The 56938-nt window shown below is 71.5% G+C and carries 52 protein-coding genes (1 of these 52 cut by a window edge); 18 read left to right on the forward strand and 34 right to left on the reverse strand.

Going from position 1 to position 56938, the window contains the following annotated elements; all coding sequences use genetic code 11:
• Nucleotides 1–2 precede the first annotated feature (2 nt).
• From VF139_06730 to VF139_06765, 8 genes are read right to left on the reverse strand one after another with little or no spacing between them, the layout of a single operon-like run.
• Nucleotides 3–311: a hypothetical protein gene (locus VF139_06730; GenBank protein HEX6851086.1), complete on the reverse strand. Its 309-nt coding sequence runs from the start codon at nucleotides 309–311 to the stop codon at nucleotides 3–5.
• Nucleotides 312–331: 20 nt separating this feature from the next.
• Entirely contained in the window at nucleotides 332–2032 is a 1701-nt protein-coding gene (locus VF139_06735) for a DUF6178 family protein (protein ID HEX6851087.1), read from the reverse strand.
• Nucleotides 2033–2059: 27 nt separating this feature from the next.
• Nucleotides 2060–2881 carry a hypothetical protein gene (locus tag VF139_06740; GenBank protein ID HEX6851088.1) on the reverse strand — a complete coding sequence of 274 codons (822 nt, stop codon included), beginning with the start codon at nucleotides 2879–2881 and terminating at the stop codon, nucleotides 2060–2062.
• Entirely contained in the window at nucleotides 2878–3831 is a 954-nt protein-coding gene (locus VF139_06745; protein ID HEX6851089.1) for an ABC transporter ATP-binding protein, read from the reverse strand. The genes VF139_06740 and VF139_06745 overlap by 4 nt, the downstream gene beginning before the upstream one ends.
• Nucleotides 3828–4691, reverse strand: a complete 864-nt coding sequence (locus VF139_06750; GenBank protein ID HEX6851090.1) for a hypothetical protein — start codon at nucleotides 4689–4691, stop codon at nucleotides 3828–3830. The genes VF139_06745 and VF139_06750 overlap by 4 nt, the downstream gene beginning before the upstream one ends.
• Nucleotides 4678–5613 carry an ABC transporter ATP-binding protein gene (locus VF139_06755; protein ID HEX6851091.1) on the reverse strand — a complete coding sequence of 312 codons (936 nt, stop codon included), beginning with the start codon at nucleotides 5611–5613 and terminating at the stop codon, nucleotides 4678–4680. The genes VF139_06750 and VF139_06755 overlap by 14 nt, the downstream gene beginning before the upstream one ends.
• Entirely contained in the window at nucleotides 5610–8132 is a 2523-nt protein-coding gene (locus VF139_06760) for a FecR domain-containing protein (GenBank protein ID HEX6851092.1), read from the reverse strand. Before VF139_06760 ends, VF139_06755 begins: the two co-directional genes overlap by 4 nt.
• The gene (locus tag VF139_06765) at nucleotides 8129–8671 is read right to left on the reverse strand and encodes a sigma-70 family RNA polymerase sigma factor (protein HEX6851093.1); all 543 of its coding nucleotides are present in this window, start codon (nucleotides 8669–8671) and stop codon (nucleotides 8129–8131) included. The genes VF139_06760 and VF139_06765 overlap by 4 nt, the downstream gene beginning before the upstream one ends.
• Before the next feature lie 63 nt (nucleotides 8672–8734).
• Between VF139_06765 and VF139_06770 the strand changes: the two genes are divergently transcribed.
• Genes VF139_06770 through VF139_06805 form a run of 8 tightly spaced genes read left to right on the forward strand, consistent with a single transcriptional unit; the run spans nucleotide 8735 to nucleotide 16188 of the window.
• Nucleotides 8735–9409, forward strand: coding sequence for a phenylalanine--tRNA ligase beta subunit-related protein (locus VF139_06770; GenBank protein HEX6851094.1), 675 nt, complete (start codon nucleotides 8735–8737; stop codon nucleotides 9407–9409).
• Nucleotides 9410–9419: 10 nt separating this feature from the next.
• Nucleotides 9420–10034, forward strand: coding sequence for a (2Fe-2S)-binding protein (locus VF139_06775; GenBank protein ID HEX6851095.1), 615 nt, complete (start codon nucleotides 9420–9422; stop codon nucleotides 10032–10034).
• 4 nt (nucleotides 10035–10038) lie between these two features.
• Nucleotides 10039–12162, forward strand: a complete 2124-nt coding sequence (locus VF139_06780) for a xanthine dehydrogenase family protein molybdopterin-binding subunit (GenBank protein HEX6851096.1) — start codon at nucleotides 10039–10041, stop codon at nucleotides 12160–12162.
• Entirely contained in the window at nucleotides 12159–13094 is a 936-nt protein-coding gene (locus tag VF139_06785) for an FAD binding domain-containing protein (protein ID HEX6851097.1), read from the forward strand. Before VF139_06780 ends, VF139_06785 begins: the two co-directional genes overlap by 4 nt.
• A gap of 1 nt (nucleotide 13095) precedes the next feature.
• Complete coding sequence (locus tag VF139_06790; protein HEX6851098.1) at nucleotides 13096–13287, forward strand: hypothetical protein; 192 nt, start codon at nucleotides 13096–13098, stop codon at nucleotides 13285–13287.
• The gene (locus VF139_06795) at nucleotides 13284–13739 is read left to right on the forward strand and encodes a hypothetical protein (GenBank protein HEX6851099.1); all 456 of its coding nucleotides are present in this window, start codon (nucleotides 13284–13286) and stop codon (nucleotides 13737–13739) included. The genes VF139_06790 and VF139_06795 overlap by 4 nt, the downstream gene beginning before the upstream one ends.
• Entirely contained in the window at nucleotides 13739–15001 is a 1263-nt protein-coding gene (locus tag VF139_06800) for an amidohydrolase family protein (GenBank protein HEX6851100.1), read from the forward strand. Before VF139_06795 ends, VF139_06800 begins: the two co-directional genes overlap by 1 nt.
• A complete protein-coding gene (locus VF139_06805; GenBank protein HEX6851101.1) occupies nucleotides 14998–16188 on the forward strand; it encodes an amidohydrolase family protein in 1191 nt (396 codons plus the stop codon). The genes VF139_06800 and VF139_06805 overlap by 4 nt, the downstream gene beginning before the upstream one ends.
• On the opposite strand, the gene ybaK is transcribed toward VF139_06805, so the two are convergent.
• The gene (ybaK, locus tag VF139_06810) at nucleotides 16185–16667 is read right to left on the reverse strand and encodes a Cys-tRNA(Pro) deacylase (protein HEX6851102.1); all 483 of its coding nucleotides are present in this window, start codon (nucleotides 16665–16667) and stop codon (nucleotides 16185–16187) included. The genes VF139_06805 and ybaK overlap by 4 nt on opposite strands.
• Entirely contained in the window at nucleotides 16664–17209 is a 546-nt protein-coding gene (locus VF139_06815; protein HEX6851103.1) for a DUF4160 domain-containing protein, read from the reverse strand. The genes ybaK and VF139_06815 overlap by 4 nt, the downstream gene beginning before the upstream one ends.
• A 78-nt stretch (nucleotides 17210–17287) precedes the next feature.
• Between VF139_06815 and VF139_06820 the strand changes: the two genes are divergently transcribed.
• Entirely contained in the window at nucleotides 17288–18658 is a 1371-nt protein-coding gene (locus VF139_06820; protein HEX6851104.1) for a pyridoxal-phosphate dependent enzyme, read from the forward strand.
• A gap of 1 nt (nucleotide 18659) precedes the next feature.
• Here VF139_06820 and VF139_06825 read toward each other — a convergent pair whose 3' ends face one another.
• Nucleotides 18660–21086 carry a thiamine pyrophosphate-dependent enzyme gene (locus tag VF139_06825; GenBank protein HEX6851105.1) on the reverse strand — a complete coding sequence of 809 codons (2427 nt, stop codon included), beginning with the start codon at nucleotides 21084–21086 and terminating at the stop codon, nucleotides 18660–18662.
• Nucleotides 21087–21211: 125 nt separating this feature from the next.
• Here VF139_06825 and VF139_06830 point away from each other — a divergent pair, with 125 nt between their 5' ends.
• Nucleotides 21212–23782 (forward strand): SNF2-related protein, encoded by a 2571-nt coding sequence (locus tag VF139_06830; GenBank protein ID HEX6851106.1) that lies wholly within the window; start codon nucleotides 21212–21214, stop codon nucleotides 23780–23782.
• 93 nt (nucleotides 23783–23875) lie between these two features.
• On the opposite strand, the gene VF139_06835 is transcribed toward VF139_06830, so the two are convergent.
• Nucleotides 23876–24565, reverse strand: a complete 690-nt coding sequence (locus VF139_06835; protein ID HEX6851107.1) for a 4Fe-4S dicluster domain-containing protein — start codon at nucleotides 24563–24565, stop codon at nucleotides 23876–23878.
• Between the two features lie 77 nt (nucleotides 24566–24642).
• On the opposite strand from VF139_06835, the gene VF139_06840 reads away from it, so the two are divergent.
• Both VF139_06840 and VF139_06845 read left to right on the forward strand, forming a co-directional pair.
• Complete coding sequence (locus VF139_06840) at nucleotides 24643–25740, forward strand: saccharopine dehydrogenase NADP-binding domain-containing protein (GenBank protein ID HEX6851108.1); 1098 nt, start codon at nucleotides 24643–24645, stop codon at nucleotides 25738–25740.
• Entirely contained in the window at nucleotides 25737–27335 is a 1599-nt protein-coding gene (locus VF139_06845; protein HEX6851109.1) for a glucose-6-phosphate isomerase, read from the forward strand. Before VF139_06840 ends, VF139_06845 begins: the two co-directional genes overlap by 4 nt.
• A 12-nt stretch (nucleotides 27336–27347) precedes the next feature.
• On the opposite strand, the gene VF139_06850 is transcribed toward VF139_06845, so the two are convergent.
• From VF139_06850 to VF139_06870, 5 genes are all read right to left on the reverse strand, one after another.
• Nucleotides 27348–28283 carry a tetratricopeptide repeat protein gene (locus VF139_06850; GenBank protein ID HEX6851110.1) on the reverse strand — a complete coding sequence of 312 codons (936 nt, stop codon included), beginning with the start codon at nucleotides 28281–28283 and terminating at the stop codon, nucleotides 27348–27350.
• 26 nt (nucleotides 28284–28309) lie between these two features.
• Entirely contained in the window at nucleotides 28310–29245 is a 936-nt protein-coding gene (locus VF139_06855; GenBank protein HEX6851111.1) for a TonB family protein, read from the reverse strand.
• 79 nt (nucleotides 29246–29324) lie between these two features.
• A complete protein-coding gene (locus VF139_06860) occupies nucleotides 29325–30869 on the reverse strand; it encodes a hypothetical protein (protein ID HEX6851112.1) in 1545 nt (514 codons plus the stop codon).
• The gene (locus tag VF139_06865) at nucleotides 30866–31297 is read right to left on the reverse strand and encodes a hypothetical protein (protein HEX6851113.1); all 432 of its coding nucleotides are present in this window, start codon (nucleotides 31295–31297) and stop codon (nucleotides 30866–30868) included. The genes VF139_06860 and VF139_06865 overlap by 4 nt, the downstream gene beginning before the upstream one ends.
• 113 nt (nucleotides 31298–31410) lie before the next feature.
• Nucleotides 31411–32814 carry a dipeptidase gene (locus VF139_06870; GenBank protein HEX6851114.1) on the reverse strand — a complete coding sequence of 468 codons (1404 nt, stop codon included), beginning with the start codon at nucleotides 32812–32814 and terminating at the stop codon, nucleotides 31411–31413.
• A 149-nt stretch (nucleotides 32815–32963) separates the two neighbouring features.
• Between VF139_06870 and VF139_06875 the strand changes: the two genes are divergently transcribed.
• Nucleotides 32964–36593 carry a S8 family serine peptidase gene (locus tag VF139_06875; protein HEX6851115.1) on the forward strand — a complete coding sequence of 1210 codons (3630 nt, stop codon included), beginning with the start codon at nucleotides 32964–32966 and terminating at the stop codon, nucleotides 36591–36593.
• Nucleotides 36594–36673: 80 nt separating this feature from the next.
• Entirely contained in the window at nucleotides 36674–38710 is a 2037-nt protein-coding gene (locus VF139_06880; GenBank protein ID HEX6851116.1) for an oligopeptide transporter, OPT family, read from the forward strand.
• Here VF139_06880 and VF139_06885 read toward each other — a convergent pair.
• The 11 genes from VF139_06885 to VF139_06935 all read right to left on the reverse strand — a co-directional run bounded on the left by VF139_06885 (nucleotide 38707) and on the right by VF139_06935 (nucleotide 49283).
• Nucleotides 38707–39150: a hypothetical protein gene (locus VF139_06885; GenBank protein HEX6851117.1), complete on the reverse strand. Its 444-nt coding sequence runs from the start codon at nucleotides 39148–39150 to the stop codon at nucleotides 38707–38709. The genes VF139_06880 and VF139_06885 overlap by 4 nt on opposite strands.
• Entirely contained in the window at nucleotides 39150–40475 is a 1326-nt protein-coding gene (gene argH, locus VF139_06890; protein ID HEX6851118.1) for an argininosuccinate lyase, read from the reverse strand. Before argH ends, VF139_06885 begins: the two co-directional genes overlap by 1 nt.
• Nucleotides 40472–41542, reverse strand: a complete 1071-nt coding sequence (locus tag VF139_06895; protein HEX6851119.1) for a M20/M25/M40 family metallo-hydrolase — start codon at nucleotides 41540–41542, stop codon at nucleotides 40472–40474. Before VF139_06895 ends, argH begins: the two co-directional genes overlap by 4 nt.
• The gene (argB, locus tag VF139_06900; GenBank protein HEX6851120.1) at nucleotides 41523–42443 is read right to left on the reverse strand and encodes an acetylglutamate kinase; all 921 of its coding nucleotides are present in this window, start codon (nucleotides 42441–42443) and stop codon (nucleotides 41523–41525) included. The genes VF139_06895 and argB overlap by 20 nt, the downstream gene beginning before the upstream one ends.
• Complete coding sequence (locus VF139_06905) at nucleotides 42440–43459, reverse strand: N-acetylornithine carbamoyltransferase (protein ID HEX6851121.1); 1020 nt, start codon at nucleotides 43457–43459, stop codon at nucleotides 42440–42442. The genes argB and VF139_06905 overlap by 4 nt, the downstream gene beginning before the upstream one ends.
• Entirely contained in the window at nucleotides 43453–44418 is a 966-nt protein-coding gene (gene argC, locus VF139_06910) for an N-acetyl-gamma-glutamyl-phosphate reductase (protein HEX6851122.1), read from the reverse strand. The genes VF139_06905 and argC overlap by 7 nt, the downstream gene beginning before the upstream one ends.
• Nucleotides 44405–45463: a hypothetical protein gene (locus VF139_06915; GenBank protein HEX6851123.1), complete on the reverse strand. Its 1059-nt coding sequence runs from the start codon at nucleotides 45461–45463 to the stop codon at nucleotides 44405–44407. The genes argC and VF139_06915 overlap by 14 nt, the downstream gene beginning before the upstream one ends.
• Entirely contained in the window at nucleotides 45457–46647 is a 1191-nt protein-coding gene (locus VF139_06920; protein ID HEX6851124.1) for an argininosuccinate synthase domain-containing protein, read from the reverse strand. The genes VF139_06915 and VF139_06920 overlap by 7 nt, the downstream gene beginning before the upstream one ends.
• Nucleotides 46648–46850: 203 nt before the next feature.
• Nucleotides 46851–47426: a hypothetical protein gene (locus VF139_06925; protein HEX6851125.1), complete on the reverse strand. Its 576-nt coding sequence runs from the start codon at nucleotides 47424–47426 to the stop codon at nucleotides 46851–46853.
• 4 nt (nucleotides 47427–47430) lie between these two features.
• A complete protein-coding gene (locus VF139_06930) occupies nucleotides 47431–48021 on the reverse strand; it encodes a nucleotidyltransferase family protein (GenBank protein ID HEX6851126.1) in 591 nt (196 codons plus the stop codon).
• Complete coding sequence (locus tag VF139_06935; protein ID HEX6851127.1) at nucleotides 48018–49283, reverse strand: glutamate-cysteine ligase family protein; 1266 nt, start codon at nucleotides 49281–49283, stop codon at nucleotides 48018–48020. The genes VF139_06930 and VF139_06935 overlap by 4 nt, the downstream gene beginning before the upstream one ends.
• Nucleotides 49284–49339: 56 nt before the next feature.
• On the opposite strand from VF139_06935, the gene VF139_06940 reads away from it, so the two are divergent.
• The gene (locus VF139_06940; protein HEX6851128.1) at nucleotides 49340–50230 is read left to right on the forward strand and encodes a hypothetical protein; all 891 of its coding nucleotides are present in this window, start codon (nucleotides 49340–49342) and stop codon (nucleotides 50228–50230) included.
• Nucleotides 50231–50258: 28 nt separating this feature from the next.
• Nucleotides 50259–51173 carry a PhzF family phenazine biosynthesis protein gene (locus tag VF139_06945; protein ID HEX6851129.1) on the forward strand — a complete coding sequence of 305 codons (915 nt, stop codon included), beginning with the start codon at nucleotides 50259–50261 and terminating at the stop codon, nucleotides 51171–51173.
• Nucleotides 51174–51177: 4 nt separating this feature from the next.
• Here the strand turns inward: VF139_06945 and VF139_06950 are convergent, their stop codons facing one another.
• Nucleotides 51178–51933, reverse strand: coding sequence for a class I SAM-dependent methyltransferase (locus VF139_06950; protein HEX6851130.1), 756 nt, complete (start codon nucleotides 51931–51933; stop codon nucleotides 51178–51180).
• Nucleotides 51934–51978: 45 nt separating this feature from the next.
• Between VF139_06950 and speY the strand changes: the two genes are divergently transcribed.
• Entirely contained in the window at nucleotides 51979–53070 is a 1092-nt protein-coding gene (gene speY, locus VF139_06955) for a deoxyhypusine synthase (protein HEX6851131.1), read from the forward strand.
• A 3-nt stretch (nucleotides 53071–53073) separates the two neighbouring features.
• Here speY and VF139_06960 read toward each other — a convergent pair whose 3' ends face one another.
• Genes VF139_06960 through VF139_06980 form a run of 5 tightly spaced genes read right to left on the reverse strand, consistent with a single transcriptional unit; the run spans nucleotide 53074 to nucleotide 56637 of the window.
• Nucleotides 53074–53535, reverse strand: a complete 462-nt coding sequence (locus VF139_06960; GenBank protein HEX6851132.1) for a nuclear transport factor 2 family protein — start codon at nucleotides 53533–53535, stop codon at nucleotides 53074–53076.
• A 34-nt stretch (nucleotides 53536–53569) separates the two neighbouring features.
• The gene (locus VF139_06965; protein ID HEX6851133.1) at nucleotides 53570–54436 is read right to left on the reverse strand and encodes a pirin family protein; all 867 of its coding nucleotides are present in this window, start codon (nucleotides 54434–54436) and stop codon (nucleotides 53570–53572) included.
• Between the two features lie 41 nt (nucleotides 54437–54477).
• Nucleotides 54478–55482, reverse strand: a complete 1005-nt coding sequence (locus tag VF139_06970) for an alpha/beta hydrolase (protein ID HEX6851134.1) — start codon at nucleotides 55480–55482, stop codon at nucleotides 54478–54480.
• 59 nt (nucleotides 55483–55541) lie between these two features.
• Entirely contained in the window at nucleotides 55542–55970 is a 429-nt protein-coding gene (locus VF139_06975; protein ID HEX6851135.1) for a cupin domain-containing protein, read from the reverse strand.
• A 52-nt stretch (nucleotides 55971–56022) separates the two neighbouring features.
• A complete protein-coding gene (locus VF139_06980) occupies nucleotides 56023–56637 on the reverse strand; it encodes a hypothetical protein (GenBank protein HEX6851136.1) in 615 nt (204 codons plus the stop codon).
• A 300-nt stretch (nucleotides 56638–56937) separates the two neighbouring features.
• Between VF139_06980 and VF139_06985 the strand changes: the two genes are divergently transcribed.
• Nucleotide 56938: a 1-nt sliver of a hypothetical protein gene (locus tag VF139_06985; GenBank protein ID HEX6851137.1), read on the forward strand. 422 nt of this gene lie beyond the right edge of the window; just 1 of its 423 coding nucleotides falls inside the window; the start codon is cut by the window's right edge — 1 of its three bases falls inside, at nucleotide 56938; its stop codon lies off the right edge, out of view.

Below are 56938 nucleotides of genomic sequence, written 5' to 3' on the forward strand. Positions count from 1 at the left end.
CCCTATTTCCCGCCGCGCACCTTCCGGATCGCGGTTTCGAGGCGATCCTCGACGCGCGACCGGTCGACGCGGTAGTTCTCCTCCGCCTTGGCGAGCTCGGCCGGGTCCCCCCCGGCTTTCGCCAGGTTCTGCCGGTGGAGAATCTCCATCTCGGCCAGCTTGGCCGTCGCGTCCCGGCGGAGGCGCGCGATCTCGTCCTTCTGCGCTTCGGTCAGGGGGCCGGAGGCTTCGACCCCCTCCTCGCGGTCCTTCGCCTCGAGGCGCTCCATCGCGAGCTCGAAGGCGGACTTGAGCGGCTTGTCGTCGGGCATGGGTCCTACTCCGGCGCGGATCAGCCCCGCGCGAGCCTGAGGCAGGTCACGTCGAGCGGCGTGACCGCGCGGCCGACCGCGAGTCCCGTCCGCTCCGTCAGGAGCCGGTCGAACGAGGCCTTCGCGAACAGCCGGAGCGCCGGCGATTCGCCCGCGAGGGCGGCGACGAAGGCCTCGAGGTCCGAGGGGCGCGCGTTGCGGAGGAACGTCTCCGCGACGTCCACCGGGAGCGCGTCGCCGCGGATCTCGCCGCGCACCGTGAACCACGCGGCGCCCGTGAGCAGGAGCGTCGAGAAGGTCGATCCTTCCTCCACCGCGGCGACCGGCGCCCCCAGCGCGTCGAGCAGGACGCGCCCGAGCAGCTCCGCGAGGTCCACGGCGGCCCGGGCCTCGTCGAGCTCGGCGAGCGAACGGAACTCGCGGTAGGGCTCGGCGCCCGCGGGGATGGACGGGTCCCAGGCGAGCGGGCGGTCGAGGGCGAGCCCCTTCAAGCGCGCGCGGAGCGGAGCCTCGAGGAGGTCGATCCCGCGGGGATGGCGGCTCGCCCATCCCTCCCGGAGCAGGTCGCGCACCCTCCGCTGCGCTTCGACGGCGCGCGCCCAGCCCTGCCGGAAGAGGTCGATCGCCGGCTCCTGCACGAGCGTCGCGGCGGCGGCCTCGGGGTCGACGGCGTGGCGGATCTCCAGGGCGACGGTCACGAACCCGATCGCGCGCTCGAACGCGCGCCGGTGGGCGGCCGGGTCGCCCGTGTCCCAGCGCTCGGCCGCGACGATGCGGTTCGCGACCGCCGAGATGCCGAACAGCGTCGCCTCGCGGCTCGGACCGTCGAGATGGTCGATCGCCCGGGTGAGCAGGCCCCGCGTATCCGAGCGGAGGAGCAGGCTGCGTACACCGGCCAGGCCGTCCTCGACCGACAGCGGCAGCGGCGCCGCGCCGCCCCGGGGCGGCGCGTAGATCTCGATGGCCTCGTCCCACGGCGGGAAGCCGTGTTCCTCGAGCCGGCTCTGCCGCCATGCGTGCTCGCGCTCCTCGAGCTCGGCGGGGAGCTCGACGCCCGACTCCCACAACACGCGCATGTAACGCTTCTGCTGCTCGTGGAAGAAGATCTCGGCGAACCGGCGCACCGCCGGGGCATGTTCGGGGATCGACGGCGAGAAGCGGAAGTTCCCGTCCGGCGAGAGGAAGCCGCGCTCGTCGCCCGCCTCGGTCTCGCCGTGCCCCCGGGTCGGCTCCTCGTGGTCGATCTCGATCGGGGTCGCCCGGATCCAGCGACGGAACAACAGGGCGAGAAGCTCGTCGTCCGCGACGTTGAGGAACCGGCGGATCGTCGGCTCGCCCGCCTCGAGCAGCAGGGCGACCCACGCCCCCGACCGCTCGGGGTCGAAACGGTCTCCGCGCCACGACTCGAGGTCGATCACGTGCGCGATCTGCGGCCCCGAGGCCAGCGCGAGCAGAGGCATCGCGTCCGACGGACCGATCTCCCGGATCGTCAGGTAGACCTCGAAGTCCGGGAGCGCGCGGACGAGCGCCATCGGCTTGGGCGCGTGGAGGAGCAGCTCGAGGCGCTCCTTGGCCGGGAGGCGCAGCGCGAGCTCGGCCTGATCGACGATCGAAAGGGAGCCGATACGGCCGGAAAGGGCGGGGGAGTCGCGGCCGGCGAGCGAGGCGAGCTCCCGCGCGATGGAGGCCAGTTCTTCGTGGCGGCGGACGGCTTCGTTCATGGGGCTGCCGCCATCGTAGCAGCCGGCCTACTCCGCCCCGTAGAGGACCTCCACCCGGTCGAGCTTCCACGCGGCGAGCCTCAGGAGGCCCCAGACCAGAAGGGCGATCCCGGGGACGGCGACCCAGGGGGACGACGGCGAGGCGAGGATCGCGAGCGGCCCCATGTCGACGGGGACCGGGAGGAACGACTCGACGTAGTGCACGACGCTGAGCTTCTTCAGGAAGGCCGGCAGGAGGAAGTTCGCGGACTCCCACGCGAGCACGACCAGCGCCGGGAGGATCGGCATGCGGAAGAACAGGCCGAACACGAAGAACAAGGCGCCGTAGCCTGCGCACGCGAGCCCCGTCGCGGCGAGGTACGCGAGCAACTGCAGCAATCCCTCGGGGGAGAGCAGCTTGCCCGCGAGCGCCCCGGGGCCGTGGGCGAGGTAGGTGAGCATCCACGTGCACGCCGTGACCCCGCCGAAGAGAAGCCAGGCGGCGAGCAGACCGGAGAGGAACTTCCCCGCGGCCCACGTGGAGCGGCGCAGCGGTGCGAGCAGCGGGTAATGGAGCGTCTTGTCGAGGACCTCGCCGCGATAGAGCGTGGAGAAGACCACGAGGCAGCCGAGGAAGATCGAGAACCGCAGGAGCAGGAGCCGGTAGATCATCGCGAAGATGCCGTCGTCCATGGCGATCGTCTCGGTGACCCCCGTCATGAGTCCCGCGACCGCGCGCGTGCCGAACACGGCGACCGGGAAGGCCGCGAGGAGGTACAAGGCGACCGCGCCGCGTCCGAACAGACGGCGGCGGGTTTCGAGCGTCGCGACCGCGACGATCTGGCGGAGCCTCCGCTTGCCGGGCGTCATCCCCGTCCTCCCTCGCCCTCGATCAGGTAGCGATACACCGACTCGACGTCGTCGTCGGCGGGGGCCACGCCCTCGAGGGCGACCCCCTCTTCCACGACCAGCCGATTGAGCAGCAGGTAGAACCCGTCCGCGTTGCGCGTCCGGACGAACAGGCCCCGGCCGTCCTCGTGCAGGCGCGCCTCGACGGCGGAGTCGAGCTCGAAGATCCGCGACGCCACCCGCGACGGCCTGTCGCAACGGATCAGCACCTGAACCGGCCGGTCGGAGACCTCCTCCCGAACGCCGTGGATCGCCCCCTCGGCGACGACGTAGCCGTGGTGGATCAGCACGACGCGGTCGCTGACGAGGTCGACCTCGTGGAGGACGTGGCTCGAGAGGAGCACGATCCGTCCCTCCTTCGAGAACGACTCGAACAGGGCGATCGCTTCGCTGCGGGCCATCGGGTCGAGGCCGTTGAGGGGCTCGTCGAGGACGAGAACCCTCGGATCGTGCGCGATCGCGGACGCGAGGCGGATCCGCTGGCGCATCCCCTTGCTGTACGCCGCGCACTTGCGCGTGGCGGCGTCCTGGAGCCCCACGCGCTCGATCGCGCGCCAGGCGAGGCGCTCGGCCTCGGCGCGGGAGTCCCCGTGGAGCAGCAACCCGCCGCGCACGAACTCCAGGCCGGTGACGCCGGGGGGAAAGGCGTCGTACTGCGTGCAATAACCGACGAGGCGTCCGAGGCGCTCGGGATCGTTCGGGGGGACCCCGCACACGCTCACGTGGCCGCGCGTGGGACGCAGAAGTCCGGTCATGAGGTTCATCAGGGTGGTCTTCCCCGAGCCGTTGGGTCCGACCAGGCTCGTGATCCCCGCCCCGACGACGAGGCTCACGCGGTTGACCCCGAGGACCTCGCCGTAGAACTTGGAGATCCCCTCGAAGACGACGGCGTCGCCGCGTTCCTGGCTCAACGCACGACCTCCTTCGCCTTCAGCCGGCGCGAGAGGACGAGCAGGCACAGGCCGCACAGCGCCGGGATCGCGATCCACGGGGCGGCGTGAGGGAGCGGGGCCTCGAGCGGGACGCCGTACAGCCCCTCCAGCAGGGCGCGCATCAGCTCGGGGACGTTCAGCAGGTGCCCCCAGGCGGTGTCGAAGACGGCGTTCACGAGGTTCCCGGCCCACGCGCCGCCGAGCACCGCCCCGACGAGCATCGCCTGGGCGGTCACCTTGCGTCCCGCGAGCGCGGACGCCGCGAGAGCCAGCAGCGAGAGGACGGCGATCCACAATCCGCACCCGGCGACGATCGCGAACGGAATGCGCGCGTGAGCGGCGAACCAGCCGTCCTCGCCGAGCGAGGCCTGCAGGGCGAACAGCAGCAGCCCCGGGATCCACGTGATCACCGAGAGCAGCCCGAACAGGACCGCGAGCTTGCCCACGACGTATTGGGTCTTCGTCACCGGGCGCGAGAGGATCAGGGGAAGCGCCCCGTTCGCGAGGTCGCGCGAGATCAGCTGCGGCCCGCAGAGCAGCGTGAGAAGCCCTCCGAACAGGAACGACTGCCACGACATCAGTCCGAGGAAGAAGGTCGTGTCGATCGCGCTGAGCTGGCCCCCGGACGCGCCGATCTGTGCCAGGAGCTTCGCGTTGGTGCGGACGTAGATGAAGGCCGCCCCCCCGAGGGGCATGGCGAACGCCGCGGTGAAGACGATCGTGGTCAGGCGTCCCTCGAACAGCTCGGAGAGGGCGTAGCGCGCGAGGACCCTGAAGCGCGAGGCGGGTGCCGTCCACGCGCCCGCGTAGGGAGCGTAGCTCCGGTCATACACCGCCACGATCCACCCCCTCCGCCTTCGTCTCCATCGCCCGCAGGAAGATGTCCTGCAGGGAATCGCGTTTGTAGTCGAGGCGGCGGATCTGCACGCCGTGCCGTGCCGCCACGGCGTACAGGTCGCGGATCTCGATCGACTCGGGGAGGACCATCTTGAGTCGGCCGCCTCCCAGGAGCGCGGCGGTGACCCCGAGACGCTCCGCGTCCCCGGCGAAGGCCCGCGTGTCCCCGCGCGTCTCGAGGTGGAGGAACTTCCTGTTGGTGCGGCGCTCGGCGTCGAGGTCGCAGTGCGCGGCGACGCGCCCATCCTTCAGGACGAGCACCTCCTCGCAGACCTCCTCGACGTCGCGCAGGAGGTGGGACGACACGACGACCTGCGTCCTGCCGGAGTCGCGGATCTCCTTGACGAGCCGGAGCATCCGCGCGCGCGCGGGGGGGTCGAGGCCGTTGGTCGGCTCGTCGAGGAACAGCACCGCGGGGGCGTGGACGATGGCCTGCGCGAGCTTGGCCATCTGCTTCATCCCGAGCGAGAAGGTCTCGAGCCTGCGGTAGCGGGCCTCGCCCAGCCCCACGTACTGGAGCGCCTCGTGCGCCCGCTCGAGGGCCGCTTCGGCGGGAAGACCCGAGAGCTCCCCCATCAGCCGCACGAAACGCACCGCCGTCATTCCCGCGATGAACGCGTCGGTCTCGGGCATGTAGCCGACGGGCTGCCGCGCCTGGGCCGATCGGTCGCCCACGTCGCGTCCGAGCAGGCGCGCGTTCCCTTCGCTGGGCGGGTGGAACCCCAGCAGCGTGTGGATCAGCGTGGTCTTCCCCGCGCCGTTCGGGCCGAGCAGGCCCACGGCGCGGCCCCGCAGCACCGCCCGCAGATCCCGCAGGATCGGGCGGTTCCCGAAGCGCACGCCGAGGCCGTCGAGCTCGATCATGGAGCGGGAGGCCCCGCGATCGCCGGCACCGCCCCCTCGGGGGACGCGGCGCCCAGCACGGTCAGCAACGTGCCGAGGTCGGCGCCGAGGCCCCCTTCGGCCTCGACGGTGGCGCGGATCCGGGACGACTCGGCGACGATCGTGATCAGGTGCGGCCGCTCGCCCAGAAGCGCCCTCGCCTCGGGGGACGATCCGGCCCCGACGTTCCGGACCGCCTCGCCGAGCACCTCGCCGAGCCGTTCGTAGACGATTCCCGAGTACTCCGTCCGCGCGTCGGCGGGGAGGAGCGACCGGAACGCCGCCGACGCCCCGATGTGGACCCCGCTCGCGCGACGGTCGATCGCCTGCTCGACGAGCACGCGGCTCGGCGCGGCGACGAGGTACCCGCCGTCGAAGGCGTACCACACGGCGTAGACCTCGGTCGTCGCCTCGACCGCGTGGAAGGAGCGGTCGCCGACCGCCTCGTGCCGGAGTCGGACGATCTCCTCGCGTCCCTGCTCGCGGGCCTTCGCGTTCGCCCGCTCCACGAGGGTCTCGAGGCTGCGCTGCACGCGGGCCGGGTCGTAGACCTCGAGGACCATTTTCCAGGCGGGGGAGGGGAGCACCGGGCCGTCGAGGGCGACGGCGATCTCGCCGCCGAGCGGCCTCGCGACGTCCTCGACGAGATCGAGTCCCGTCTCCCGGCGGAAGCGGGCGAGCCCTTCGGCGGCCTCTTGGCTGAACCCCGCGACGAGGTCGGCCACGGCCGTTCCGGGCGAGGTGACCGCGAACGCGGCGACCGCCGAGGCGTCGGGGGAGACGTAGCGGAGGCTCCCCAGCGGCGAAGGCGCCGCGAGCCACGACGCGATGCCGGACCGCTCCCCGGCGAAGGTCAGCTCCGCGGTCGTCGTCGTGCGGCCGTCGTGCTCGGTGCGCTCGACGAGGAGATCGCGGGCGTTGGCGAACCCGAGCGTCGCGAGCGTGTCGGGATCGCCCTTCCCGGCGTTCGCGATCACCCGCTCGAGGTCGACGGCGAACACGAAGGCGGCGCCGTCGGCGTAGGCGTCGGCGATCCGCCGGTGGAACGCCGAGGGCGCCGCGTCGCCCGCGGGAAGGTAGGCGGCGAGGGACCTCGCCGTCCCGGCGACGAGCCGGTCCTCCTCGAGGCGGACCTGGACATCCTTCACCTTCGCGACGTCGCGGGCGAGCATCGCCTTCAGCGACTCCGCGTCCCGGACCTCGGCGAGGACCACGGGCTCGGCGGGTTTCCCGTCGTTCCCCAGCGGCACCGCGATCACGATCTCGTCGCCGATCGCGCGGCCGTACTCGCGCAGCATCGCGACCGCCTCGTCCATCTCGCGGCGGGCGTCGGCGTTCCCGGTCCGGGAGTCCCACCACTCCCGCAGCTCCGGCGACTGGTCCAGGTGGCGGTCGAGGACGGCGGAGGCCTGCTCGAAGGCGCCGCTGAGGTTCGGGACCGCCACGAAGATCGCCGTGTCGGCGGGGATTCTGGAGAGCAGGCGCGACGCGGTGCGCGGTGCGGGAACCTCGATCTCGTCCCGGAGATCCTTGCGGATCGAGGCGAGCTCGCGGAGCAGCGCCTCGTACTTCGGCGAGTCGGCGCTCCACGCGAGGTCGTCGCGCAACGGAACCGGGCGGGCGTCCGGCCGCGACGACGCGCGGTCGCCGGGGCGCAGCATCCGCTCCTCGCCGCCGGTGTTCACGGCGACGGCCCCTTCGAGGACCGCCACGCGCGAGCCGCTGACGCCGTGGTTGACGGCGAAAATCGTCCCCTTGACGCTCACCAGCGCGTCGTCGGTGCGGACGTCGAGGTGCCCCGAGCCTTGTTTGGCGGCCTCGACGATGATCCCGCCCCCGGAAAGGGCGATCGTCGCGCCGTCGCGGCGCCGCTTCACGGTCAATTCGGTGCGGTCGCGCAACTCCACGCGCGAGCCGTCGGCCAGGCGCACGATGGCGCGCGAGCCGGGGGCGGTGCGGAGGACCTCGTTCTCGGGAAGGACCGACCCGGCGGCCAGGAGCGCGGTGGCGCCCCGGTCGACGCGCCAGAGGTCGCCCTGCACCGACTCGACGGCGATCGGTTGCGCGTCGGGGGGCGGGATGAGCCGCTCGCGCATCGCGAACCCCGCGAGCAGGGCCATCGCCGCGAACGTCGCGGCGGCCGCCCACTTCAGGCGCCAGGCGCCCGAGCCGGATTCGCGCCGCGTCTCCACCGCCGCGTCGCGTCCGGCGCGTGCGGCAACGAGGGCACGACGGCAAGGCACGCACGCGCGCGTGTGGTCGTCGACCAGCAACGCCTCGGCCGAGGAGAGCCGGCCGGCGAGAAACCCCGGGATGCGGGATTGGAACCCCTCGCAGCTGTCGATCGGGCCGGCGGCGGGGGAGGCGCCGGATTCGAGCCCCAGCCGGTGACGGACGCGCTCGGCGGCCGACGCGGCGTGGCTGGGGGAGGGGCCGTCCTCGCGGATCGCGGCGAGGACGTCGTCGAGCTCGGGGCGACGGGGAGGCTGTTGCCGGTTCATGCGAGATCTCCCAGGAGGCCGGCGCGCAGGCGCGCCTTGGCCCGATGCAGGGTCACCGCCACGGTGCTCCACGAGGTGCCGAGCATCGCCGCGATCTCGCGGTTGCCGTACCCCTCGAAGTATCGGAGCACCACCATCTCGGCGGCGCGCGGGTTGAGCCCCGTCAGCGCCGCGCGGACCCGGGCCTTCCGCTCGTCCATCTCGGTGGCGGCTTCGGGTCCGGGGTCGGGGTCGCGCAGGGTCGCTTCGCGCGGCTCGAGGGCCTCGGAGCGGGCGGCCTTGCGGCGACGGAGGAGGTCGACCGCGGCGTTCACCGCGGCCCGGTGGAGGTAACTTCCCGCCTGGGAGTCTTCGATCGCGCCGTCCTCCTGCCGCAACACGCGCAGGAACACGGACTGGAGCACGTCTTCCGCATCCGCGTCGTTTCCGGTCACGCGCCAGGCGGCCCGGTACACGCGGTCGGCGTGTTGCCGGTACAGGGCCGCGACGCGCCCGTGGGCGTCGGGAGCGGGTAGGGGTCGGGGCGAGAGAGCCGTCACGGGTCGTTCCTCCGATCGCTTCTCGCCACTCAAGACGCGCCTCCCGACGGCATTATTAACGGCATGAAGCCCGAGTTGGTTCCGGAAGTGGTCCCCCTGGTCCGGCTGGCGGTCGTCCGGGCCGGGCCGGTGGTCGTCGGTCCCGCCGCGAGGCCCCTCGAGGAGGAGATCGCCGGGATGTGCCGGACCCTCGCGGCGCGCCACCGGGGGAAGGCCCCCGCGCAGATCGAGGGGCTCGATCCCGCCCGGCGCCTCTACAAGGCGTTCGGGATCGACCCGACCCAGACGCGCCCCTCCTCGGAGGCGCTGCTCCGACGCATCCTGCAGGAGAAACCGTTCCCCCGGGTCCTGAACGCCGTCGACGTCGGGAACCTGTGTTCGGTCGCCTTTCTGCTTCCGCTCGGGCTCTACGACCTCGGGAAGGTCCGGGGCGAGGTCGTGCTCCGGCGCGGCGCCCCCGGGGAGACGTACGCGGGGATCCGGAAGGACGCGGTCCACGTCGGCGGGCGGCCGACGCTCGCCGACGCGGAGGGGCCCTTCGGGAACCCCACCTCCGACTCGCTGCGGACGTGCGTCACGTCGGGGACCACGGCGATCGCGATGGTGATCTTCGCCCCCGCTTCGTACCCGGCCGCGGAGCTGCGCGACCATGCGGTATTCGGGGCGGAGAGGATGCGACGGCACCTCGGAGGAGCCGGAGTCGAACCGACCGTCGCGTGGGAGCTGATCCCGGCCTAGACTTCCGGGCATGGCGAAAAACGACGATCTCGACCTCTCCCGACGCAACTTCCTCAAGACCGGCGCGGCGAGTGCGTTGACCGCGGGGATCGTCCCCGCGTCTCTGATCTCGACCGACGCCGAAGGGGCGCCCGAGCTCGCCGGGCCCGGCGCGGTCCCGATCCGCCTGGACGTCAACGGGGCCGCGCGCTCGCTTTCGGTCGAGCCGCGGACGACCCTGCTCGACGCGTTGCGCGACGTGCTCGACCTCACGGGAGCCAAGAAGGTCTGCGACCGAGGGACCTGCGGGGCGTGCACGGTGCTCCTCGACGGGAATCCCGCCTACGCGTGCAGCGTGCTCGCGATCGACGCGCAGTCCCGGAAGATCGCGACCGTCGAAGGACTCGGCGGGGCCGACGGCGCCCTGCACCCGCTGCAGGCCGCGTTCGTCGAACACGACGCCCAGCAGTGCGGCTTCTGCACGCCGGGGTTCGTGATGGCGGCGAAGGCCCTCGTCGATCGCGAGTCGAATCCGACCGACGCCGCGATCGACCGGGCGCTCGGCGGCAACGTCTGCCGGTGCGGGACCTACGCCGGAATGCGCCGCGCCGTGAAGGACGGCGCCGCGCGGATGCGGAGGGGTTGAAGCCATGGCCACGAACCCGACCTGGCCCGAACCCGCGAAGTCCTCCCTCCTCGGAAAGCGGATCTCCCGCCTCGACGGCCCCGCCAAGACGCGCGGGGAGGCGAAGTACACCTACGACCGCAAGCGTCCCGGGATGTTGTGGGGCGCCGTCGCGCGGAGCCCCCACGCCCGCGCGAGGATCACCGCCCTCGACTTCGGTACCGCCGCGAAGATGCCCGGGGTCCGGGCCGTCCACGCCGTCAAGAAGGTCGGCGACGAGGTGAAGTGGGCCCTCGACGAGATCGTCTACGTCGCCGCCGCGACCGAGGCCCAGGCCCACGACGCGGCTCGCGCCGTCAAGGTCTCCTACGAGATCCTCCCCGCCTCGGTCGTCGACGACGACCCGAAAGCCGCGGGGGCGAAGGAACAGAACCCCGCGGTCCAGGGGGATCCCGACGCTCGCCTCGCGGCGTCGAAGGTGACGATCGACGGGACCTACGGCCTCGCGGTCGTCGCGCACCTCTGCCTCGAGGCGCACGGCCAGCTCGTGGAATGGGACGGCGACTCGCTGACCGCGTGGTGCTCGACGCAGTCGGTCTCGGGACTCCCGGGCGAGTTCGCGGAGGGGCTCGACGTTCCGGCGTCGAAGGTCCGCGTGATCTGCGAGCACATGGGCGGCGGCTTCGGCTCGAAGTTCTCCGTCGACGCGTGGGGAATCGCCTGCGCCGAGCTCGCCCGCAAGGCCAAGGCTCCCGTGAAGCTGATGCTCGACCGCGCGGCGGAGGTCGCCGTCGCGGGGGACCGTCCTTCGACCTACGCGACCGTGAAGGCCGGCGCCGACGCGGACGGGCGCGTCACCGCGTGGATCTCGCGGTCGTGGGGGTCGGGGGGGCTCGGCGGATCCGGGAGCCCGCCGATTCCGTACGTCTTCAACTTCCCCGACCGCCGGCACCAGCACGTCTCGATCCCGACGAACACGGCCTCCTCCCGGGCGTGGCGCGCGCCGAACCACCCGCAGGCGTGCCTCGTGACGATGGCGGCCATGGAAGATCTCGCCGCGGCCGCGGGGATGGACCCGCTCGACTTCTTCCTGAAGAACCTCGATCGCACGGCGCGCGAGGCGACCTATCGCGAGCAGTTCCGGATCGGCGCCGAGCTCATGGAGTGGAAGAAGAAGTGGCGTCCGCGCGGCTCGGCGAAGAGCCCCGTGCGGCGGGGGCTCGGTCTCTCGCTGCACACCTGGGGCGGCCGGGGTCACAAGAGCAACTGCGACGTCGTCGTGAACCCCGACGGGTCGGTCGAGGCGCGGATCGCCTCGCAGGACCTCGGGACAGGCACGCGCACCGTGATCGGCGTCGTCCTCGCCGAGACCTTCGGCCTCCCGCTCTCGGCCGTGAAGGTCTCGATCGGCGACTCTTCGTTCCCCACCTCCGGGGCGTCGGGGGGATCGACGACCGTCGGCGGGGTCTCCGGCTCCACGCGCGCCGCCGCGGTGAAAGCACTCGATGCGATCTTCGAGAAGGTCGCCGCCGAGCTCGGCGCGTCGCCCGACGCGCTCGAGGCGGCGGACGGCACCATCCGCGTGAAGGGGAATCCGGCGAAGTCGATGCCGTGGAAGAAGGCGGCGGCCCGGATCGGAGCGGCGCCGCTCACCGTCCGCGCCGAGCGCCCCGACCACCTCACGGACAGCGGGGTCGGGGGGATCCAGATGGCCGAGGTCGAGGTGGACGTGGACACCGGGATCGTCCGGATGGTCAAGATGGTCGCGGTGCAGGACTGCGGCCGGATCGTCGATCTCAAGACCGCCGAGAGCCAGGTCTACGGCGGGATGATCATGGGGATCGGCTACGCCCTCACCGAGGAGAAGGTCTACGACCGCGCGACCGGCCGTCCGCTCAACGCGAACATGGAGTTCTATCGGGTCCCCACGATCGGGGACGTCGGCGAGCTCGTCGCGCACCTGCAGACCGGCCCGCCCCACGACGCCCGCGGGGTGATAGGCCTCGGCGAGCCCCCGGTGATCTCGCCGGGGGCCGCGATCTCGAACGCCGTCGCCAACGCGATCGGCGTGCGCGTCCCGGAGCTGCCGCTCACCCCCGACCGGGTGATCGCCGCACTCGAGGCCGCCGAAAGGAAGGTGCGCGCATGATGCCCCCCTTCGAATACGCGAGCCCCGCCACGCAGGCCGACGCCTTTCGGCTGCTCGCGGACGCCGGCGCGATGCCCTTGGCGGGAGGGACCGACCTGCTCTCCCTGATGAAGGACCGGATCGTCGAGCCGAGACGGCTCGTGAACGTGAAGGGGATTCCGGAGCTGCGCGCGATCCGGACCGGGTCCGACGGCGTCCGCATCGGCGCCGCCGTCACCCTCGACGAGATCGCGGCGCACCCCCAGGTGCGCCCGTATCGGGCGGTCGTCGACGCGATCCTCGGGATCGCGATTCCGCAGGTGACCTCGCAGGCGACGGTGGGCGGGAACCTCCTCCAGCGCCCGAGGTGCTGGTACTTCCGCAACGGGATGATTCCCGGAGCCGACGCCGACCTCCGGTACCACGCGATCTTCGGGAACACGGGCCCCGCGAAGTACGTCCACGCCTCGGGGCTCGCCCCGGCGCTCATCGCCTTCGGGGCCTCGGCCCTGATCGCCGGGCCCAAGGGGGAGCGCACGATCCGCGTCGACCAGCTGTGGCGCACTCCCGCCGCGACGGGCGAGGACGAGCGCACGCTCCAGCCGGGGGAGATCCTCCGCGAGATCCTGCTGCCCCCCCACGGCGAGCGCGGGAGCGCGACCGTCGAGATCCGCCCGCAGGGAAACGCCGCCTGGCCGCTCGCGGCGGCGGCGGTCGTCCTCGATCCGACGGGAGCGAGCGTGATCCTCGGCCACGTCGCCCCCGTCCCTTGGCGCAGCGCCGCCGCGGAAAGGGCGATCGCCGGGAAGACGATCGACGTCGCGGTGGCCGCCGCCGCCGGGGCCGCCGCGGTCGCCGACGCGAAACCGCTTTCCGGAAACGCCTACAAGGTGCGCCTCGCGGCGGCCGCCGTGCGTCGCGCCGTCCTCGCCGCGGCCGGAAAGGAGCTCTGAGATGGACGCCGAACTTTGCCGGCGCCTGAGGTGGAAGGGGCTCTACATCGACGTCGAGCCCGACCCCTCGATCCCGAACACCTCGGACGGGTTCTGCTGGTGCACGCACTCGATGACGGCGCTCGGCCCCGACGGCGAGGTCGCCGACCGCGAGGGGTGCCGGCCGGGCCGCCCCTGTTTCGAGCCGCGATGACCGCGCTCCTGCTGGCGATCGGGATGCACTGGGACGTCCGTCCGGACGTCCCCGTGAATCCGAAGGCGGGCGAGTCCCTCGAGGTGGCGTTTCCCCAGCTCTCCGCGGGGACGTTGATCGGCACTGTCGAGCTGGGCGAGGCGTGGATCGACGCGCGCGGATCGAGGGTCCCCGCGGCGAAGTACGCCGTCCGTTACGCGCTGCGCCCGAACGACGGGAATCACATGGGTGTCTCCGAGTATCGCGACTTCCTCGTTCTCGTTCCGCTCGCCGACGACCCGGGACCCGACGCGAAGCCGTCGTTCGATGCGATGATGGCGCTCGGGAAGAAGTCGACGGGGGGCGGGCACCCGGCGGTGATGGCTCTGGTGCCGGCCTCCGGTGCGGACGCCACGATCACGGTCGGGAACCTCCCCGTCGGCGTCGTTTTGACGTTCGAGGGGGATCCTTGATGTTCGAGTCCGTGTTGCTGGCCGCCACCGCCTTCGTCGGTGCGCGGGTTCTGCCCGTCGAAGGGGCGCCGATCGAACGGGGGGTCCTCGTGATCGACGGCGCGAAGATCGTCGCCGTCGGCCCCGAGGGTTCGACTTCGATCCCCGCAGGGGCCAGGCGCGTCGACCTCTCCGGGAAGACGCTGATCCCCGGGCTCGTGGACACCCACAGCCACGTCGGCGGGGTCGCGGGCGCCGACGGGAGCGCCCCGATCCAGCCCGACGTGAGCGTGGGCGACTCGGTGAACCCGTTCGACCCGGGGTTCCGGCGCGTCGTCGCGGGCGGGATCACGACCATGAACGTCATGCCCGGCTCCGGGCACCTGCTCAGCGGGAAGACGGTCTACCTCAAGCCGAAGCCGGCGAAGACCCTCGATGCGATGCAGATCCGCGACGGCGCGGGGAACGCGCTGGGCGGCCTGAAGATGGCGAACGGCACGAACTCGCAGCGCGAGAATCCGCCCTTCCCCGGCACGCGCGGGAAGTCGGCGGCGCTGGTCCGCGAGAAGTTCGTCGCCGCGCAGGAGTACCGGGACAAGCTCGCCCGCGCGAAGGGAGATCCCGAGAAGGCGCCCGCGCGGGACCTCGGACTCGAGACCCTCGTCGAGGTCCTCGACGGCAAACGGGTCGTCCACCACCACACCCACCGCGCCGACGACATCCTCACCGTGCTGCGCCTTCAGAAGGAGTTCGGCTTCAAGGTCGTCCTCCAGCACGTGAGCGAGGCCTGGAAGGTGACGGACGAGATCAAGGCTTCCGGGGCAGGGTGCTCGGCGATCCTCGTGGACAGCCCCGGGGGCAAGCTCGAGACGCGCGACCTGAACCTCGCGACGGGCCGGATCCTCGAGCAGGCCGGGATCCTCACCGCCTGGCACACCGACGACTGGATTACCGACTCGCGGCTGTTCCTTCGCATGGGGGCGATCGGCGTCCGCTACGGCATGACCCGCGAGGGCTCGCTCGCGGCGCTCACCCTCAACGGGGCGAAGCTGCTCGATCTGGACGCGCGCGTGGGCTCGCTGAAGGCGGGGAAGGACGCCGACTTCGTCGTGCTCAGCGGGGATCCGTTTTCCTCGAAGACGGAGGTGCTCGAGACCTGGATCGAGGGGGAGAAGGTCTTCGACCGTTCGGTTCCCGACGATCGCCTCCACGCGGAGGGAGGATACGGCGCGGGGAACCCGATGAAGCCCTATCTCTGCTGCGCGGACGAGGTGGCCCAGTGATCGGCACCACGCTGCTGTTCGTGCTCGCCGCGCAGGACGTCGCCGTCCGCGCGGCGACCCTCCACACCATGGCCGGCCCCGAGATCCGGGACGCGGTCGTGATCGTCCGCGACGGGAAGATCGCCGAAGTCGGCCCGGCGTCGAAGGTCCGGATTCCCGCGGGCGCGAAGGTCGTCGAAGCCGCGGTCGTGACCCCCGGGCTCATCGACGCGCGGTGCACGGTCGGCGTGTCGGGACTCCTCAACACGCCCCACGACCAGGACCAGATCGACCGGTCGGCGCCGGTGCAGGCGGATCTCCGCGCCATCGACGCCTTCAACCCGCTCGACCCGCTGGTCGCGTGGGTGCGGGGTTTCGGCGTGACGACCGTCCACACCGGCCATGCCCCCGGGGAGCTCGTGCCGGGTCAGACCGCGGTGATCAAGACGAACGGGCTCCCCGTCGACGCCGCCGTCGTGAAGCCGTTCGCGTCGGTCGCGGTCACGCTCGGCCCGGCGGGGCTGCGGTCCGGGGAAAAGTCCCCGGGGACGCGCGCCAAGGCGGTCGCGATGCTCCGGCAGGAGCTCATCAAGGCGAGAGAGTACGCGGCGAAGCGGAACGCCTCGGCCGAGGACAAGAAGCCCGGGCGCGACCTCGAGCTCGAGACGATGGCGGCGGTCCTGGACAGGAAGGTCCCTCTCTCGATCACCGCGAACCGGGCGCAGGACATCTCGGCGGCGCTGCGCCTGCGGCAGGAGTTCGGGTTCGACCTGATCCTCGACTCCGGGTCGGAGGCGCCGATGCTCCTCGACGACCTCAAGGCCGCGAAGGTCCCCGTGATCGTCCACCCGCCGATGTACCGGGCGTGGGGGGAGTACGAAAACGCCAGCTTCACGACGGCCGCCGTGCTCGCGAAGGCGGGAATTCCGGTGGCGCTCCAGGGCGGGTACGAGTCCTATGTCCCCAAGGCGCGCGTGGTGCTCTTCGAGGCGCAGGTCGCGGCGGCGCACGGCCTTGGCGACGAAGGGGCGTTGCGCGCGATCACGATCGACGCGGCGAGGATCCTCGGCGTGGCGGATCGCATCGGCTCGATCGAGGTCGGCAAGGACGCCGACCTCGCGATGTTCGACGGCGACCCGTTCGAATACACGACCCATTGCACGGGGACGCTGATCCAGGGGCGGGAGTTTGCGGGGGAGCGGCGCTAGCGGGCGATCCCCACCTCGACCGGCGTCGCTTCGAGCACGCGGACCAGCGCTTCAGGGTCGAGCCCGACGAGAAAGCCGCGGTGTCCGCCGTTGAGGTACACCCGCGGCAGGTCGAGGATGGTCCGCTCGACGTACACCTGGATCGCCTTCCGGGTTCCGAACGGAGACGTTCCGCCCACCTTGTACCCCGTGTGTTTCTCGGCCACCTCGGGACGGCAGGGGACGATCGACTTCCTGCCGAGCAGGCGCGCGAGGTTCTTCGTCGAGACCTCGAGATCGCCGTGCATCAGCACGATCAGCGGCGCCTTCGATTCGTCCTCGAGGACGAGGGTCTTGACGACCGCGTGTTCGTCCACGCCGAGCTCCCGGGCGGAGACGCGCGTCCCCCCGCGCTCCTCGTAGCGGTACAGGTGCTCGGTGTAGGCGACCCCCGCGGCCTTCAGCGCCCGGACGGCGGGGGTGACGGGAGCGGCGCTCACTGCAGCGGGGCGATGCGCTCGAGGCGCTCGAAGTTCACCGCTCGCTCCCCGTTCGCCTCCAATTCATGGCGATGCAGCTCGATCCACGCCTTGACCAGGCGGCGCTGGGGCTTGGCGAGGCTCCCGTTCAGGATCTTCCCGGTCGCCGCGTCGAAGACCGCGGACTCGCCGCCGTATTCGGCGTGGAAGTGGGCCCCTTGATGGGGAGCACCCTTCTCGAAGGACATCTTGATCACGATGCCGTAGAAGCGGCAGATTTCGGGCAACGGTCCGGCCTTCGAGGAGGCGCGGGACGGTGCGATCGGCAATCTGGGTCCGACGGCCCGGAAATCGGCGTCGTTCGGCCAGACGAGCGTGCGGAAAGCCGGATCGATGCGCACCCGCCGGGACATCTCGGGATCGCGCAGCGCTCCGAACACCCGGCCGCGGAGCACCGGCTGGAAATCGATCGTCTGCTCCGTCCCGTCGTCGAAGGCGACCCGCAGGACGTACGTTCCGACCTGCTCGAACCCGGTCACGAAGCGCAGGGGAAGGTGGTCCATCGCCGAAAGTGTAGGGCGGGCGGGCGCCGCGGCTCAAGCTGAGGCTACGATACGCGGGTTTCGACAGGAGCAGGCCCCATGAAGAAGATCTGCGACAACATCCTCGAGACGATCGGGAACACCCCGATGGTCCGGATCAACAAGCTCACGAAAGGCGTCACCGAGGCGGAGGTTCTCGCCAAGATCGAGACCTTCAACCCCGGCAACTCGATCAAGGACCGGATGGCGGTCCGGATGATCGAGGAAGCCGAGCGGCAGGGTCTACTCAAGCCCGGAGGAACGATCATCGAGGGGACCTCCGGGAACACGGGGATGGGGCTCGCGATCGCGGCGGTGGTCAAGGGTTATCACTGCATCTTCACGACGACCGACAAGCAGTCCAAGGAGAAGGCGGACGCCCTCAAGGCCCTCGGCGCCGAGGTCATCGTCTGCCCGACGAACGTCGACCCCGAGGACCCGCGCTCCTATTACTCCGTCTCCTCGCGCCTGGTGAACGAGGTGCCGAACTCGTGGAAGGCGAACCAGTACGACAACCTGTCGAACTCCGCCGCGCACTACGAGCAGACCGGCCCCGAGATCTGGGAGCAGACGGACGGCCGGATCACCCATCTCGTCTGCGGCGTCGGTACCGGCGGGACGATCAGCGGGACCGGCCGCTTCCTCAAGGAGCAGAACCCGAAGATCAAGGTCTGGGGGATCGACACGTACGGCTCGGTCTTCAAGAAGTACAAGGAGACCGGGATCTTCGACAAGAACGAGATCTACCCCTACGTGACCGAGGGGATCGGCGAGGACTTCCTGCCGAAGAACGTCGACTTCGACGTGATCGACCACTTCGAGAAGGTCACCGACAAGGACGCGGCGCTGATGACCCGGCGGATCGCGAGGGAAGAGGGGATCTTCGCAGGGAACTCCGCGGGATCCGCGATGGCGGGGCTCCTCCAGCTCAAGGACCACTTCAAGAAGGGCGACGTCGTGGTCGTGATCTACCACGACCACGGCACCCGCTACGTCGGCAAGATGTTCAACGACGAGTGGATGCGCAAGATGGGGTATTTCGAGAAAACCGGCATGACCGCGCGCGACCTCGTGTCGGCGGGGATGTCCGGCGAGCTGCTCTCCATCGAGTCCGACCGCACGGTGCAGGAGGCGGTCGAGCTGATGCGCAAGCACGACTTCTCGCAGATCTCGATCCGGAAGGAGAAGCGCCTGGTCGGCTCGCTCAACGAGTCGCACCTGTTCGAGGAGCTGGTGCGCGACCCCGACGTGCGCAAGAAGCCCGTCGAGTCGATCATGCTCCCGGCCTTCCCGTTCGTCGACATCTCGACGCCGGTCGAGTCGATGTCCACGATGATCACGATGCAGAACCCGGCGGTCCTCGTGCGCGACTTCAAGACCGACACGACCTACATCATCACGCGTTCGGACGTGATCCGGGCGATGTGCTGAATCAGTAGGCCGCGAGCAGCCTGGCCGCCCTCTCGACTCCCGCCTCTCCGGGGAGGAACGCATCCTCGAGGGGAGGGGAGTAGGGGACCGGCGCGTCGAGCGCGCCGACGACGCGCACGGGCGCGTCGAGGTCCTCGAAACACCATTCCTGGATCGTCGAGGCGAGCGACTCGCCGATGCCGCCCGTCTTCGAGTCCTCGTGGGCGATCAGCACCTTTCCGCAGTGGCGCGCGACGTCGAGGAGCGTCTCCCGGTCGAGCGGGGCGAGCGAGCGCAGGTCGAGAACCGCGCACTCGATCCCGTCCGCCGCGAGCTTCTCCGCCACCCGCAGCGCCACGTGGACGTACGCCCCGTAGCTGACGATCGCGAGGTCGCTGCCGGCGCGCCGGAGCGCGGCCTTCCCGATCGGGATCGGCTCGGGCGCGGCGTCCGCCATCCGTTGCTTGATCCGCGGCTCCCGGTACAGCGCGATGTGCTCGTAGTAGAGGACCGGGTCGGGGTCGGCGACCGCTGCCGCCATCAGCGCCCGCGCGTCGTGGGGGGTCGAGGGGCAGACGATCTTGAGGCCGGGGGTGCGGTAGAACCACGGCTCGGTGTTCTGCGAGTGGTACGGGCCCGCGCGCCGCAGGCCTCCCCACGGCATGCGCACCACCATCGGTACCGATCCCCCCCAGCGGTAGCGGATCTTCGCGGCGTTGTTGACGAGCTGGTTGAAACCGGTCGCGACGAAGTCGTTGAACTGGATCTCGGCGATCGGGCGGCGTCCCGCCAGCGCCGCGCCGACGGCGACGCCGAGGACCCCCGCCTCGGCGATCGGCGAGTTGAGGATGCGATCGGCGTACTCGTGGAGGAGCGGACGCAGAAGCAGGAAGGCGTTTCCGTATTTCCCGCCGACGTCCTCGCCGTAGACGAACGTGCGCGGGTCGGAGCGCAAGGCGTCGCCGACGCCGAGCATGACCGCTTCGAGGAACGTCCTCCCCTTCGGGTCGAACGGCGGGGCGGGCTCAACCTCGGGGAGGGGCGAACGCTTGCGATTCAGCCGTTCGCTCGCGTTCTCGAGAGGCTCGACGTGCACCCGCGGCGGCTCGTTCGCGAGGACGCCGACGCCGGCGTTCGCCGGTTCGGGCCAGGGCGCGTCGATGACCTTGCGCGCCTCCTCCTCGACGAGGGTCTCGATCTCGGCCTTCAGCGCGTCGAGGTCCCCCTTCGCGATCACCTTCTCGGCCTCGAGCTTCTTCGCGTAGGTCGCGATCGGGTCGCGTTTCGCCCAGAAGGCGTAGAGGTCCGGATCGGCGTACCCGGCCTCGGTCGGCTTCGGATAGTCCCACGAGGGCTGCGGGTCCTTCCCGAGGTAGAGCATGTCGTCGTGGTGCGCGTGACCGCACATGCGCATCGCGACGAGCTCGATCAGCGTGGGGCCCTTGCCTTGCCTCGCGCGTTCGGCGGCCCACGCGAAGGCTGCCGCGATCGCCTCGGGGTCGGTCCCGTCGAGGGTGATCCCGGGAATCCCGTACCCCGCGGCCTTGTCGGCGAAGGCGCGCACCGCCGACTGGTCCTTCAGCGGGGTCGAGAGGGCCGTCTGGTTGTTCTGGACGCAGAAGATCGCGGGGAGCTTCCGGGCCGCGGCGAGGTTGATCGCCTCGTGCCACTCGCCGAGCGACGTTCCCCCCTCGCCGATGAACGACACCGCGACGCGGTCGACCCCGTCGAGGGCGAAGGCCATCGCCATTCCCGCCGCGGTCATCGTGGAGATCGTCAGCGGCGCCGAGGCGGGCAGAACCCCCCACGCGAAGTCGCCGGTGTGGAGGTCCTTCCCGTCCATCGGGGGGCCGGCCTTCCCCATCTGCGCGCTCAGAACGCCCCGGACCGCGTCGCGGTCGCCGCGCATGCACAACGCCGCGCCGAGGTCGCGGATCAGGGGGGCGACGACGTCCCCCTTCCACGTGCCGTCGTCGTTGCGGTGCTCCGGACCGCGCCGGAGGCGCAGCGGCGCGGCGTAGATGGCCTCCTGGCCGAGGGATCGAAATCCTTTCCCCTGGAAGGAGGCGCTCCCGTAACGGACCTCGCCGCCGGCGAAGAACTGCTTGAGGCGGTTGTCGACGGCGCGGGTGAGGACCATCCCGCGAAGCATCTCGAGCTTCTCTTCCTTCGTGATCGAGCCCAGGAGCGCCTCGCGCCGGAGGAAGGCGTCGCAGGCGTCGAGGACCTCCTCGATCGCGGCGGCGTGCCGCTGCTTCCCCGCGACGCCGGGGGAGGTCTCGAACTTCTCCCTCGGGAGATCCCGCTCGAGCGCCTGCTTCAGGAGCTTCCGCAAAGGGGTGCGCGCGTTCGCCTTCGCGAACGCCTTGATCGCGGCCCCGGCTGCGAACGGGTAACGGTCGGTGACGAAGGCGGCGAAGCGCGAGGCCGGGAGCTTCGAGACGGCCATGAACGGTTCCCCCGAAGGCGAGCCCGCGATCCTACTCGCGTCCGAGGCCGTGGGGCAAGGTGGCGCGTACTTCCGGACTGGGTCAAACTCTCCGGCTATCTCGCGGCGAATCGCGACGAGGAGGTATGCCCCGGCGCCAGCGTCGAATCCCGAGCCCTCCGGCGGCCGTCCCCGCGGACGCCCGCCTGCTCGCCCTCGACCTCGAGGGCTGGGCGGGAAGGCACGTCGCCCACGCGGGGCACGACCTGGCCCTGCTGGGGAAGGTCGTGTCGTTGCGCCTGGCCGACGAAGGGGCGACCCTCCAGGCGAAGGTGAAGGACAGCGGGCCCCACCCTTACACGGTCGCGATCCACGCCATCGACGACGGGTATGCCGCCTCGTGCACCTGCCCCTGGGAGGAGGGCCCCGTCTGCAAGCACGCCGTCGCGGCCGTGGAGGCGCTGCGATTCCCTCGTCCCGACGTCGCGCACGCGGTCGGCGTCCGGGCCAAGCCGCGCCGTGCCGGTCGCCTGGCGCGCGGGCAGGGGAGGATCGTCACCCAGGCGCCCGTGCAGGCGGGAACGCTCCTCGCCGCCCCGGGGGAGTGGACCCTGACGCGGGACGAGCGCATCTCCCTCGCCCGCGACGAGGAGGTCAAGCAGCGCCGCCAGCGGGCGAAGAAGGAGCGCGCGAGGATCACGCGACTTCCCATGAAGGGCGGACCGCCGCGTTTCCGCGTCGCCTCCGCCGGGAAGTCCCCGTACACGGTGACCCTGCGCGGGAAGGAGCCGGCGCTGGCGTCGTGCACCTGCCCCGACTGGGCGAAGAGCGAGCTCGACAGCTGCAAACACATCGAGCGCGTCCGGACCTGGTTCCAGCGCCAGCCCAAGCGCGTGACGTGGAGCTTCGCGAGCCTCTGGTGGAAGCCGCGGAGCTGGGAGGCGGTCGCCCCCGATCCGCTCGCGGAGCTGCGCTTCGACGCGCCCGCCGCCGTCGATCGCGTGCCGTTGCACCGTTACTTCGACGGCGACGGGTGGTTGCGGGCCGTTCCCCGGGAGGTGGACCCGGCGTCGTGGCTCGCCGAGGTCGAGGCCGCCGCCCGCGCCGCGGCGACGGCCGCATCGGTCCCGTTCGACGTGGACGGCGCCGTCGCGGAGCGGCTCGCGGAAGCGGCCCTCGCGAAGGAAGCGGCCGACCGGCTCCGCGCCGGGGCGAGGGACGGCGAGCTCTGGAACGCCCTCATCCCGTCGATCGGGTTCCAGTTGCACCCCTACCAGGTCGACGGCGTCGAGTTCCTCGCGACCCGCGGGCGGGCGTTCCTCGCCGACGACATGGGACTCGGCAAGACCCTTCAGGCGATCGTCGGCGCGATCCTGCTGCGGCGGTCCGTCTCCGCGGAGAAGGCGCTGGTCGTCTGCCCGGCGTCGCTGAAGCACCAGTGGCAGCAGGAGATCGAGCGGGCGTGCGGCGAGAAGGCGCTCGTCCTCGAGGGGGGGCGCCAGATCCGCGCGCGCGCGCTGCGCCGGTGGAAGTCGGGGTTCCTCGTCCTCAACTACGAGCTGGTCCTGCGCGACCTCGACTTCGTGAAGGGCTCGAAACCCGACCTCGTGATCCTCGACGAGGCGCAGCGCATCAAGAACTGGGACACGAAAACCGCAAAGGCGATCAAGCAGCTGACGAGCCCGTGGGCGTTCATCCTGACCGGCACGCCCCTCGAGAACAGGCTGACCGAGCTGCACTCGATCGTCGAGTCGCTGCATCCGCGCGCTCTCGGCCCGCGCTGGCGGCTGCTCCCCGCCCACGCGGTTCCCGGGCCGAACGGGAGGATCGCCGCGTACGAGGACCTCGACACGCTGCGCGCGAAGCTGTCGGGTTTCTTCCTCCGCCGCGAGCGGCGCGAGGTCCTCGACCAGCTCCCGCCGCGCACCGACAACACCTTCTGGACCGAGATGACGGCGGCGCAGTGGCGGCCGTACCGGCGCCACGCGCGCACCGTGGCCGCGCTGCTCTCGCAGAACCGGCCGCTCACCGCCCCGGAGGTCCGCACGCTGCTGCAGGCGCTGACCTCGATGCGGATCCTCTGCAACGCGTGGGCGCAGTACGCGTGGGAGTTCGCCGAGCCGCACCTCAAGCGCGGCCCCGTCGAAGGGGACCTGCGCTGGTTGCACTCCCCGAAGCTCGAGGAGTTCGTGCACGTCCTCGAGGATCTGCTCGAGAGCACGCCGGGGAAGGTCGTCGTCTTCAGCCAGTGGGAGCGCCTGCTGCGCCTGGCCGTCTACGCCGCGAGCCCGCTGTTCGAGCGACGCGGCGAGCGTGCCGAGGTCTTTCACGGCGGGCTCGACGCGCGCGGCCGTCAGCGGATCCTCGAGGCGTTCCGCGAGGATCCGACGCTGCGGGTGATGTTCTCGACCGACTCGGGGGGGCTCGGCCTGAACCTCCAGGACTCGGCGTCGGTGGTCGTCAACCTCGAGGTCCCCTGGAACCCCGCCGTCCTCGAACAACGCATCGGGCGCGTGCACCGGCTCGGCCAGCGCGAGAGCGTGCAGGTCCTCCACTTCGTGACGCGCGGGGCGATCGAGGAGCGCGTGCGTCAGGTCGTCGAGAACAAGCGGGCGCTGTTCGACGGCCTGCTTGTGGACGATGCCGACCGCGTGGAGCTCGACGACGCGACGCAGTCCACGTTCGTCGAGCGCATGCGCACCCTGATGGGTAATTAGGGACAGCAACCTATTTCCGAAAGCGACTCACCCCGATCCGGTAGCCTGTAACCGGGTCCGCGGCGAGTCGCTTTCGGAAATAGGTTGCTGTCCCTAATTACGAACGGTGCCGTCGACGCCGATCACGACCTCGCGCACTTCGAGGTCCGTCCTCCCCGTCGCCACGGCGGCGGAGCGCGTGATCGCCGTGAGCCCGCCGCAGCAGGGAACTTCCATCCTCACGACGATCGCGCGCGGGATCGAGGGATCGGAGAGGATGGCCGCGAGCTTTGCGGCATACGGGCGGGTGTCGTCGAGCTTCGGGCATCCCACGACGACCGACCGGCCGTCGAGGATCGTCCCGTGCAGGTCGCGGGAGGCGACGGCGCCGCAGGTATTCAGGACGACGAGCTCCTTCCCGCGGAAGAAAGGCGCCTGCGGGGGGACGAGGTGGAGCTGGATCGGCCACTGGGTCACCCCCGGAGCCGTGGACATGCGCGACCCCGGGCACCCCGCGTGCGCGTGAGCCGCCGCGTCGAAGCGGCGGACCGCCTCGGCTCCCCCGATCGTCGCGACGTGCGCGCGGGTGGCGACCGGGTCGTAGGCGGGCGCGTCCTCGTCGACGATCGTCATCGCCCCTTGCGGGCATTCCCCGACGCAGTCGCCGAAGCCGTCGCAGAAGATCTCCCCGACCAGGCGTGCCTTTCCGTCCACGATCGCGAGCGCCCCCTCCGCGCAGGCCGTCACGCACATGCCGCAGCCGTCGCAGCGCTCCTCGTCGATCCGGACGATCTTCCTGGGCATCGGGGCCTCCTTGGAACCGAAGTCTGCCTGCTGCGGCCCGCGGGACGCCGTGACCCAGGTCACGTACGATGCGGGACATGCACGATCTCGATCTCGTCGTCTGGGGGGCGACCGGGTACACCGGGCGCCTCGTGGCGGCGGAGATCGCGCGGCGGGCCCCGGCGGGGTTTCGCTGGGCCGTCGGGGGGCGCGACCGGTCGAAACTCGAGGCGCTCGGGCTCGGCGCGGAGATCGTGGTCGCCGACGCCGTCGACCGCGCCTCCCTCGACCGCTGGGTCGGACGGGCCCGGGTGGTCGTCTCCACCGTGGGCCCCTTCGCGGTGTACGGGACGCCGCTCGTCGAGGCCTGCGTCGAGCGGGGGATCGCCTACGCGGACATCACCGGCGAGCCGAGCTTCATCCGCGCGAACCTCGCGAGGCTCCACGAGCGCGCGGAGGCGACCGGCGCGCGGATCGTCCACACCTGCGGCTTCGATTCGATCCCCTCCGATCTGGGGGTCTTCATGCTCCGGGAGCACCTGCGGGAGCGGCACGGGCGGCAGCTCGCCTCGGCGATCTTCGTCCTCGAACGCGCCTCGGGTGGGTTCAGCGGGGGGACCGCGGCGAGCGTCCTCCACGAGATCGAGACGGGCGGCGGCGGTCGGGACGCCCGGAAGAGCCTCGTGCGCCCCCGCGGCGACGGCGAGGGGGGCGCCTTCGCTCCGTTCCTGATGGCGCCGATCAACACCTCGGTCGTCCGCCGCAGCCACGGCACGGACTTCGGGTACGAGGAGGTCGTGCGTGCCCGCAGCCTCCTCGGGGCCTGGGCGATCACCGCAGGGATCGGCGCGTTCGTCGCCGCCGCGGCGACGTCCCCCGGCCGGGCCCTGCTCCGCACCTTCCTCCCGAGACCGGGAGCGGGACCGACCGCGGAGCAACGCGAGCGCGGCTTCTTCGACGCGAGCCTGCGCGGCCTTTCGGACGGCGCGCCGCCGATCGCGGTGCGCGGCCGCGTTGCGGCGGATGCGGACCCCGGGTACGGCGCGACGGCGCTCATGCTCGCCGAGTCGGGGCTGTGCCTGGCCCTCGACGAGCTCCCCGATCGGCACGGTATCCTGACCCCCGCTTCGGCGATGGGGCGCCCCCTTCTGGACCGGCTCCGCCGAGCCGGGATGACCTTCGAGGTGACGGGATGAACACGCGCGGGATGTGGGACCGGTACAAGGCGTGGTTGTACGACGCTCCCGAGCTCGGATTCCGGCTCGACGTGAGCCGGATGGACCTCCCCGACGACCTCGATCGCACGATGGCGGGCGACTTCGGCAGGGCGTTCGACGCGATGGCCGCGCTCGAGAAGGGAGCGATCGCCAACCCCGACGAGAAGCGCCAGGTCGGCCACTACTGGCTGCGCGCCCCGGAGCTTGCCCCCGAGCCCGCGCTCGGCGCCGCGATTCGCGAGACGTTGAGCCGCATCGAGGCCTTCGCCCGCGACGTCCACGCCGGCTCGATCCGCCCCCAGCGCGCCCCCCGTTTCGACCGCGTGTTGTGCATCGGGATCGGCGGCTCCGCCCTCGGCCCGCAGTTCGTCGCCGACGCCCTGGGCGGCCGCGACGATCGGATGACCCCGTATTTTCTCGACAACACCGACCCCGACGGAATCGACCGGGTGCTCGGCGTCCTCGGACGCAACCTCGAGTCGACGCTGACGATCGTGATCTCGAAGTCGGGCGGCACCCCCGAGCCTCGCAACGGCATGCTCGAGGCCGAGGCCGCGTACACCGCGCACGGCCTCCTCTTCGGCCCGCACGCCGTCGCGGTGACGGGGGAGGGGAGCCAGCTCGACCGGCACGCCGTCGAGCGCGGTTTCCTCGCGCGCTTCCCGATGTGGGACTGGGTCGGGGGCCGCACCTCGGAGACGGGGCCGGTGGGCCTCCTTCCCGCGGCGCTGCAGGGGATCGACGTGAGCGCGTTCCTCGCGGGGGCGGCCGCGATGGACGTCCTCACGCGCGTACCCGAGGTCCGAAGGAACCCCGCCGCCCTCCTCGCGATGGCGTGGCACCACGCCGGCGCGGGCAGGGGGACGAAGGACATGGTGATCCTCCCCTACAAGGACCGCTTGCAGCTGCTCAGCCGCTACCTGCAGCAGCTCGTGATGGAGTCGCTCGGGAAGGAGAAGGACCTCGACGGGAAGGTGGTCCACCAGGGGCTCGCGGTTTACGGGAACAAGGGCTCCACCGACCAGCACGCCTACGTCCAGCAGCTGCGCGACGGGATCGCGAACTTCTTCGCGACCTTCGTCGAGGTGAAGCGCGACCGCCGCGGGGTCTCGATCGACGTCGAGCCCGACGTGACCTCGGGGGACTACCTGCTGGGCTTCTACCTGGGGACCCGCCGCGCGCTCCACGAGAACGGACGCGGCTCGATCACGATCTCGATCGACGACGTCACGCCGAAGACGGTGGGGATGCTGATCGCCCTCTACGAGCGCGCGGTCGGCCTCTACGCGACCCTCGTGAACGTGAACGCCTACCACCAGCCCGGCGTCGAGGCGGGGAAGAAGGCGGCGGCGAAGGTCCTCGATCTCCAGCGCCGGCTCGTCGCCGAGCTCACCGGGCGCGGCGAGCGGGGCGCGACCGCCGAGCAGATCGCGGCGGCCGTCGGCAGCCCGGAGGAGGTCGAGACGGTCTTCCACCTCCTCGAGCACCTCGCGGCGAACGGCGACCGCAACCTCGAGCGCGTGCCGGGAAAGACGCCGTTCGACGCGGTGTATCGCCTGCGGGCGGGAGACTGACCGCAACCGCCTTCAACGCTTTTCCCACGACGTCCCCACCGTGAAGACGCTGGCGACGGGCCGGCCGTCCTTGCGCGCCGGCTCGTAGCGCCAGCCCACGAGAGCCCGGAAGGAGCTCGCTGCGAATGCGCGACTCGTGACGGCGTGCAGCCGAAGCGGCACGACGTGGCCCGTCCGGAGGATCGCGCACTCGAGGGTCGCCTTCTCGCCCGGACTGCCGAGAAGCTCCCGAGGGGGAATCGCAGGCTCGACCCTGTGAACGAGCACGGGGAGCGAGACGCCGTGGCCCGGGACCTCGAGGGTCCACCCCTCCACCGGAGGGTTGGCGGCTCCGCGTTCGGCGGCACGAAGCATCGCCCGCGCCACGACCCGAAGCGCGAACTCGACGTCGGGTTCGGGCGGGCTGGTCTCGAGGTAGTGCTCCAACCGCGACAACGCCTGGTCCCGGGCACCGCGTGCCGCCGCCTCGAGCGCTCGGTCGAGCCGCTGCGCGGGCTCGTCGCCGGGTGCTTCGGCCAACTCTGCGAGCAACTCCGCCGCGACCTCGCACCCCGGCCCGTCGCAGTACTGCCGCGCGACCTCGCGGAAGACGGGTGCCCGGGTCTCGACGGGCGCGTCTTTCACGCGGACCGCGACCCTTCGGAGCGTGGCCCAGTCCTCCTTCGCTCCCAGCGCTCGCGCGAGCAGCACGAGCGGGCGCGGATCGCCCGGGGCCCTTCCGGCCCACGCTTCCGCGCGTTCTGCCGCCTGACCGGGACGTTTCTGGCCGAGCAGGGCTTCGGACTCGATCGCGCGCGCGTCGGGGTCGTCCGGGCTCGCCTCGAGCATCCGTTCGGCGGCGTCGAGGGCCTTGCGGTAACGCTCGGCCTCGAGGTTCCGTTTCGCCTCGTCGAGGTCGGAGGCCAGGACGGCGACGGCGCCCAGCGTCGATCCGAGCCAGACGAGCAATGTCCGCCTCCGTCGCATCGATCCCCTCAACGCACCTTGAACCGGACGACGACGGTGAAGTAGATCGACACCGGCTTGCCGTCCTGCGTCACCGGCTTGTAGCGCCAGCGGAGCACGGCCCTGCGGGCGGCGTCGTCGAATATCGGGTCGGACGACTCCTTGACGTTCGCTTCGACCACCCTGCCGGATCGAAGCAGCGTCGCTTGCAGCGTCACCACGCCCTCGAGCGCGGCCGACTTGGCCTCGGGCGGATAGACGGGAGCGACCTTGCGGACGACGATCGGTTCCGAGAGGCCACGGGCCGTCTTCTCGCCGTCGGGCGAGGGCTCGTCGGCGGGCGGAGGGGAGAGGTCGAGGAGCATCTGGATCCACCACGCGACGTCGATGTCCTCACGGTCGAACGGCGCCGGGGTCGCTTCCACCATCTCCCAAAGCGTCTTCCGATCCCCTCGGCGCGCCGCGTCGAGGGCCGGGAGGAGTGGGCCGGCGGCTTCGTCAGCCCGAATCGGAGTCAGCAGTCCGAGCGTATCCGCCGCCTCCTTCCATTGGGATGCGGCGAGCTGCCCGAGGACCAGGGCGCGGCGCACGTCGCGTCGCGCTGGTTCGTCCAGGCCGGCGGCCCGATCTCGGACGGAAGCGAGTCCGGCCGCGTCCTTCATGGAGGCGTAGGCGGCGGTCAGCAGCGTCAGCGGTCTCGCGTCCGTGGGCGCGGAGGTGGCCCAATTCTCGAGGAAGGGAACCGCCTCTCCACTTCGATCGAGTCTCTCCAGCGCCCGGGCGTGGAGGATCTGGGCCTGCACGTTCAGCGGGTCCTCATTCAGGATCGTTCGCACCGCCTCCACGGCCGCGACCGGCCGCTGATACTCGTCGAGGAGCCGCCGCGCCTCCTCGAGTTCGGCGGCGGAAGCCGCAGCACAAGCCGCGAGGGCGACGACGGCCGCCGCGGCGCGGATGGAAATCATGGCGTGAGTTTATCCCCGGTCGAACCGCCCCCGCGAGCGTCGTCGCGGGGGCGGCGGGGGGGCAGGGGGAGCCGCCGGGTTACGGGGTCGTGAGGCTCAGGTCGTACGAGCCGTGGATCCCGTAGTCGGTCGCGTGTTTCGAGCGGATGTAGAAGCGGTCGGAGCGAGGCGCCGTCCACGTGACGAGCGACGTGTGGTCCGAGGCGGAACGGTCGTTGTTCGACGCGAGGACCGTCGAGCCGTTGGTGTCGAGGATCTCGAGGTTCGTGTTCGCGTCGGAGTAGGTGTTGAGCGTCTGCGCGGTGTAGACCGCGCCGCCGACCGCGTCGAAGGCGAAGAGGTCGGTGTCGGCCGCCCCCTTGCCGTCCCCGTCCGTGTCGGCGAAGTAGGTCAGGTGGACGAGGCCGCCGTTCGCGTAGAGCAGCGTGGCGGTCCCCGTCGTGTCGTTCGACTCGAACGCGTCCGGGAAGTACTCGATGCCGAGGGCCCCGAAGATGTCCTTCATCGCCTGGAGGTTGCCGTTGGCCACCGTCGAGTCGAACCACGAGTTCCAGAAGGTCTCGTGCGTCACGTTCGTCGCGCCCTTGAAGACCGAGGACGCGAAGGTCTGCCACGACTCGACGTCGGGAAGCGCGAGGGCGTCCAGGGTCTCGTCGGTTCCGGGGGTGTAGTCGTTCGTGGACGGGCCGTCGGTGATGTCCCAGAGGCTGCGGGCGACGGTCACCTCGCTCCCCGACCCGTCGCAGCTGTATTGCGTCTCGGATTCCAGGTCGAAGAAGTTGAGCGCGCCGCCGGGGCCGGAGGCGCCGCTCGTCCGCACGTAGACGTTCGCCGGACCGAGGTCGAACATCCGGACGACCGAGTTGCCGAGGTAGGTCGCGCGCCCCTCGTCGAAGGCCAGGCGCAGGTCCTGATGGCAGTCGGCGAGGGCGTGCGAGCCGGCGGGGTTCGACGACTTCGAGTAGTTCGTCATCGCGTAGTGGCCCCATTCGTGGAGGGCGACGGTGTCGTCGTATCCGCCGGTGTCGCGGATCGTGACGGTGTTCCCGGAGGTCTGCGAAACCGTCACGCCGCCGTTCGACTGCCACTTGATCGTCACGAGCTTCGTGGAGTTCGGGCGCGCGCCGGTCATCGCCTTGATGTAGTCGGCGCCGTAGACCCCCATGTCGAAGAGGTTGAACGCCTCGCCGCCCGCGAAGGCGAGCGCGGTGAGCGTGCCCCAGTCCACGTTGACGTTCGGGGCGTGGCTCGTCACGTCGGCGCTCTGGCCGACGTAGATGCTCCCCCCCTGGTTCGTGACGCGCACGAAGAGATCGGAGGTGTAGTTCGAGCGGGTGAGCACGCGCACGCGCACCTTCGTTCGCGTCGTCGAGTCCACCACCGGGATCGCGTAGTAGCCGTCGGCGTCGGTTTTGCCCTTGGCGAGGATCTGCTTCGACCCCGACTTCGTCGGATCGATGACCTCGACGTCCGCGAAGCGGATCGGCTTCGTGAGGATGGTCCCGGAGAACCCCGACTCGTTCCACTCGCGGTCCTCGTAGACGAAGCGGCCGGAAGCGGTCCAGTTGGCGAGCGCCGCGCTCGAGAGGAGCGAGGCGACGGCGAAGGCGGCCGCGCGCCTCATCGACGGGGCTCCATCGCGAAGACGGCGATCTCGCCGTCGTCCACGATCGGCTCGGGAACACCGAAGGGGACGCGCACCACGGTTTCGGTCCGGACGGCCCGGCCGTCGAGCGTCGCGGTCGCTTCGATCAGGATCTCGTGGACTCCGGGTTTCCCGATGGGAACCCGCAGCGTCGTCGCGTCGAGGCGCTCGACCCCCGGCCACTCGACCCGGGCGGCGTCCAGGACGCGTACCGCGACCTCCGCCGCGCCGGCGGGGGCGACGAGCCCGAAGGTGAGGTCGACGCTCCCCGAAGCGGGAGCGCCGCCGATCCGGGAGACCGTGCGAGGCGCCTTGGCCTCGGCGGCGAGTTGCATCTCGTCGGTCGGCTCGCATGCCGACGCCGCCATGAAGATCAGCGTGAAGATACCCCAGATGACGATTTTCATGGATCCCCCCCACGAGAACTACGGACGAGCTCTTTGCGCTAAGTACCCGCGTGAGGGGCGCGCGTCAAGCGCAAATCCGCTCCCGGACGGAGATCGGGGATCCTCGAGCCCCCTCAGCGCGCCGACTTGCCCTTCCCGTTCCCCATGGCGCCGTCGGTGCCGAGCTCCTCGAGGAGGTAGGCGGCGGCCAGATTTCCCTTGTGGAACTGGTCGAGGTCGATCTTCTCGTTCGGCGCGTGGAGGTTGTCGTCATGCAGGCCGATTCCCATCATCACGGCCGGGACCTTGAGGATCCGGTCGAACGACGCGATGACCGGGATGGAGCCCCCCTCGCGGGTGAACACCGGCGTCTTGCCGAAGGCCTTCTTGACCGCGCGCGACGCCGCCGCGAGCGCCGGGTGCGTCGGCTCGGCGAGCCAACCGTCCCCCGAATGCAGGTGGCGCACCTCCACCTCGACCGATTTCGGCGCGAGCTTCCTGAGGTAGGCGGAGACCAGCCGCGCGATCTCCTTGGGCTTCTGGTCGGGGACCAGGCGCATGGAGAGCTTCGCGTGCGCCTCGGCGGGGATCACCGTCTTCGCCCCCTCGCCGGTGAAGCCGCCCCAGATCCCGTTGACCTCCACCGTCGGGCGCGCCCACAGGCGCTCGAGGGTCGTGAAGCCCGCCTCGCCCCAGAGCTCCGGAGCGCCGATCGACTTCCGGAACTTCGCGTCGGAGTGGGGGAGGGTCGCGATCGCCCGGCGCTCGGCCGTCGTGAGCTTGCGGACCTTGTCGTAGAACCCGGGGACCTTGATCTTCCCCTTCGCGTCCTTCAGCGCGGCGATCATCGTCGCGAGGGCGAAGGCGGGGTTCATCACCGCACCGCCGTATTGGCCGGAGTGGAGGTCCCGGGCGCTCCCGCGGACGTCGATCTGGAGATAGGTGAGCCCGCGCAGGCCGTGCACGATCGACGGGACCTTGCGGTCGAACATCGCGGTATCGCTCACGACGACGGCGTCGCACGCGAGCATGTCGCTCTCGGCGAGGATGAACGGCTCGAGGTTCCCCGAGCCGATCTCCTCCTCCCCCTCGATCACGAACTTCACGTTGACCGGGCACGTCCCGTTCGCGCGCAGGTGGGCCTCGAAGGCGTTGACGTGGATGAGCACCTGTCCCTTGTCGTCGGCGGCGCCGCGGCAATAGAGCTTGCCGTCGCGGATCGACGGCTCGAACGGCGGCGTCGTCCAGAGGTGCACGGGGTCGACCGGCTGAACGTCGTAGTGGCCGTAGACGAGGATCGTCGGTTTTCCGGGGGCGCCGAGCCACTCGCCGTACACGATCGGATGCCGCTTGGTCTCGTAGATCTCCGCGCGGAAACATCCGGCGGTGCGCAGCCGGTCGCGCACCCACTCCGCGGCCCGGCGCACGTCGCCGGCGCGATCGGGGTCGGTCGAGATCGACGGGATGCGGAGCAGGTCCTGGAGCTCCGCCAGGTAGCGGTCGCCGTTCGCGCGGACGAAGGTCGCTGCTGCCGACATGGTGCCTCCTCGAAAAACAGCCCGGCATTCTAGCTCCCGATCGCGACTCCGAGGAGGCGACGGCGGGGATTTCTCATTGACGGACCCCGGGGGTCGCCGGACATTCCCGGGCGGCCGAAACCGCCGCTTCGTGGGGGGAGTTGCGCCCGATGTACGTTCGCCGCCTGTTCGTGTGCCTTGCCTTGGCCTGCACCGCCGTTGCGGCCGCCCCCGAGCGTCGCGTCGTGGAGGTTCCGGACGCCGGAATCCGCTACGCGGTTTGGAGCGAGTCCGGGGAGCGCTTCGTCGCGTTCTCCCGGGACGGCGGTGCGAGCTGGACCCGACCCCGCGCCATGGACCTCTCGATCCCGCTGCGCTTCGCGCGACTGCTCCCGGGGGAGGACGTCCCGGCGGCGCCGGCGGGGTTCTCCTCCCGGGCCGGGAACCGGCTGTACCTCGTCCAGTTCGAGACTCCGGGCCTCGAGGCCTATCGACGCATCCTCCGCGACCTCGGCGCCGAGGTGCTCCAGTTCGTGCCCCACCAGTCCCACGTGCTCCGCATGGACCCCGACGCCGTCGCGGCGGTCGCCGCGCAGCCGTTCGTCCGCTGGATCGGTCCTTACGAGCCCGCGTATCGCATCGAGCCCGAGGTCCTCCGGGAGATCCTCGGTTCCGACGCGTCGCGCGAGGCGCGCCGTTACCACGTGATGAGCTTCCTTCCCGGGCTCGCGGAGAAGTCGGCGCTGGCGGAGGAGATCCGCGCGATCGGCGGCCGGGTGGACCTCGTGCCCGCGAACGGCTACCGCCTCGAGGCGACGCTTTCGCTCGAGCAGGTGGCGCTCCTCGCGCATTCGAACCGGCTGCAGTGGATCGACCGCTGGACCCCGCGCGAGACGGACATGGACATCGTCCGGGAACAGGCGGGGGAGAACTACGTCGAGTCGGTCGGCGGGTACTCCGGCCAGGGGGTGCGCGGCGAGGTGATGGACGCCGGGGTCGAGCAGACCCACCCGGATTTCGACGGGATCCTGCTCCACGGCGGGGGCGTGAGCGTCGACAGCCACGGCACGTCGACCTACGGGATCGTCTTCGGCAACGGGAACCGCGACGGCGACGGAAACGCGCAGGGGCTCGGCAGCCTTCCCTCGAAGGCGGCGGGGTACTTCGCCGACTACGACGCGCTGACCGATCGCTACCAGCACACCGCCGAGATCGTCGCGTCCCCGATCTTCGGTTTGTTCCAGTCGAATTCGTGGGGGGATGCGCGGACCCGCGCGTACACGTCGATCTCCCAGGAGATGGACGACATCATCTGGATCCACGACCTCGCGATCTTCCAGTCACAGTCCAACGCCGGAAACCAGGACAGCCGCCCGCAGGCCTGGGCCAAGAACATCATCTCGATCGGGGCCGTCGAGCACTACAACACGCGCACGCTCGCCGACGACTGCTGGTGTTTCTCCGGATCGATCGGCCCGGCGGCGGACGGCCGCATCAAGCCGGACCTCGCCTACTGGTACGACTCCATCTACACGACGACGACCGGCGGCGGGTACACGACCGGCTTCGGCGGGACCTCCGCGGCGACGCCGATCAGCGCGGGGATCGGCGGGTTGATCTTCCAGATGTGGGGCGCGAACGTCCTCGGGAACAACCCGCAGGGGGCGACCCTGTTCGACAAGCGTCCCCACGCCGCCACCCTGAAGGCGATGATGATCAACACGGCCGAGCCCTACCCCTTCACGGGGAGCGGGGCCGATCTCGGGCGCTTCAAGCAGGGTTGGGGGCTTCCGTCGGCGAGTCGCTTTCTCGACCGCGCGCCGCGGATGAAGGTCGTCGACGAAGAGCGCTCCGTCGCCGAGCTCGAGGTCCACGCCTACACCGCGACGGTACCGGCGGGGATGGACGAGCTCAAGGTCACCCTCGCGTACACCGACCGTGCGGGAACGACCTCGTCGACGCTCCACCGCATCAACGACGTCTCGCTGAAGGTGACGAGCCCGTCCGGAGCGGTGGTCTACCACGGCAACTTCGGCCTCGACGCGGGGAACTGGTCGGCTTCCGGCGGCGCCCCGGACGGCATCAACAACGTCGAGAACGTCTTCGTGCAGGCTCCCGCCGCCGGCCTGTGGACGATCGAGATCTCGGGCGACGACATCAACCTGGACCAGAATCCCTCGACCCCCGTCGTCGACCAGGACTACGCCCTCGTCGTGTACGGGGTCACGACCCTCGACTTCGGCTGCCTCGTGCAGCCGGCGCCCGCATCCGGCCTCTCCGGCGCCCCCTCGGGGGACAACGCGGTGGCGTTGTCCTGGACCGGGACGCCGACCGCCGCGGGGTACCGCGTGTACCGGGCCGCGGGAGGCTGCGGCGGGAGCTTCGCGCAGGTCGGAGGGACCCTCGCCGCGGCGACGACGTTCACCGACACGAGCGCGTCGGGGGGACGCGTCTACGGCTACACGGTGCGCGCCGTCGAGGGGTGCGAGGCGGAGCCCTCCAACTGCGTCGAGGTGACGGCGACCGGGCCGTGCATCCTCCCGCCGGCGTTCGCGGGGGCCGTGTCCGCGACCGACGTGAACGCCGCGCAGTGCGGGGTCACGGTCGCCTGGGGCGCCGCAACCCCCGCGTGCGGCGGGTCGGTGGCGTACAACGTCTATCGCGGCACCTCCGCCGCGTTCGTGCCGTCGACGTCCAACCGCGTCGCCTCCTGCGTCACGGGCACGAGCTTCGTCGACGGACGCGCGCTGACCTCGAACCAGAGCTACTGGTACGTCGTGCGCGCGGTGGACCTCGGCGGCCGCGGGAGCGCCGAATGCGGCGGCGTCGGGGAGACGAACGCGGTCAAGGTCACGGCGCGTCCGCGCGGACCGATCGGCAACCTGATCTCGCAGGACTTCGAGGCGGGCCTGGGCGCGTGGACGGTGCAGGACGGCGCTCCCGCGGCGGGCGCGGGGGACTTCCTCGCGGACATCCCGGTCGGCTCGACGGACGGCGGGCTCCAGGCCAACCCCGCGAGCTGCCCGCAGGGCGCGCGGTGCCTGTTCACCGGCAAGAACAAGGGGGGGAACCCCAACAACGGCGACGTCGACGACGGCGAGACGCAGGCGCTCTCCCCGGTCTTCGACGCCTCGTCCTTCTCCACCGCGCAGCTCACCTTCCAGCGCTGGCACTACCACAGCGGGAACTTCAACGACTCGGCCGACCGATTCGGCTTCGAGGTCTCCCGCGACGGCGGAACGACGTGGCAGTCGCTCGACGCGTTGACCGGAAGCACGAGCGCGAACGCCTGGACGCCGCGTTCGTTCGACCTCGAGACCACCGGAGCGCTGACCTCGCAGATGCGCGTCCGCGCCCGCTCGGCGGACGGCCCCAACTTCGACAGCGTCGTCGAATCCGCGGTGGACGACGTCCGCGTGGTCGGCTTCCAGACGTGCACGAGCCCCGCTCCGGGCGCCCCCGGGGCGACGACGGGAACGCTCCTGGTCGACCGGGACACCGACTCGTCGAGGCTGAAGCTGTCGTGGGGGCCCGAGTGCGGCGGCGGGACGGGGTACTCCGTCTACCGCGGCGATCTCGCGGCGGGTTGGGGCTCGGCGGCGCCGCTCCCCGGGTTCTGCGGCGTCGCCGGCATGCGCGCCTTCGTGAGCCCCGACGCAGGGTCGTACTTCTTCATCGTGGCGCCCAACGACGGCGCGACGGAGGGAAGCCTGGGCCTGCGCTCGGACGGGACGCGTCGGCCGCGGCCGACGACGGCCTGCCTGCCGGAGGCACCGGCGGTGAACGCCTGCGCCCCGTGAGGCGGCTTCGGCGTTGACATCGACGCCCCCGCGATCCTAGGCTCACCGGCCCTACGAACCGGAAAAGGGGACCTCCGCGCATGTCGAGCGAGAACTTCAAGCCCTATATCCCCGCCTCGCGGACCGACGTCGCCGAGTTCACGGTCAAGGCGATCGTGCTCGGAGCGATCTTCGGGATCCTCTTCGGCGCGGCGACCGTCTACCTCGCGCTGAAGGCCGGGCTCACCGTCTCGGCCTCGATCCCGATCGCCGTGATCGCGATCTCGCTCGGCCAGCGGATCTTCCGCACGACGATCCTCGAGAACAACATCATCCAGACGGCCGGGTCCGCGGGGGAGTCGATCGCCGCCGGGGTCGCCTTCACCCTTCCCGGATTTCTGTTCCTGACGCAGGTGAACGGCCAGAGCGTCGGACTTCCCTACTTCAACTACGTCACGCTTTTCGTCCTGGCCCTGGTCGGCGGCATCCTCGGGACGCTCATGATGATCCCCCTCCGGCGGTCGCTGATCGTCAAGGAGCACGGCGTCCTGCAGTACCCGGAAGGAACCGCGTGCGCGTCGGTCCTGATTGCGGGCGATCGCGGGGGCAGCTTCGCGAAGACCGCCTTCCTCGGCGTGGGCGTGGCCCTCGGGTACGCGATCCTCCAGAAGATCTTCCACGTCATCGCCGAGACGCCCGCGTGGGTCACGCGGACGACCAACAAGTACCTCCCCAACGCGACCGTCAACGGCGAGATCACCCCGGAGTACCTCGGCGTCGGGTACATCATCGGCCCGCGGATCGCCGGGGTGCTCGTGGCCGGCGGCGTGCTCGCGTGGCTGGGGTTGATCCCGCTCCTGTCGGTGCTGGTCGAGCCGGCGAAGATCTTCGAGCAGCTCGTCAAGGTCGGCGGCGCCGGCAAGGGCGGCTGGGACCCCGCCACGCAGACCTTCGCCAATCCCGCGGTCGCCGTCTACTTCGCCTACATCCGGCAGATCGGCGCGGGGGCGGTCGCGGCGGGCGGGTTCATCACGCTGCTCAAGACGCTGCCGACGATCGTCTCGTCGCTGCGGGACAGCATCGCCTCGCTCAAGGACAAGTCCGTGGCGGCCTCCATCTCCCGCACCGACCGCGACCTGTCCTTCTGGACGGTGATCCTCGGGAGCGCGGGCCTCGTCGCGATCCTCGCGCTGCTCCCGCAGATCCCCGGGGAGTCGATCCTCAACAAGCTGCTGATCGCGATCCTGATCATCCTGTTCGGGTTCATCTTCGTGACCGTGTCGAGCCGCATCGTCGGGATCATCGGCTCCTCGTCGAATCCGATCTCCGGGATGACGATCGCGACCCTGATGGCCACGGCGATGATCTTCGTCGGGCTGGGGTGGACCGGGAGCGCCTACGAGCCGATGGCGCTCGTGGTCGGCGGCATGGTCTGCATCGCGGCGGCCAACGGCGGCGCGACGAGCCAGGACCTCAAGACCGGCTACATCGTCGGCGCCACTCCGAAGTACCAGCAGATCGCGCTGTTCGTCGGGGCGATCGCCTCGGCGATCGTGATCGGCCTCACGGTCCAGGTCCTCGACAAGCCGACCGCGGAGGCCGCGGCGCAGGGGGTCGTGCACGCGATCGGAAGCGAGAAGTTCCCGGCCCCCCAGGCGACGCTCATGGCGACGCTGATCAAGGGGCTGCTCTCCCTCAACCTCGACTGGCACTTCGTCCTCGTCGGCGTCTTCCTCGCGGTGACGATGGAGCTCTGCGGGGTGAAGTCGCTCTCGTTCGCGGTCGGCGCCTACCTCCCGCTCTCCACGACGCTGCCGATCTTCGTCGGCGGCGCGATGAAGGGGCTCGTCGACCACGCGGCCAAGCGCCGCGGCGAGGAGCCCGAGGAAGGGGAGCTCGGCGGCGGAAGCCTGTTCGCCACGGGTCTCGTCGCGGGGGGCGCCCTGACGGGGGTGATCGTGGCGCTGCTGCAGGTCAACGACAGGATCGGCGCCGCGATCGGTACGCTCAGCGCGCGGCACGCCCTCGAGTCCGCCCTCGGACCCGGCGGTTACCAGCTGCTCGGCGTCGTCTTCTTCCTCTCGATGGCGACCCTGGTCTACCGCATCGCGGGCAGGCCCCACCCGAAGCAGCCCTAGAGGCGGACCCCCGCCCGCTTGAGCCTGCGCCGGAACTCCGCCCCCGCCCTCGCGTCGCGAAGGGCGACGAAGATCGTGTCGTCCCCGGCGATCGTCCCGTGGACGCCGGGGATCCCGGCGCGGTCGATCGCGATGGCGACGGGGGAGGCCTCGCCCGCGGGGGTGATGACGACCAGCAGGTTCGGCCCGGCGTCGCGAAGCGCGAGGACGTTGGCGCGCACCCTCTGGGCGAACGGGTCCTCGGCGGGCCTGGAGCCCGGAAGGCGGGCGTAGCGGCCGTCGACCTTCACGAGCCCGAGCGCGGCGGTGTCGCGCGAGACGGAGGCCTGGCTGACGTCGAACCCGCGCCGGTGCAGGGCCAGGGCGAGCTCCTCCTGCGTCCCGACCGCCTCGGCGGCGACGATGTCGAGGATCGCCTCGCGGCGGCGGCGCGTCTCCATCAGCGGCCTCCCGTCAGGCGGGCGATCGCGCGGTCGAAGCGGCGCCGGCGCGCGTCGAGACGGCGTCGGGCCGAGGCGAGATCGGCGCGAAGCCCCTTCAGGTCCAGCGGCGCGGTGGAACCGCGGCGGGGGAGGTCCTCGCCGCGGGCGATCGCCTCGGCGACGGCGCGGTAGGCCATGCGGAACGGCTCGCCGTCGCGCACGCGGGCGTAGGCGGCGTGGGTCGCGTACGTCCCCGCGTCGAGGGCGGCGGCGCAGCGTTCCCGGTGCACGCCCAGGCGCGCAACGGCGAACGCGACGATCGCCGCCATCGCCTCCGCGTGATCGAGCCCCGTCATCAGGGGCGCCTTGAGCATCTGCAGGTCGCGGTGGTAACCGCTCGGGAGCTTCCCGGCGATCGCGATCGCCTGCGCGAGCGTCCCGGCGAGGAGGCCCTCGCGAGCCCGGGTGAGCTCGAAGAGATCGGGGTTCTTCTTCTGCGGCATGATGCTCGAGCCGGTGGCGAGGGTCGGGTCGAGGATCAGGTAGCCGAACTCCTCCGAGGTGAAGAGGATCACGTCCCAGGAGAGTTTCCCGAGGGTCGAGCCGAGCGCCCACAACGCCGCGAGGGCCAGGGCGTCGTGTTTGCCTCGCGAGGACTGCACCGAGGTGACGTGGCGCTGCACCCCCGCGAACCCGAGGGCGCGGGCGACCTTCTCGCGGGGGAGCTCGAGGGGGACGCCGTATCCCGCCGCGCTCCCGAGGGGGGATCGGTCGTAGAGGTCGAGGGCGGCGTCGAGGGCGCGCAGGTCGTCGAGGATCCCTTCGGCGTGCCCCGCCGCCCACAACCCCGTCGTCTGCGGCATGGCGCGCCGCTGGTGGGTATACCCGGGGAACACGACGCGGGCATGCCGCCGGGCGAAGGCGGCGAGGGCGTCGGCCGCGTCGAGGGCGGCCGTTTCGACCGCCATCAGGGCGTCCTTCGCGTACAGGCGCAGATCGACGAGGACCTGGTCGTTGCGCGACCGGCCGGTGTGGATCTTCGCGCCGAGGGGACCGAGCCGCTCGGTGAGGCGCCGCTCGACGGCGGTGTGCACGTCCTCGTCGCGGGCGGTGACCTTCAGGCGCCCCGCCTCGGCGTCCCTCAGCGCGGCGCGCAGCGCCGCCCGCAGGCGCGCGTGCTCTCCGGGACCTAGGATCCCGATCGCGCGCAGCCCGTCGGCGTGGGCGAGGGAGCCGACGATGTCCCATCGGAGCAGGCGCGCGTCCCAGGCGCGGTCGTCGGAGGCGGTGTAGGCGGCGACCTTCGGGTCGAGCCCCTTCCCCTGGACCCAGAGCGTCTTCATGCGAGGTACCTCGCGGCGATCGCGGCGTAGAGGTCGCGGGCGCGGACGACCTCGTCGAGGGAGATCTGCTCGTCCACGGTGTGCGAGAGGGTCGAGTCGCCGGGCCCGAGCTTCACCGCGTCGACGTCGCGAAGGAAGACCCAGTCGGAGGCGGTGGGGGAGACGAACGGCGCGGCGTCGGGAGCGGCGTCGAGGACGAGCGGAAGCAGGCGGGAGCCCTCGGGGGTCTCGCAGGGGAGAAACCGCCGGCTGACGACCTCGACCTCGCCGGAGACCTCGGCTCGCACCCGCTCGACGATCTCGTCCGGAGAGTAGGCGGGCGTCGTGCGGACGTCGAGGGTCGCCTCGCACAGGTCGGGGACGACGTTGGAGGCGGTGCCCGCCGAAAGACGCGTCACGTTGAGCGAGGTGAAGCCGAGGACGTCGTGCTCGCGCCCGAATCGCAGCGCCGCGACCCGCGCGATCTCGGCGGCGGCCTTGTGGATGGCGTTCTCGGCGGCGCCGGCGAGCATCGAGGACCAGCCGGCGTGCGCCGCGCGTCCGCGCCAGCGCAGCCGCAGGATCAGAAGCCCTCGTTGCGCGATGCACGGGCGCAGCGAGGTGGGCTCGCCCACGATCGCGGCATCGGGGCGGCCGAGACGCTCGACGGCGGCGGGCATCGTCGTTCGGGCCGTCTCCTCCCCGAAGGTGAAGACGGCGACGAGCCGGCCGCGCGCGGGCCTCCCGACGGTTGCAACCGCCGAGGCCATCGCGGCCACGCAGCCTTTCGCGTCGGAGGCCCCGCGGCCGCGCAGGACGCCGCCCTCGATCCGTCCCTCGAACGGGTCGATCCCCCATCCCTCGCCGGGCGGGACGGTGTCGAGGTGGGAGGCGAGCCACAACGTCGGGCCGGGGGCGCTCCCCTCGGCCTCGAGGCGCACCCCCGCGTCGTCGAGGGTCGTCCTCAGGCCGAGCCCGCGCCCCCACCCCGCGAGGCGCTCGGCGACCGCCCCCTCCTCCCCCGAGACGCTCGGCGTCCGGACGAGGTCGACCAGCAGCGGCGCGGGATCAGGAGAGCTCGTGCTCACGGTAGTCCGTCATCTCCCTGCGATCGACGATCATGGTCCCGGAACCCGCGCCGGTGAAGACCTCGACCAGCAGCGCGTCGGGGGCGCGTCCGTCGACGATGTGCGTCCGGCGGACGCCGTTCCGGACCGCGCGCAGGCAAGCCTCGACCTTCGGGCGCATCCCGCCGGTGATCGCCCCCGAGGCGAGCAGAGGCGCGAGGTCCTCGACGTCGGCGAACGGGATCAGGGAGTCGGGGTCGTTCACGTCGCGCAGGAGTCCCGGGGCGCCGGTCAGGAAGATCAGCTTCTTGGCCTTCAGGTGCGAGGCGAACGCCTCGGCGATCGTGTCGGCGTTGACGTTGAGCGGGGCGCCGTCGGGGCCCGCGGCGAGGGAGGCGACGACGGGAACGTAGCGCTGGTCGAGCAGGGTCTCGATCAGGCGCGCGTCGACCTTCTCGATGTCGCCGACGTGGCCGTAGTCGACCGTGCGCGTCTCGCCGGAGTCGAGGCGGACCTCGACGGGCGGGCGGCGCCTGGCGGTGAGAAGCCCCCCATCGACTCCCGACAGCCCGACGCCGCGCACGCCGTGCCGCTGCAGCGCCGAGAGGACGTCGAGGTTGAGCGATCCGCCGTAGACCATCTTGGCGATCTCGAGCTGCTCGGGGGTCGTCACGCGCCGGCCGGCGACCATCTCGGGCTCGTGTCCGAGACGGCGCGAGAGGGCCGAGGCCTGCGGGCCGCCGCCGTGGACGAGCACGATCCGGATCGACAGCGATTCGAGCAGGGCCGCCTGCACGGCGACCTGGTCGAGGGCCCGCGCGTTCGCGAGGATCTCCCCTCCGAGCTTCACGACGAAGACCTGGTCGCGGTACATCCGCGTGTAAGTCAGGGCGTTTTTCAGTCCTCGCACCGTCTCGGTCATGCGTTCTCTCCCAGGATGCGGCGCAGCAGGGCGCGCTGCGCGTGAAGCCGGTTCTCCGCCTCGTCCACGACGGCGGACCAGGGACCGTCGAGCACGCCGTGCGAGGCCTCGACCCCGCGACGGACCGGAAGGCAGTGCAGGAAGATCCCGTTCCCGCCGCGCGTCGCCCCCATGCGCCTCTCGTCGGCGATCCAGGAGCGTTTCCCGGAGCGCAGGGTCGCCTCGGCCTCGCGGTCGCCGAAGGCCGACAACGCCCCCCAGCTCTTCGCGTAGACGACGTCGGCGCCTTCGACCGCGGCGTCGAGATCGTGGGTCACCTCGACGCGGCCGCCGTTGCGCGACGCGACCTCCCCGACGGCGGCGAGGTCCTCCGGGTCGAGGTTGTACCCCGGAGGGTGTGCGATCGTGACGTTCATCCCGAGCACCGCCCCCGCGAGAGCCGCCGAGTTGGGAACCGCGACCGGAAGCGGTTTCGGGTGCCACGCCCACATCAGGACGAATTTCTTCTCCCTCGCGTCGCGACCGAGGCGCTCACGGATGGTCATCGCGTCGGCGAGCCCCTGGCAGGGATGGCGGCGCGCCGACTCGAGGTTGATCACCGGGACCCCCGCGTGCTCGGCGAAGCCGTGGAGGACGGCGTCCTGCCGCGCCTCCGCCCAGGTCGCCTCCTTCGGGAACGAACGGACCGCGAGGGCGTCGGCGTACCGGCCGAGAACCCGCGCGGCGTCGATCAGGTGCTCGACGTTCTCGCCGTCCATGACGACGCCGCGGCGCGTCTCGATCGGCCACGACCCCCTCCCGGGCTCGAGGACGACGCAGCGTCCTCCCTCGCGCGCCATCGCGACCTCCATCGAGGTCCGCGTCCGCAGCGACGGGTCGAAGAAGACGGCGGCGAGGATCTTCCCGTCGCAGACCGCCCTCGTCCTCGGTGCCGCCTTGAGGGCGATCGCCTCGTCGAGGAGCGAGACGACCTCCCGGTCGCTCCAGTCATCGCCGGCGAGGAAATGCCTCAGCACGGGTACGTCCCGGGGAAACCGAGCCCCTCGGTCTCCGGAAAGCCCAGCGCGAGGTTCATCGCCTGGATCGCCTGGCCGGCGGCCCCCTTCACGAGGTTGTCGATCACGCACGTCACGATCACCTCGCGCCCCCCGTCGCGCGCGACCGCGTGGACGTGGGCGAAGTTCGTCCCGACGACCGCGGACAGCTCCGGCGGCGCGTCGGTCACGCGCACGAACGGCCGTCCCGCGTAGGCCTCGCGGTAGCGGGCGAGGGGATCGGCGAGCGGCTCGGCGACGCGCGCCCGCACGGTCGCGTGGATCCCGCGCACGAACGGCCCCGAGTGGGGGAGGAGCACGCAGGAGGAGGGCCGGCCCGCCCAGCGGGACATCTGCGCGGCGATCTCGGCCTCGTGACGGTGACCCTCGAGGCCGTAGGCGAAGAGGTTGTGCGCGCGCACGGGATGGTGCGTCGTGCGCCTGGGCGACGCCCCCGATCCCGAGGACCCCGTGATCGCGTAGCAGGCCGGGATCTCGGCGAGGTTCCCGACGAGGGGATAGACGGCGAGCTGGGTCGCGGTGGCGAAACACCCGGGCGCGGCGATCCGGCGCGCCCCGGGAAGCGCGAGCCCCGGCGGATCGCACAAGGCGTAGACCCACGCGGGATCGAGTCGGAAATCCTGCGCGAGATCGACGACGACGGGATCGGATCCCGCGAGCAGCTCGGGGACCTCCTTCGTCGACTCGCCGTGACCGAGCGCGAAGAAGACGACGTCGGCCGCGTCGACGCGCTCGACGAAGACCCCCTCGGGGACGTGCGCGAGGGCGGGGTGCACCTCGGCCAGCCGTTTCCCCGGCTGCGAGCGCGAGACGGCGGCGATCGTCGCGACGCGCGGATGCTGGTGGAGCAGGCGCAGGGTCTCGCCGCCGACGTACCCCGCCGCGCCGACCACGGCGACCCGCAGGTCACGCCCGGGCATGGAGCGCCTCCAGGACCTTCGCGACGAGCCCCTCGGCGTCGCGACGCGCGTTGTGCGCGGCGACCCCGAGCTGCTCGCGGACGAAGCGGCACCCGACCTCGTTGTCGGTCACCGCCCCCGCAACGACCGTGGGGACGAGCCCGTAGCGGTCGGCGAGGAGGGTCCTCGCCCCCCACGCCGCGACCTGGTCGGGGGCGCAGACGACGAGCGCGCCCGTCGTCCCCATCAGCCGCGCGTCGGCGAGCAGGCGCTGGACCCCATATTCGCCGAGGATGCCGTCCCCCAGCTCCGCGACCACGACGTCGGCGGAGGTGCGATCGAGGTGGTTGAGAAGGCCGTAAGCCGCCTCGAGGACCTCCTCGTCCTTGGTGGAGACGATCCCGCAGTCGTTGAAGGAGACCCCCTCGACGGCTCCGGCGTCGGTCATCGAGAGCACGTCGCGGCGGAGCGACACGCCGGTGAGCTTCACGCCGGCGACGCGGAGCCCCGCGCGCGTGAGCCCGCGCACGATCGCGGTGCCGGCGACGGTCTTGCCGGCGTCCATGCACGTCCCGGCCACGAAGACCACCGGAGCGTCGAGCTTCAGATCCGCCGCCATGGGGATCGCCCGGGTGCGGATCGTCGCGGGGCGGCCGAGCCGGTCCCCGCCGGGAGGGAAGTCGAGAATCGCCCCGAGGACCTCGGCCTCGTACGGCGGGCCGATCTCGGGGTTGATCGAGGTGCACCGGCCGAGGACGCCGCCCAGGTTGAGCACGTGCACGGTGTCTCCGGGGCGCAGCGCCTCGGGGACGTCCCCCGCGTACCCGCGCAGCGCGCGCCGCGAGCCGAGCACGCCGGCGAGCACGTCTCCGTCGCGCAGCGGGACCATGCGCCCGTGCACGTCCTCGACCTGGTTGTAGACGGGCTTGTGGCCGCGGATCCGCACGGCGAGGACGTATCCCTCGCGGCAGACGATCTCCGGGCCCACGACCACCTCGCGCTCGAGGGCCGCGTTCCGGGTCGCCGAGGCGATCCGGTCGAGTCGGACGCGCCGCGCCGTCACCACGGCCGCTTCTCCTCCTGCGCGGTCGCGAGCATCGAGGGGATCGCGGCGATCTTCGCGAACGCCTTCGCGTCCTCGCCGGTCCAGAGGGAGGGGAGCTCGCCGTAACGCCCCGCGGCGTCGCGCAGGAGCGCGTGGGGGCTGCGCACCCCGGTGACCTGGAAACGACCGGCCTCCAGGCGCACGCGCGTCTCGCCGGCGACGTGGCGCTGGGACGAGAGCATCATCGCCTCGATGTCGCGCATGACGGGATCGAGGTGCTGCCCCTCGTGGAGGCGCTCGCCGTAGAAACGGCCGAGGTGATCCTTCCAGAACAGCTGCCACCGGGTCAGGACCAGCTTCTCGAGCTCGCGGTGGGCGGCGATGAGCACGAGGGGTGCTCCGGCCTCGAAGGCGACGCGCCCCTTGATGCCGAGCACCGTCTCCCCGAGGTGGATCCCGCGGCCGAGGGCGTAGGCGCGAGCGATCTCACCGACCGCCTCGATCGCCTCGAACCCGGAGATCGGCGTCCCGTCGATGGAGACCGGGAGCCCCCCGACCCAGCCGATCACGAGATCGCGGGCCTCGGGGGCGGGGGAGGTCGGTCCCCACGCGTCCTCGGGTGGTGCGGCCCAGGGATCGTGCGTCCAGGAGCCTCCGTAGGTCGTCCCCCAGAGGCCGCGATTCACCGAGTAACGGGCGGATCCCTCGGGGACCGGGAGGCGGCGCTCGCGCATCCACGCCGTCGCCTGCTCGCGGGTGATCGTGTGGTCGCGGATCGGCGCCAGGATCGTCGTTTCGGGGAGGAGGACGCGCAGGACCACGTCGAAGCGGATCTGGTCGTTCCCCGCCCCCGTCGAGCCGTGGGCGACCGCGTCGGCGCCGATCTCCCTCGCGACGCGGGCGACCTCGATCGCCTGGCGCGTGCGCTCGGCGCCGACGCACATCGGGTAGACCTCGCCGCGCAGGACGTTTCCGCGGATCAGCCACGCGACGTGGTGGTCGTAGACCGCCCGGCGTGCGTCGATCTCGACGTGGCGGGCGGCGCCGAGCGCCTTGGACTGGGCGGCGACCTGATCGAGGGCGGCGCGGTCGGCGCCGCCGGTGTTCACGAAGACGGTGACGACCTCCGCCCCGAGCGTCTCCTCGAGCCAGGGGACGCAGAACGAGGTGTCGAGCCCACCCGAGAACGCGAGAACGACCCGCACCGTCGGACCTCCCATGAATAGAAAAAGAAAGATGCATGATTATGCATCTCGGGGAACACGTCAAGCGCGGACGAGGAGAATTCCGACGGGTACGTGAGGATTCCATCGCTCCGGGCGGGCGACGGCGCCGGGGTCCGGTCTCCGTCGCGGAGCGCGGCTCGACAACCAGCGACCCGTCGAAATTCTCCCCGTCCGCGAGGCGGCTAGGAGCCCTCCACCGGCAGATCGAACCCCTCGCTCGGCGGCGCCTGCTCCCCGGGGGTGTCCAGGAACTCGACGGAGTCGAGCATCGACCGGACCTCCCCGAGGCGCTCGGGGCCGTGGTCGGGGCGCAGCGCCATCCGGAAGACGTAGAGGTAGTTCTGGTGGCGCACGAGCCAGAAGCGAAGGTCCCCCGGTCCGTGCTCGGGGCGCGTGCGGACGACGTAGCGCAGCTCGCGCGCGGGGAGCCCTCCCACGGTCGACAGGTGCTCGGTGCGCCGGTCGTCGACGAGGTAGTCGTGTTTCGCCCAGGCGTCGAGCTGAGGGTACAGGCTCTGCGGCAGACCGCGCACGAAGTCCTTCTGGGCATCGACGAGGCTGTGCACCCGGATCGTGATGAAGCTGTCGTCGAGGACGCAGCGGAGGTTCGCGTCGAGCGGGAGCCAGTTCGGGTCGGCGACGTATTTGAGCCGGCGGACCTCGTCCACGACGGTGCGCTGCTCGAGGGTGAGCCGGACGGGTTGCGGGCCGGAGCAGGCGACGATCGCGAGGGCGGCGGCGACGATCCAGCGCTTCATGCGCTCAGGGTAGCGGCTTTCCCACGATCCGCGCATACGCCTCGGGGGTGTCCACGTCGGCCAGCACGCCCGGGTCGTGCACTTCGACGGCGCGCAGGCCGTCCTCGTGCGCGACGACGACCGCGCGGGCGCCGACGGAGTCCGGGGCGCGAAGCAGCTCGTCCTTGAGGCGCGCGGCGAACAGGACCGGATGACCGCGACGGCCGGCGTGTACGGGAACGACGATCGGCGCCCCTCCCTCGCGGAATGCGGCGACGAGCTTGCGGACCGTGTCCGGCATGACGGTGGGATGGTCCACCGGCCAGAGCAGGAACGCGTCGACCTCCTCGGGCAGCGCCCGGACGCCGTGGCGCACCGACGACAACATGCCCGCCTCGGGAGTCGGGTTGATCACCACGACGTCGGTGCGCAGCGCGGCGTGCTGGCGGATCTCGTCCGCGTGCTGCCCGAGCACCACGCGTACCGTGGAGACGCCCGCCGCGCGCAGGGTCGCGAGCACGTGACCGAGGAACGTCGTCCCCTCGACCGGCAGGAGCGCCTTCGGCCGGCCCATCCGGCTCGACGCACCCGCCGCGAGCACGATCGCCCCGGTCAAGGGGTTCCCTCCGGGACCGCGAGGGCATGGTGCGCGGCGAGTCGGTCGAGCGCCGCGAGCCCCGTACCCGCCGGCCCCGCGGCGCCGCGCTGCAGACCCCGCGCGGCGAGCCCCAGCGCCGCCGCGGCGGCCTCTCGAAGCGAAGGGGCCTCGAGCGCCTCCCGCGCGGCGAGCTCCATCGCGCCCCGCCACGGGTCGTGCCCGTCCCAGGCGGCCCCGAGGGCGAGCGCCCGGTCGAGGGACTCGCCGTCGTACAGCAGCCCCGCCCAGAACGCGGGGACCGCGAGGGCGAGCGGGTCGGGCTGGAGGTCGGCGGTCCGGGCCTCGAGGTAGGAGTAGCTGCGCACCTCGGTGAAGATCGTCGAGAGGTGGAGCTCCCAATCGTCGATCGTCACCGCGTCGCACCCGCAGCGGCCCGCGAGGACCTCGAACGGCTCGCCGTGCGAGGCGACGAGCCCGCCGCCGCGGCGGAAGAAGATCGTGGGGACCTTGGCGGCCCACGCCGTCCATCGCTCGAGGTCGAACCCCGGCTCGAAGACGACCGAGGGAAGGCCGCAGCGCGCGGCGTCGGTTTCGCGCCAGATCGCCTGACGGAACGAGCGGAAGCCGGTCTCCCGCCCGTCCGCGCGGGACGAGTTCGCGAAGAGGGCGGTCGCCAGCGGCGCCATGAGCGCCGCCGCGCGGAACTTGCGGATCCAGTCCTCCTCCGAGGAGAAATCGAAGGCGCACTGGATGCTCGCCGTCTGGGTCATCATCCTGTGGGCGAGGCGCCCGCGGGCCCCCAGATGGTCGCGCATGATCCCGTAGCGGGCCTTGGGCATCCAGGGCATCGCCGCGACGGGGGTCTCGGGGTTGACCCCGGAGTCGAGCCACGCGATTCCCAGCGCCTCTCCCGCCTCGCGCATCGCGGCGAGGTGCGCGTCCAGCTCGCGGGCGAGGGTATCGAGGTCGTCGGCGGGTCGCGAGGACCACTCGACCTGCCCCCCCGGCTCGAGGGAGATCGCTCCCCACGGGGCCTCGATGCCGATGAGGTGGTCCCCCTCGAAGACCGGATCGCCCCCGCGACGCCGGATCAGGAACTCGAGGACCGAACGGACGCTCGCCCGCGTGCCTTCGTAGGGAATGGGACGACGCGTCGAAGCGTCGACCCCCATCTTCTCGAGCTCCATCCCCACGCGGCGTCGCTCGGAGGGCTTGAACGCCTCGCGGAAATACTCGACGAGGCGGCCGAACGGGAGGGGGCGGCGATCGACGTGGGGCATCGCACCTCCGGCAGGCGGGCATCTTAACGCGCCCCGCGTCCGTTAGACTGCGCGAGGTGTCGCACCCTCCCGCCGGAATCGCCGCGCTGCGCGCATGCACCCGTCCCCTCGGGCCGGCGGCACGAACGCTCGCCGTGGGGCCCTGGCGGATCGGTTTCGAGGGGCTCGACGAGGGACTCGCCGCGGCGCTGGACCTGCGGTGGGGCGGCTTCTGCCTCGCTCACCCCGACGCCGCGCCGTCGCCGACGGTTCGCTGCGTCGCGGCCGCAGGGCCCTGGCTTCCGTCGACTCCGGGCGAGGCGTACCGCATCGAAGCGGAGGTCGAGGAGGGGCTCCCGGTGGTCCGCTCCTATCGTTTTCTCGCCGGCCCCGAGGCGCCGGGGGTCTGGCGCGCGGCGTTCGCGCGCGACGGCGGGGAACCGGAGGACCGGGTCTTCGACAACCTCGCGCGCTGGTTCATCGCCCGATGCGCGATCGAGAGCGGGGGGCTGGCGCTGCACGGCGCGGGGGTCGCGAGGGACGGACGCGGCTGGATCTTCGCGGGTGCGTCGCGCGCGGGGAAATCGACGGCGGTCCGGCTGAGCGCCCCGGCGGGGAGCTTGGGGGACGATTTCGCGGTCGCCTGGCCCGAGGGGGGGGAGTGGTGGACGTGCGCGGTCCCCTTCGACAACTCGGAGCGCGCTCCCGCCGCCGCCGGTCCGGCGCGGATCCCGGTCGCGAGGATGTGCCGATTGATCCAGGCTCCGGCGGCGTCGGTCGAACCGGTACGTCCGGCGGCACTGGCCGCCGCGACGCTGCTGTCCCTGGCCGCGTTCCCCTGGGCGCTCCCCGACCTGCTGGACGATCTTGCCGCCAACGCATCGGCGTTCGTCGGCGCCGGCCCCGGGCTCGTCGACCTCCGGTTCCGCCTCGACCCGGACTTCTGGCCGCTTCTCGTGAGAGACTGAGCGCAGCCTTTCGGTCGGGAGGGCGGTCATGCGCTACCGCTTCTACACGACGGACGTGTTCACCGACCGCGTGTTCGGGGGCAACCCCCTCGTCGTCTTCCCCGACGCGGGAGGGCTTGCGACCGAGACCATGCAGCGGATCGCGGGGGAGTTCGGCGTCTCGGAGACGGTCTTCGTGTTCCCCCCGGAACAGGCCGGTCACACGCGCCGGCTGCGCATCTTCACCCCCGGGACCGAGCTCCCCTTCGCCGGACACCCCACGATTGGAACCGCCTACGTCCTGGCGCGCACGGGGCACATCGCCCTGCGCGGGGACGCGACGCGCGTGATCTTCGAGGAGGGCGTCGGCCCCGTGCCCGTGTCGATCCTCTGGAAGCAGGGGACGGTCGCCGGCGCGCGCATGACCGCGCCGCAGCTGCCGATCCTCGGGCCGGCGCCCCCGCCGCTCTCGGCGATCGCGCACGTGTTGTCCCTCGATCCGCACGACCTGCGCGCCGACGACTACCGCCCGGAGGCGGTCTCGTGCGGCGTGCCGTTCCTGTTCGTCCCCTTGCGCGGCCGCGACGCATTGCGCCGGGCGCGGATCGATCCCGCGCGCTGGGACCACGTCATGCGGTCCTGGTGGGCGCCGTCGATCTACGCCCTCTGCTTCCTCCCCGACGGGGCGGAGGCGAGCCTGTCCGCACGCATGTTCGCCCCCGGACTCGGCGTCGTCGAGGACCCCGCGACCGGTGCCGCCGTCTCCGCCCTCGCCGGTTATCTCGCGCCGCGGGACCGATCCGGGGACGGGAAGCTCCAGTGGAGGATCGAACAGGGGGTGGACATGGGGCGCCCGAGCCGGCTCGACCTCGAGGCCGAGCGGAGCGCCGACGCGCTCGTGGAAGTCCGCGTCGGCGGGGCCGCGGTGATGGTGAGCTCGGGGGAGATGGAGGTGCCGGGGTGACCGCTCAGGTCCGCGCGCACCAGACCTCGGTGGAGTAGGCGAACCGGACCCGTCCCTGCTCGGCGTGCGCCTCGTAAAGTCCGCGCAGCGCCTCGAGCATCGCCTCGTGCCGCGGATGTCCCGCCGCCGGGGCGTACGACGACGAGAGCAGCCGTCCCCTGAGGCCCTCGAAGTCGAAGACCTGCGCATGGGGGAGCCTCCGGACGCTCGCCGTCACGTCGCCGAAGAAGGCGGCGACGTCCTCGGGCTTCCCGTGGACGCGTCGCGAGGCCTCGAGGTCGATCGAGAAGCGCTGGACCAGCTCCTCGTAGTCGCGCATGAAGGGGGAGGCGTCGACGTCTCTGATGTTCCAGACGAGGGCCAGGCCCCCGCCGGGCCGGAGGATCCGGCGGAACTCCGCCCGCGCCCCCGCGACGTCGAACCAGTGGAACGCCTGGGCGGCGGTGACGACGTCGACCGATCGGTCGGGAAGCCCCGTCGCCTCCGCCCGTCCCTCGACCGCCTCCACTCCGCGGACGCGCCCGAACGCCTTCGCGAGGGCGGCGCGCATCGCGTCGTTGGGCTCGACCGCGAAGACGCGGCAGCCGCGCGCGACCAGCAGGCGCGTGAGTTGGCCGGTCCCGGCGCCCACGTCGGCGACGACGGCGCCGGGGACGAGGCCGCACTCCGCCGCGAGAACGTCGAGGACGGCGTCGGGGTAACCCGGCCGGAACCGGACGTAATCGTCCACCCGATCGGTGAAGCGTCGTGTGGGGTCCATGTGCACGTGCCACAATACGACGCTTCGACCCCGGAGGTTCCCGTCATGGCCGAACGGAAGAGCAAGTGGCTGTCCGGCGCGCGCATCAACCCCGAGCCGATCCGCGGCGGGGTGAGCGTGGCCGACCTCGTCGACCGCGCGTTCCTCGCCTACAACGCCGGGCGATTGCAGAAGGCCTCGCGTCTGTACGTCGAGAAGATGCTCGCGGACGACGCGGTGGTCGGGATGAGCCTCACCGGGGCGCTGACCCCCGCCGGGCTCGGCCGGTCGGTCCTCATCCCGCTGATCCGCGCGGGGTTCGTCGACTGGATCGTCTCGACCGGCGCGAACCTGTACCACGACGCCCACTACGGTCTCGGTCTCGCCCTCCACCAGGGAACGCACGAGGTCGACGACCGGATCCTCCGCCAGGAGGGGGTGGTCCGGATCTACGACATCCTCTTCGACTACAAGGTGCTCCTCCAGACCGACGCGTACCTGCGCGAGGTCATGAACGCCCCGGAGTTCGACCGCGAGATGTCGACCGCCGAGCTGCACCACCTCCTCGGCAAGTACCTCGCCGCGCGTGAGGACGAGCTCGGCGTGAGCGACTCGTGCGTGCTCACGACGGCGTACCGCTGCGGCGTCCCGTGTTACGTCTCCTCCCCGGGGGACTCGTCGATCGGGATGAACGTCGCGGAGCTGTGGCTGAGGGGGAAGGGGCCGCGGATCGACGTCTCCCGGGACGTGAACGAAACCGCGGCGATCGTCTACGCGACCAAGAAGTCGGGCGGGGCCTCGGGGGTGCTCATCGTCGGCGGGGGGTCGCCGAAGAACTTCATGCTCCAGACCGAGCCGCAGATCCAGGAGGTCCTCGGCCTCGACGAGGCGGGACACGACTACTTCGTGCAGATCACGGATGCGAGGCCCGACACCGGCGGCCTTTCGGGCGCCACGCCGGGCGAGGCGGTGTCGTGGGGAAAGGTCGATCCCGACAAGCTCCCCGGGACCGTCGTCGTCTACGGCGACTCGACGATCGTCGCTCCGCTGCTCACCGCCTACGCCCTCACCCGCCGGGACCCGCGCCCGCTGCGCCGGCTGTACGACAGGCGGGAGGAGATGCTGGGGCTCCTGCGCCGCGCCTACGCGGAGCGGTGAGCCTCACATCGAAGCGTCCTGCATGACGAGCCACTTCCCCGCGACGACGTGGAGGACGATCAGCGTCCACCCCGTCGCGGCGGGCTTGTCGGGGTAGGTGAGGGTCCACTTCGCGGCGACGGTCACGGTGTCGCCGCCGTCCCTCAGGTCCACCGGCTCCAGGGTCAGCGTTCCCATCGCCGCCGCGTCGGGGTACTTCGCCTTGTACCGGGTGCGGACCGCTTCGCGGCCGCGGGTGAGGCCGCCGGGCGTCACGAACAGGGCGTCCTCGGCGTACACGGCGCAGAAGGCGTCGATGTCCCCCCGACTCCAGGCGAGCGCCTGTTGTTTCAGGACGGCGACGGCGGGATGGCGCGCGATCTCCGCGGGGTCCGTGATTCCGTGATCGTGGCTGACCGCCTCGACCATCGGGTCGGGGGCGGACGGGGACTGGGCGAGCGCGAGGGACAGGACGATCGCCAGCATCGACGAAGACCTCCGCCCGCGATCGTACTCCCGATCAGGCGGAGCGCGGCTCCAGGTGCCCCATCCGACCCGCCTGGTAGTCGGCGATCGCCTGGCGGATCTCCTGCTCGGTGTTCATGACGAAGGGCCCGTACCCGGCGATCGGCTCGTGGATCGGCTCGCCGCCCAGGAACAACACGGTCGCGCCGGCCTCCGAGGCGATCCCGACGCGCGCGGGCTCGTCGGACAGGAGGACGACGTGACCGTCGCGCACCTGGTCGCGTCCGACGCCGATCGTGCCCTTCAGCACGGCGAACATGGCGTGATGTCCCGCGGGGACGTCGAACTCGAGGCGCGCACCCGGCGCGAGGCGGACGTCCCAGACGTTCACCGGGGTGACCGTGGACGCAGCGCCGGCGGTTCCGTCGAAGTCGCCGGCGATCACCCGGACCCGCGCGCCCTCGCGCTCGACCACGGGGATCGTCCCGGAGGTGAGCGTCTGGTAGCGCGGGGCCGACATCTTGTGCGCGGCGGGGAGGTTGACCCATAGCTGCGCCATCTCGAGCTCGCCCCCTTCGCGCGTGAACCTCCGGGAGTGTTTCTCCTCGTGCACGACCCCCGAGGCGGCGGTCATCCACTGCACGTCGCCCGGGCCGATCGTCCCCGCGTGCCCCCCCGAGTCGCGGTGCTCGATCTCACCCGCGTAGGCGATCGTCACCGTCTCGAACCCGCGGTGGGGGTGCTCGTCGACTCCGCGCGGCGTCGTCGCGGGAGGGAAGGTCGCGGGCCCGCCATGGTCGAGGAGCAGGAACGGGCTGATCCGTGGGCCGCTGCGGTGGTACGAGAACAACGTGCGGACCGGAAATCCGTCGCCGACCCAGTGGCTCCCCTCGTTCGTCAGGATGCGCTCGACCGTCTTCATGGTGGCCTCCGCTCGATCCGATGCGGCGGCGTTTCCGCGGATCACCCCTCGGCCGGCCGCCCGAGGAATCGCGAGAGCTCGTCCGCGATCGGCTCCGGCGCCCCCCACGGCAGGTTGTGACCGAGCCCCGGGGCGTCGAGGACCCGGAATCGGACGGGGACGCCGTTCTCGCGGTGCGCCTCCTCGAGCGCCGAGCGAAGGTCGGCCTGGTCCGGGACCTGGGGGAAAACCGGATCGTCCTTCCCGGAGATCACGAGGGCGGGGACCTTGAGGTCGGAGAGCCGCGAGCGGACGTCGAACGCGCGCAGGCCCCGCGTGGCGCCGATCCAGGTGCCGAGGCGGATCGCCAGGGTCTCCGGGAGGACCGACTGCACGAACGCGGCGTCGGCGTTCGCTTCGGTGACCCACTCCGTCGCCATCCACTCGGACGCCCGCGGATCGGCGTCGGTCGCAACCAGTTCCCACGCGTCGTCGGGGAATCGGAGTCCCTTCGACTCGAGCCCCCGTTTCCAGGACCCTTCGATCCGCTCCGCCAGCAGGTAGTCGCGCACGACCGGGTTCTCGCGCATGTCCGCCGAGGTCGCGACGAGGGTCACGCTCGCCACGCGGTCGGGGCGGGAGAGCGCGGTCTCCTGCGCGACGGCTCCCCCCATCGAGTGGCCGACGAGGTGGGCGCGATCGACCTGGAGGGCGTCGAGGGTCGCGATCACGTCGCGCGCGAAGTCCTCCACGGCGAAGCAGCGCTCCGGGGCCGCCTTGCACGCACGGTCCTGGGGCATCGACGAGGCCCCGTGCCCGCGCTGATCGACCGCGATCAGCCGCAGATCCGGGCGCAGCGTCGCCAGCTTCTCGATCACCGGCGCGAACGACCGGCTGGTGTCGGTGAGGCCGTGCAGGAAGACCACCGCCTCGCCCTTCGGATCGCCGGCCTCGACGACGTGGACCCGCACGCCGGTGGGGAGGGGAAGGCGATGCGGAGACGACTTCCAAAGGCATGCGGGCGCCGTGAAGGCGACGAGCAGAACGGCGAGACGGAAGAGTTTCATCGGGCGTTCCTCGCAGGGAGGTAACGCACGCGTAAGCCGGGTCCCGCCACCCCGAGCGATCAGGGCGCCGGAGCGGCGAGGACGTCGACCGGCTCCTCGAACGCGATGAACAGCGTGCAGGGTGCGCCCTTCGCGCAATGCGCTTCGTGCACCGCCTTCGGAGGGCCGTAGGCGTACGTTCCGGGTCGCAGCACGACCGGCTCCTGTCCGTCGTAGCGGACGTGCAGCTCACCGGAAACGGCCACGATGCGCTCCGCCGAGGTGTGCGCGTGGCGCGGGATCTTCGCGTCCGCGGGAACCTGGAAAAAGATATCGGCGTTGGGCTTCGCCGGGTCGCCGTGAAGCACCGCGATCCGGCATCCCTCCGGCATCGGGGCGGGGCAGGGGCCCCATTGCAGCCCGGGATCGGTCGGGGAGACGGGGGCGGCGAGGGCACCTGTCGACGCCAGCAGGAGTCCGGCGAGCGAATGCAGCGTGGGCTTGAACACGGGGCCTCCTCCGAGGATTGGGGAAGCCTCGAGCCTACCCCCGTCGTCAAGCCTAGGGACCCGCCTCGCATCGGGGGTAGTCCGGGATCCCCGCCCCGAGCACGATGTCCCGCCGAACGATCCAGGTTCCGTCCGCGGCGCGCGTGGGACGCACGATCCCGCTGCCGCCCCGCCCGTGATCGTGGGCGCGCCGTTGCGCCTCGGTCAGCCGAGGGTCGTCCTCGAACAGGACGTCGTCGATCCAGTAGGTGCACCGCCCCGGCTCGATCACGTGCAGGTGGACGTGCTGGGGAATCCCGGTTCCCGGATACCCGGCGGGGCGGATCGACTCGAACCGGTACGTCCCGCTCGCGTCGGTCCGCGCGAAACCCCGCAGGCGGCCGTGGCGGCCGGCCGCGGATCTCCGCAACGCGTCGTCGGTCGGGTACACCCCCCGCGCGTCGGTGTGGTAGGCGTAGACGACGATGCCGGCGGCGGGGGTGCCGCCGGGGGTGCGCACCACGCCGCTCAGGATCATCGGCTCGCCCGCCTCACCGGGGGGCGCGAGTCGCGCGGTCGTCGCGATCCGAGCGGGTCGGCCCTGGAATACCGCCTCGCACCCCTCGCAAGGTCCCCCGACGATCGGTTCGGAGGAGGCGAGCGCGAGCAGCAACCCGGCGAGCGGCATGCCCGGGGTTATCCCACCGAAGACGCGGAGCGCCACGGGGAGTGCAGTCAACCGCGGCCCCGGTGCGGCTACTCCGCCGTCAGACTCCCGGCTCCCGGGATCTCCCTTTCGATCACGAATTTCGGCATGGGGCCTCCTTCGGGTGGCAGCCTACTCTCGCCCATGCTTTCTCCGAAGCGGAGAGCCGCCCCCGGGCCCAATCGGAACCTCGATGCGGGTATCGCTTACCCGTGATGTTCTATTGACAATGTCGCCCCGAATCGTCGTACCTTCCCGCGCGCAGGAGAGGGGGGAGAGACGG

This window comes from Candidatus Polarisedimenticolaceae bacterium, assembly GCA_036376135.1.
Taxonomy (GTDB): Bacteria; Acidobacteriota; Polarisedimenticolia; order Polarisedimenticolales; family DASRJG01; genus DASVAW01.

What these genes read in the sequence shown, in the direction of transcription:
- VF139_06840 (HEX6851108.1), top strand. Translation starts at nt 24,643, where the DNA reads ATGCACGATCTCGATCTCGTCGTCTGGGGGGCGACCGGGTACACCGGG.
- VF139_06830 (HEX6851106.1), top strand. Translation starts at nt 21,212, where the DNA reads ATGCCCCGGCGCCAGCGTCGAATCCCGAGCCCTCCGGCGGCCGTCCCC.
- argB (HEX6851120.1), bottom strand. Translation starts at nt 42,443, where the DNA reads ATGACCGAGACGGTGCGAGGACTGAAAAACGCCCTGACTTACACGCGG.
- VF139_06885 (HEX6851117.1), bottom strand. Translation starts at nt 39,150, where the DNA reads ATGGAGACGCGCCGCCGCCGCGAGGCGATCCTCGACATCGTCGCCGCC.
- VF139_06965 (HEX6851133.1), bottom strand. Translation starts at nt 54,436, where the DNA reads ATGAAGACGGTCGAGCGCATCCTGACGAACGAGGGGAGCCACTGGGTC.
- VF139_06880 (HEX6851116.1), top strand. Translation starts at nt 36,674, where the DNA reads ATGTCGAGCGAGAACTTCAAGCCCTATATCCCCGCCTCGCGGACCGAC.
- VF139_06760 (HEX6851092.1), bottom strand. Translation starts at nt 8,132, where the DNA reads ATGAACCGGCAACAGCCTCCCCGTCGCCCCGAGCTCGACGACGTCCTC.
- VF139_06770 (HEX6851094.1), top strand. Translation starts at nt 8,735, where the DNA reads ATGAAGCCCGAGTTGGTTCCGGAAGTGGTCCCCCTGGTCCGGCTGGCG.
- VF139_06740 (HEX6851088.1), bottom strand. Translation starts at nt 2,881, where the DNA reads ATGACGCCCGGCAAGCGGAGGCTCCGCCAGATCGTCGCGGTCGCGACG.
- speY (HEX6851131.1), top strand. Translation starts at nt 51,979, where the DNA reads ATGGCCGAACGGAAGAGCAAGTGGCTGTCCGGCGCGCGCATCAACCCC.
- VF139_06785 (HEX6851097.1), top strand. Translation starts at nt 12,159, where the DNA reads ATGATGCCCCCCTTCGAATACGCGAGCCCCGCCACGCAGGCCGACGCC.
- argC (HEX6851122.1), bottom strand. Translation starts at nt 44,418, where the DNA reads ATGCCCGGGCGTGACCTGCGGGTCGCCGTGGTCGGCGCGGCGGGGTAC.
- VF139_06960 (HEX6851132.1), bottom strand. Translation starts at nt 53,535, where the DNA reads ATGCTGGCGATCGTCCTGTCCCTCGCGCTCGCCCAGTCCCCGTCCGCC.
- argH (HEX6851118.1), bottom strand. Translation starts at nt 40,475, where the DNA reads ATGAAGACGCTCTGGGTCCAGGGGAAGGGGCTCGACCCGAAGGTCGCC.
- VF139_06860 (HEX6851112.1), bottom strand. Translation starts at nt 30,869, where the DNA reads ATGAGGCGCGCGGCCGCCTTCGCCGTCGCCTCGCTCCTCTCGAGCGCG.
- VF139_06790 (HEX6851098.1), top strand. Translation starts at nt 13,096, where the DNA reads ATGGACGCCGAACTTTGCCGGCGCCTGAGGTGGAAGGGGCTCTACATC.
- VF139_06735 (HEX6851087.1), bottom strand. Translation starts at nt 2,032, where the DNA reads ATGAACGAAGCCGTCCGCCGCCACGAAGAACTGGCCTCCATCGCGCGG.
- VF139_06825 (HEX6851105.1), bottom strand. Translation starts at nt 21,086, where the DNA reads ATGGCCGTCTCGAAGCTCCCGGCCTCGCGCTTCGCCGCCTTCGTCACC.
- VF139_06855 (HEX6851111.1), bottom strand. Translation starts at nt 29,245, where the DNA reads ATGATTTCCATCCGCGCCGCGGCGGCCGTCGTCGCCCTCGCGGCTTGT.
- VF139_06970 (HEX6851134.1), bottom strand. Translation starts at nt 55,482, where the DNA reads ATGAAACTCTTCCGTCTCGCCGTTCTGCTCGTCGCCTTCACGGCGCCC.
- VF139_06950 (HEX6851130.1), bottom strand. Translation starts at nt 51,933, where the DNA reads ATGGACCCCACACGACGCTTCACCGATCGGGTGGACGATTACGTCCGG.
- VF139_06800 (HEX6851100.1), top strand. Translation starts at nt 13,739, where the DNA reads ATGTTCGAGTCCGTGTTGCTGGCCGCCACCGCCTTCGTCGGTGCGCGG.
- VF139_06845 (HEX6851109.1), top strand. Translation starts at nt 25,737, where the DNA reads ATGAACACGCGCGGGATGTGGGACCGGTACAAGGCGTGGTTGTACGAC.
- VF139_06925 (HEX6851125.1), bottom strand. Translation starts at nt 47,426, where the DNA reads ATGAAGCGCTGGATCGTCGCCGCCGCCCTCGCGATCGTCGCCTGCTCC.
- VF139_06815 (HEX6851103.1), bottom strand. Translation starts at nt 17,209, where the DNA reads ATGGACCACCTTCCCCTGCGCTTCGTGACCGGGTTCGAGCAGGTCGGA.
- VF139_06820 (HEX6851104.1), top strand. Translation starts at nt 17,288, where the DNA reads ATGAAGAAGATCTGCGACAACATCCTCGAGACGATCGGGAACACCCCG.
- VF139_06780 (HEX6851096.1), top strand. Translation starts at nt 10,039, where the DNA reads ATGGCCACGAACCCGACCTGGCCCGAACCCGCGAAGTCCTCCCTCCTC.
- VF139_06870 (HEX6851114.1), bottom strand. Translation starts at nt 32,814, where the DNA reads ATGTCGGCAGCAGCGACCTTCGTCCGCGCGAACGGCGACCGCTACCTG.
- VF139_06755 (HEX6851091.1), bottom strand. Translation starts at nt 5,613, where the DNA reads ATGATCGAGCTCGACGGCCTCGGCGTGCGCTTCGGGAACCGCCCGATC.
- VF139_06730 (HEX6851086.1), bottom strand. Translation starts at nt 311, where the DNA reads ATGCCCGACGACAAGCCGCTCAAGTCCGCCTTCGAGCTCGCGATGGAG.
- VF139_06935 (HEX6851127.1), bottom strand. Translation starts at nt 49,283, where the DNA reads ATGCCCCACGTCGATCGCCGCCCCCTCCCGTTCGGCCGCCTCGTCGAG.
- VF139_06775 (HEX6851095.1), top strand. Translation starts at nt 9,420, where the DNA reads ATGGCGAAAAACGACGATCTCGACCTCTCCCGACGCAACTTCCTCAAG.
- VF139_06945 (HEX6851129.1), top strand. Translation starts at nt 50,259, where the DNA reads ATGCGCTACCGCTTCTACACGACGGACGTGTTCACCGACCGCGTGTTC.
- VF139_06875 (HEX6851115.1), top strand. Translation starts at nt 32,964, where the DNA reads ATGTACGTTCGCCGCCTGTTCGTGTGCCTTGCCTTGGCCTGCACCGCC.
- VF139_06980 (HEX6851136.1), bottom strand. Translation starts at nt 56,637, where the DNA reads ATGCCGCTCGCCGGGTTGCTGCTCGCGCTCGCCTCCTCCGAACCGATC.
- VF139_06835 (HEX6851107.1), bottom strand. Translation starts at nt 24,565, where the DNA reads ATGCCCAGGAAGATCGTCCGGATCGACGAGGAGCGCTGCGACGGCTGC.
- VF139_06865 (HEX6851113.1), bottom strand. Translation starts at nt 31,297, where the DNA reads ATGAAAATCGTCATCTGGGGTATCTTCACGCTGATCTTCATGGCGGCG.
- VF139_06795 (HEX6851099.1), top strand. Translation starts at nt 13,284, where the DNA reads ATGACCGCGCTCCTGCTGGCGATCGGGATGCACTGGGACGTCCGTCCG.